A 56,412-nucleotide genomic window follows, 5' to 3' on the forward strand; every position below is an offset into this window, starting at 1 on the left:
ATATTAAAAACGAAGCGATTAGGCTTCTTAACCGCAGGAACTGTGGGGATCGCCTACTAAATAACCGAAAAAACTTTCGGTGTTCGTAGGAATCCACTATGGCTTTAGCCTAGTGGTAGTTCAATTCATATTGCATACGTCAATGGGGCAACCTTCGCAACGAATTTCATCTTTTAAAAACTGCAAATCGTGAATCGTTATTTTTCCTTTGTGGACAGAGATGATTTTTAGCTCTTTTAACTCTTTTAATAATCGGCTGACGACTTCGCGCGCGCTGCCGCAAAAGTTGGCAAGTTCTTGATTTGTTATCGGAACGTTGATGAGAATGCCGTCTTCTGTTTGAACGCCGTAACTGTTCGCGAGGCGGATGAGCGTAGAATAGAGCGCTCCTTTTTTTCCGTGTAAAATTAAATCGCGTATTTTCGTTTGCATCCGTTGCAGTTGTAAATTGAGCCATTGCATAAATTGCAACGCAAACGCATGATCGAGCAACAATCGTTCTTCGACTTGTTGTTTATGAATGACAGCTAACGTCCCCGCTTCCACCATTTTCGCACTTACCGTACATGTGCACGCCAATTGAAACGGAACGATCTCCCCGAACGCATCCCCTTGCTCGCAAATGCGCAGCGATAGTTCGCGCCCTTCATCTGTCGTTTTGCTCAACTGCACTTTTCCTGCACATACGACATATAGTTCGCTCGCCACTTCTCCTTCCCGAAACACATATTCTCCTTTTTGCATATCGATCATATGATGAGGAAAGGAAAGAAGGTCGGATAAGGAGATCGGTTGAATAGTCATACAATAACCACCTTTACTGTTCTCTAGTTTCAGTGAACTACCCTCCACTTACCACCCTTTCGAGTTGCTTGAAGTGGGGGCTTCTCGGGTAATCCTGTCTCATGACAGAAAATTGACCGAGCTAACCCTCCTGTTCCAGGAGTTTGTATTTTCATGCTAATGCTAACAAGCACAATCCTTCTTTTTTGATATTAATTGCTGAATTATAATCACGGTCTAATACTAAGCCACAAATACATTTATATACACGTTCGGACAATGGCATTTCTTTTTCGTTTCCACAACGGGAACATTTTTTTGTCGAGGGAAACCATTTGCTTATTTTTACAAGCTGTTTTCCTTGTTCTTTTAACTTGTATTCCAAGAAAGTGGTGAACATACCCCAGCCGTTATCATGAACGCTTTTTCCAAAGTTGAGGGCTTGAGACATGCTTTTCATGTCTAAGTCCTCAACAATCACAGCGTCATAGTTTGCGGCTAATTCTTTTGACTTGTGATGAAGAAAGTTTCTGCGCTGATTAGCTGTCTTTTCATACAGCTTAGCTACTTTCAGACGTTGTTTTTCCCATCTTGTAGAACCTTTCTTTCTTCGGGAAAGTATTCGTTGTGCTTTTGCTAATTTGTCTAAAGCTTGACGATAGTAACGTGGGTAATTGGCTTTCTCACCTCGTTCACTATCGACATATAGACCATCCATCACAAAATCTAAACCAACTACTTTCTGAATCTTTACTGTACTGATATTTTTCTCATATTCTGTCAAAATCGAAATATAATATTTACCTGTCTTTGTTTTAGAAATTGTACAAGATTTGATTTTGTAATCAGCAGGTATTTCTCTATGCTGTTTCACTCTTATTGGCTTTTTGATTTTTGGCAGTTTGATATAACCATTCTCTAGCTTAATATTGTCGTTGACCATGTTGGTTGTGTAAGATTGTTTCTTTTTCTTGGTCTTGAATTTAGGGAACTCTGCACGACCTTCAAAAAAGTTCTCATAAGCATTTTGTAAATGGATTTGTGCATTGGCTAAAGCTAAAGAATCCACTTCTTTTGGGAACGGAAATTCATTCTTATACTTCGCTGGGGTGGGAAACTTTTGTTCTTTAAGCGCCTCTTTGTCGTCTTTGAACTTTTCATATATTTCTTTACGTTCTGCCAGCATCTTGTTGTAGATAAAACGAACGCAGCCAAACGTTTTTGCCAATAACTCTTCCTGTTCTTTATTTGGATATAAGCGAAATTTGAATGCTTTGTTTTGCTTGGTCATACCAATTCACCTCACTTCAGCCCTTGACTTTCAATATTAATAATATCAACTCTCTTATATATCTAATACTGATTATGACAAAATCTTTGGCTAACGCCAACCGAAATTCATCTCCCCACTTATCGTTGGGCTATCGCCCTTCACACGCTTGAAGTTGGGGACTTCTTTCGGAAATGATGTTAAAAAGAAAAAAAAAGATGACGTCAATATATGGAACATAAAAATAAAAAATATTTAAATATACATTTGATTTTATTTTTATGCAGTATTATAATGATAACTAAATTTACAACATATATAGAAAGTGGGGAACGGGGAAATGAAAGTCTCCATTATCGGAGCGACAGGCTATGGAGGAGTTGAGCTCGTTCGCTTATTGCAACATCATCCGTACATGCGCGTCGTTTCCGTTCATTCATCTTCACAAGCAGGTGTTTCGCTTCGTGATGTGTATCCGCATATGGAAGGTTCATTTGTTTTGCGCGATCTTCGTATGGATGATATAGAGGGCGATCTCGTTTTTTTAGCGACGCCGCCCGGTGTATCGAGCGAATGGACACCAAAGTTGCTTGCGGCAGGGTATAAAGTCATTGATTTATCTGGAGACTTTCGTTTGCGTGACGGGAGCGTCTATGCGAAGTGGTATAAAAGGCAGGCGCCGAACGAGGAGCTACTAAAACAGGCGGTGTACGGGCTGACCGAGTGGAATCGCGACCGCATTGCGACGGCGAGCTTAATCGCTAATCCAGGCTGCTATCCGACAGCGACGTTGCTCGGGTTAGCACCGCTCGTCATTGAAAAATGGATCGTGCCGCATCGCGTCATTATAGATGCGAAATCGGGCGTGTCCGGCGCAGGACGAGGAGTATCCCTTGGCGTTCATTTTTCGGAAACGAATGAAAACGTAAAAATATACAAAGTGAATACACATCAACATATTCCTGAAATTGAACAAATGTTATGCGACTGGAATGAACAAATGGATCCGGTGACGTTTAGCACCCATTTAATTCCGATGACGCGCGGCATTATGGCGACGATGTATGCGGAAGCCGCGCGCCCATTGTCGCTTGAAAGAATAATAGAATTATACAAAGAAACGTATAAACATTGCCCGTTCGTACGCGTTCGGGAGGCAGGATCTTTTCCGTGTACGAAAGACGTGTACGGTTCGAACTATTGCGATATTGGGCTTGCTTACGATAAACGAACAAATCGCATTACTGTTGTGAGCGTAATCGATAATTTAGTTAAAGGGGCGGCAGGGCAGGCCGTTCAAAACGCCAACGTCATGTGTGGATGGGACGAACAAACCGGGTTGACATCGATGCCTATGTATCCGTAAAAGAGGTGGAAAAAATGATGATCGTTGAAGAAAAAGTGAAATATATGGCAGATGGAACAATTGTAACGCCAAAAGGTTTTCGCGCGGCTGGCATTCATGCAGGATTGCGTTATACGAAAAAAGATTTAGGTGTGATCGTTTGCGATGTGCCAGCCTCATGTGCAGCTGTATACACTCAAAACGTGTTTCAAGCTGCTCCGTTACAAGTGACGAAAGAGAGCATCGCTGTTGAAAATAAGTTGCAAGCCGTTATCGTCAATAGCGCCTATGCTAACGCATGTACGGGCGAACAAGGGCTAAAAGATGCGTACGACATGCGCAAATGGTGTGCGGAAGCGTTCGGGCTTCATGAACATCTCGTCGCTGTCGCATCGACGGGAGTGATCGGCGAACGGTTACCGATCGAAAAAATTCGCGCGAGCATTCCGAAGCTTGAACCGACGGCACAATGGAGCGGGGCGGTCGATTTTCAAACAGCCATTTTAACGACCGATCTTGTCATGAAAAAAACGTGTTATGAAACGGTGATCGACGGCCAAGTTGTGACGGTTGCGGGAGCGGCGAAAGGATCGGGGATGATTCATCCGAATATGGCGACGATGCTTGCTTTCATTACGACCGATGCGAACGTTCCGTCAGACGTGCTACAACATGCGCTTCGCTCGATTACAAACGTGTCGTTTAACCAAATTACCGTCGATGGCGAAACGTCAACGAACGATATGGTGATCGTCATGGCGAGCGGATTAGCGGGCAACGAGCCGCTTTCTCCTCAGCATCCCGATTGGGCGAATTTTTATGAAGCTCTTCGTAAAACGTGCGAACATTTAGCAAAACAAATTGCCCGCGACGGAGAAGGGGCGACGAAGTTAATTGAAGCGCGCGTCAAAGGAGCGCGGACAGACGAAGAAGCGAAATGGGCCGCGAAACATATTGTCGGTTCGAATTTAGTGAAAACAGCGGTATACGGGGCGGATGCGAATTGGGGACGCATTATCGGAGCGATTGGTCATAGCGGGGCATTCGTCAACCCGAACGATGTGGACGTATGGATCGGTTCAGTTCACATGTTAAAGCAGAGCGAACCGGTGCCGTTTTGTGAAGAAGAAGCGAAAGCAGCTTTAATGGAAGACGTTGTCGTCATTACGGTAGATTTGCATGTCGGTGACGGGGAAGGCGTCGCGTGGGGCTGTGATTTAACGTACGACTACATTAAAATTAATGCAAGCTATCGGACGTAAGGGGGAATGAGTGTGATTGTGATCAAATGCGGCGGTAGCGTGCTTCATGAATTATCCCCAGCCTTTTTTACGAGCGTGCAACAGTTAAGAAGAAGCGGAATAGATGTTGTCATCGTCCATGGAGGTGGTCCGGATATCGGGCAGCTCCTTCACGCGCTGAACATTCCGTCCGAATTTGTTAACGGATTGCGGAAAACGACAAAAGAAGTGTTGCACGTTGTAGAAATGGTGTTAAATGGAAAGGTGAACAAAACGCTCGTCTCTCTTTTACAAACAAATGACATTCGCGCGGTAGGGTTATCGGGTGTTGATGACAAGTTGTTGCAAGCAAAACCGATCGATGTACAAACGCTCGGTTATGTTGGGGAAGTTGTACACGTTCACGCGCATATTATCCATACGTTGTTGCGCCACGCATACGTTCCTGTCATCGCGCCGATCGGTGTAGATGAACATGGTCAAACGTATAACATTAATGCAGATACGGCGGCGGCAGCAATAGCGCAGGCGCTTTCGGCTGACAAACTCGTTTTTGTAACGGATGTCGCCGGCATTTTAAACAATGGCGAAGTTGTCAAAGAAGCGACAGCCCAAATGGTTGAAGCGATGATTGCCGATGGGACGATTTCAGGAGGGATGATTCCAAAAGTGAAAGCTGCCCTTCATGCGCTTCACTCGGTCAATGAGGTGGCCATCGTAAGCGGAAAAGTTCCATTTTATGAACATGGCACGTGGCATGGAACGATGATGAAGAAAGAGGTGTATGTATGATTTTTCCAACATATCAACGGTTTCCGATTACCGTTGCAAAAGCGGAAGGAACGAAAATCATCGCAACGGACGGAAAACAGTATATCGATTTTATTGCCGGCATTGCGGTATGCAATCTCGGCCATCGCCATCCCGCTGTTCAGCAAGCGCTAGCGGAGCAGCTAAATGAAGTATGGCACGTGTCCAATTTGTTTCATCTTCCACTTCAAGAAGAAGTTGCCTCCCTTCTCGTTCAACATTCCGTCGGGGATGCGGTGTTTTTTTGCAATAGCGGGGCAGAGGCGAACGAAGCGGCGATCAAGCTAGCACGTAAACATACTGGACGCTCAAAAATCATTACGTGTGAACAGTCGTTTCACGGGCGCACGTTTGCGACGATGTCGGCAACAGGGCAGGCGAAAATTCATGACGGATTCGGTCCGTTGTTACCGACGTTCGCTTATGTGCCGTTTAACGATATTGATGCGCTTGAGAAGGAAATGGACGAAACGGTGGCAGCTGTCATGGTGGAAGTCGTGCAAGGAGAAGGCGGCGTCGTCGTCGGTGAAAAGTCGTTTTTGCAGGCGGCAGAGCAGCTTTGTCAAACATATGGCGCATTGCTTATTGTTGATGAAGTGCAAACAGGGATCGGGCGAACGGGAACGTTGTTCGCTTACGAGCAGTTTCATATTTCGCCGGATGTCATTACCGTTGCGAAAGGATTAGGAAGCGGTTTTCCTGTCGGAGCGATGATCGGGAAAAAACATGTCATTCCGACGTTTAGCGCAGGTGTGCACGGCTCGACGTTTGGCGGAAACGCCTTAGCGATGGCAGCAGCGAAAGCGACGCTTAACATCGTCACACAGCCTTCATTTTTACAAGACGTGCGTGAAAAAGGAACGTATTTTCACGAGCAATTAAAAAAGGTGCTTGAACATATCCATATCGTTACGCATGTGCGCGGGTTGGGGCTTATGGTCGGCATAGCGTGCAACGAACAAGTGACAAACATATTGCCGCATATTCATGAAAGAGGACTGCTAGTTTTAGCGGCGGGACCGAACGTCATTCGTTTATTGCCACCGCTCACCGTAACGAAGGAAGAGATCGATGAAGCAGTCAACATATTACAAGAGGCGTTAACATCGTATGAACGTGATTTTTTATATGTATAAATGAATAAAAATTCTTTTTGTTTAATAAACATTCGTTTGGGGTGTGAACATGGAAGCGTATGTACATTTGCAAAACGGCAAAACGTTTGCTGGGAAACTAGAAACGGCGTGGACGGGGGATGTTTCTGGCGAAGTCGTCTTTTTTACAGGAATGACAGGGTATCAAGAAGTGTTGACTGATCCATCGTATAAAAACCAAATCATCGTGTTTACGTATCCGTTGATCGGCAATTACGGAGTGAACGAAGTTGATTTTGAAAGCAAACATCCGCATGTGAAGGCGGTGATCGTCTATGAAGCGGAGGAAACAGGCTATCATTACGAAGCGGCATATAGTCTCAAACAATATTTGCAAAAATGGAACGTTCCGCTCGTTAGCCACGTCGATACGCGAGCATTAGTAAAACAAATTCGAGAACATGGGGCGATGCCTGCCGTTATTTCGTTACGTGAAACGGCAGTGGTGCAAATGGAAGAACAACATCCTGTTCCACTCGTCAGCACATCGGACGTCGAAACGTACGGAAGTGGCGACATGCACGTTGTTTTATTTGATTTCGGATATAAAAAGTCCATCGTTCATTCGTTAATGGAGCATGGCTGTCGTGTAACCGTCGTTCCGTACAATACGACGTTACAAACAGTAGAGCAGCTCGATCCTGATGGCGTCTTGTTATCAAATGGACCCGGAGATCCGAAACAATTGTCGCCTTATTTGCCGAATGTGTTAGCGGTCATCGAACGTTACCCGACGCTTGCGATTTGCCTTGGGCATCAACTCGTTTCGCTCGCTTATGGGGGAGATACGGAAAAATTGAAGTTTGGGCATCGCGGGGCCAATCAGCCAGTATATGATGTGAAAACGAAAAGAGTATGGATGACATCGCAAAATCACGGCTATGTTGTCAAGGCAGAAAGTTTAGCGCATACGCCGCTTTCCGTTCGCTTTGTAAACGTCAATGACGGTTCTGTCGAAGGGGTGGCTCATGAAACGAAGCCGATTTTATGCGTGCAATACCATCCAGAGGCACATCCTGGTCCAAACGATACACAATTTATTTTTGCCGAATTTGTCGACATGATGAAAGCAGCAAGAAAGGAGAAAGTATATGCCTAAAGATTGTACGCTACGTTCCATTCTTGTCATCGGTTCTGGTCCGATCGTCATCGGTCAAGCAGCGGAGTTTGACTACTCTGGAACGCAAGGGTGTTTAGCGTTAAAAGAGGAAGGGTATCGCGTCATTTTAGCGAACAACAATCCGGCGACGATTATGACTGATGAAGTGCATGCCGATGCCGTCTATTTTGAGCCACTTACTGTCGAGAGCATGGAAAAAATTATCGCGAAAGAGCGACCCGATGGGCTATTGGCCACGCTTGGCGGCCAGACGGGGCTGAATTTAGCGTTTGCTTTACACGAACGAGGCATTTTGCAAAAATATAACGTCCGCTTGCTCGGCACACCGATTGAATCGATTAAGCGCGGGGAAGATCGTGAAGCGTTTCGCGCTTTAATGTATGAATTAAATGAACCTGTGCCAGAAAGTGAAATTGTAACAACGGTAGAAGAAGCGGTGCAGTTTGCTGAGCAAATCGGATTTCCAATTATCGTTCGTCCAGCGTATACGCTCGGTGGAACGGGGGGCGGCATCGCCGAAACGATGGATGAATTTATAAAGATTGTTGCGAAGGGGCTACGTGAAAGTCCGATTTCGCAATGTTTAGTCGAACGGAGCGTGGCAGGTTTTAAAGAAATTGAATATGAAGTGATGCGCGATCATACAAATACGTGCATTACTATTTGTAATATGGAAAATATTGATCCTGTCGGCATTCATACGGGCGATTCGATCGTTGTCGCTCCGTCGCAAACGTTGACGGATGTAGAATATCATATGTTGCGCTCGGCAGCGATTAAAATTATTTCTGCGCTTGGCGTTGTCGGCGGATGCAACATTCAATTTGCGCTTGATCCGACGAGCAAAAAATATTACTTAATTGAAGTCAATCCACGCGTCAGCCGTTCATCTGCGCTCGCATCGAAAGCGACTGGCTATCCGATCGCAAGAATGGCGGCGAAATTGGCGGTCGGCTACACGCTTGCCGAATTAATGAATCCGGTGACAGGCCATACGTATGCGAGCTTTGAACCTGCGCTCGATTATGTTGTTGTGAAATTTCCGCGCTTCCCGTTTGATAAATTTCCGTTTGCCGATCGTCGCCTCGGCACGCAAATGAAAGCGACCGGGGAAGTGATGGCGATCGATCGCAACTTTGAACGGGCGTTGCAAAAGGCGATTCATTCTCTTGAATTAGATCATATCGGCCTACATTCACCGGCGCTTGCGAACGAGTCGACGAAATCGTTAATTGACATCATCAAAAAAGGGGATGACCGCCGCTTTTTCGCTATACTCGAGCTGCTTCGTCGCGGCATCCCAACGAGCGAAATACATGAGTGGACAAAAATTGACTTGTATTTTTTAACTCGTTTTGCTCAGCTCATTGCGCTTGAACAACAGGCGAAAAACATAACGCTCGATACGGTAGATGAACGAACGTTTCGCACGTTGAAAGAGAAAGGGTTTTCCGATGCATATTTAGCTTATATATGGCATGTTGAGGAAAAAGATGTACGTGAAAAAAGAAAAGCATACGGCATTGTGCCCGCCTATAAAATGGTCGATACGTGTGCGGCAGAATTTTCAGCAGAAACGTCATATTATTATTCGACATATTTTGGCGAAAGCGAAGTGCAAGCGAGCGACAAGCCGAAAATGCTTATTCTCGGCTCAGGACCGATTCGAATTGGGCAAGGGGTAGAGTTCGATTACGGCTCCGTTCATTGCGTGTACGCTTTGCAACAAGCAGGGTATGAAGCGATTTTAATAAACAACAATCCGGAAACGGTCAGCACCGATTTCACCGTCGCAGACCGCTTGTATTTTGAGCCGCTAACCGTAGAAGATGTGTTAAATGTGATCGAGGCGGAAAACGTCGAAGCGGTCATCGTGCAATTTGGCGGACAGACGGCCATTAATTTAGCAAGCAAGCTAGAAACGTACGGCGTGTCAATCATCGGGATGAGCAGCGACGTGATCGATCAACTGGAAGATCGCGAACGTTTTTACGAGTTGTTGCAGTCGCTCGGCATTCCGCACGTGAAAGGGACGATGGCAACGAACGAGACAGAATTATGGGAAAAGATCAATGATATTGGCTATCCGCTATTGCTCCGCCCGTCGTATGTGATCGGTGGACGAGGCATGCATATTGTTGAACATGAGCAACAGCTTTGTTCGCTCATCGAACAAGGAATTGTCTACCCGGTACTAATAGATGAATATATGCGCGCAAAAGAAGGGGAGCTCGATGCGATTTGTGACGGATATGACGTATTTGTTCCGACAATGATCGAACATGTCGAAAAAACGGGCGTCCATTCCGGCGATAGTTATGCGCTCTTGCCTGCTCAATCGTTTACAGAAGAAGAGAAAAAGAAAATGATCGATTATGCAAAGCGAATAACGAAACAGCTTCATTTTAAAGGGTTAATGAACGTTCAATTTATCGTTCGTAACGGCGAAGTATACGTCTTAGAAGTCAATCCACGCGCAAGCCGAACGGTGCCGATTGTGAGCAAAGTGACAGGTGTGCCGATGGTTCAACTAGCGACAAACATATTGCTTGGGAAATATTTGTCGGAATACGTCATTCAATCTCCTTCTCTCTCGTATGTTGTCTTAAAATACCCTGTTTTTTCGACATATAAATTGCCGGGAGTCGATCCGCTCGTTGGCCCAGAAATGAAATCGACGGGGGAAGGAATTAGCATCGCAAAAACAGTGCAAGAAGCGGCGTTAAAAAGCTTTTATCCGTACCTTGTAAAGAAAAAAGGGGCGCATGAAATATATGTGGACGCGCCAGAAAAGGCCGCATCGCTTATCGAAGCGGCGAAACGATTCGGTTTGACTGTTGTAACGGATGAGCCGTTTGAACAATGGCTTGAGAAAAAAGAGGCGCTCGCGTTTGTTAGTTTCATGCGCGATGACGAAAGCGTGCAGCGAAGAAAACAGGCGCTCGCTCGTCATTTGCTCGTATGTACGGAAGAAGAAACAGCCCGTTTATTTTTCGAGGCACTCCAAACGGACGATTTTTCCGTATGTTCGATTCAACAATGGTTAAAAATGATGAAAGAAGTGGTGAAAAAGTGAATACGACAGCAACCGTTCAATTGAAAGGGAAAGATTTTTTAACATTAGCGAGCTATTCGAAAAAAGAAATTGAATATTTACTTCATTTAGCGCTTGAATTAAAAAGAAAGCAACAAAGTGGGGAAAAGTATACGCCGTTGAGCGGAAAAACGTTGGCGATGATTTTTGAAAAACCATCTACAAGAACGCGCGTGTCATTTGAAGTCGGCATGGTGCAATTAGGGGGGCATGCGCTTCATTTAAGCAGCCGCGATTTGCAAATTGGACGCGGCGAGACGATTGCCGATACGGCGCGCGTGCTGTCGCAATATGTGGATGGAATTATGATTCGCACATTCGAGCATGAAAAAGTAGAAGAGCTTGCTCATTACGCGACCATTCCGGTCATTAACGGCTTAACCGATGACGACCATCCGTGCCAAGCGCTTGCGGATTTATTGACAATTTATGAAGTAAAAGGAAAACTGCAAGGGTTAAAGCTCGCCTACATCGGTGACGGCAACAATATGGCGCATGCGTTAATGTTAGCTGCCGCAAAAGTTGGCATGGATTGTGCTGTTGCTTCACCGAAAGGATATGAGCCGAAACAAGCGATTGTCAATGAAGCGAAACAAATGGCGAGCGAAAGCGGAGCGACGATCGTTGTGACAAACGATCCGTACGAAGCAATTGCTGATGCGGATGTGGTGTACACAGACGTTTGGGCAAGCATGGGGCAAGAAGCGGAGGCGAACGAGCGCATGCACATTTTTGTCCCATTTCAAGTGAATGAAGCGCTCGTTCAACAGGCGAAAGACGATTTTATGTTTTTACATTGTTTGCCGGCACACCGCGGTGAAGAAGTGACAGAAGGTGTGATTGATGGAACGCAGTCTTACATTTTCCAACAGGCCGCCAATCGCCTTCACGCCCAAAAAGCGTTGCTCGTTTCATTGCTGTAGTTTGTAGCGTTTGCCGTTATTTCTCATCATCGTTTTGCAGGGGAGAGGACATATTATAAAATGAGCAAATGATGAGGAGGGGTACGGATGGGACAAAGCCGACATTTTCGCCCGGGGCAAAAAGCGCCAAATAACGGCATATATATTGAAATTGGCGAGACTGGCGACCAAGTGAAAAACCCGAAAAAATTGAAGCTAAAAGCAGGTGACCGTTTCCCTGAAACGTCAAACCATAACCGCATTTGGACATACTTTCCGAAACCGTAAGCCATCCTTGCACAAGGATGGCTTTGCCATTATAATACATAATAGAAAAAGGTCAAATAAAGTCAAAGTCAAAGGGGTGAGTACGATGAATATGCAACAAATGACGGAAAAAGTGCAAGAAGCGTTCATGCGAGCTCAATCGTTGGCGGTGGAGAAGCAACATCAAGAGATTGACGTCGAGCACGTATGTATCGCGTTGTTAGAACAAGAAGACGGGCTTGCTCGGCGCATATGTGAAAAAATGTCCGTTTCGATTTCCGCGCTGCGCGATGAGTGGAATAAACAGCTAAATAAAAAGCCGCAAGTTCTCGCGAGCACAGAAGCGGGGAAAATATACGTAACGAGCCGTCTACAACAATGGATTGTGCGGGCAGAACAAGAAGCGAAACAAATGAACGATGAATATATATCGGTTGAGCACTTGTTTCTTGCGCTCGTTGACGATCGAGAGGCGAAACCGATATTGTCGCGCTACGGCATCGACCGAGCGAAACTGTTACAAACGATTATGGAAATAAGGGGGAATCAACGGGTGGTTAGTCCGCATCCAGAAGCGACATATGAAGCGTTGCAAAAATATGGCCGCGATTTAGTAGCGGAAGTGAAGGCAGGGAAAATTGATCCGGTCATTGGCCGCGATAGCGAAATTCGCCGTGTCATTCGCATTTTGTCACGTAAGACGAAAAACAATCCCGTTTTAATCGGTGAGCCGGGTGTCGGAAAAACGGCGATTGTCGAAGGATTAGCGCAACGCATCGTGCGAAAAGATGTGCCAGAAGGGTTAAAAGATAAAACGATTTTTGCGCTAGATATGAGTGCATTGATTGCTGGCGCAAAGTTTCGCGGCGAGTTTGAAGAACGGTTAAAAGCGGTATTAAACGAAGTGAAAAAAAGCGAAGGGAGAATCATCTTATTTATTGACGAACTACATACGATCGTCGGCGCAGGACGGACGGATGGAGCGCTCGATGCCGGCAATATGTTAAAGCCGATGCTTGCGCGCGGAGAATTGCATTGCATTGGAGCGACGACGCTTGATGAGTATCGTCAATATATTGAAAAAGACCCAGCGCTCGAACGCCGTTTCCAACAAGTGCTCGTTCAAGAGCCGACCGTCGAAGATACAATTTCGATTTTGCGCGGCTTAAAAGAGCGGTTTGAAATTCATCACGGGGTAAACATTCATGATGGGGCGCTCGTTGCGGCAGCGACGTTATCTGATCGGTACATTTCTGACCGCTTTTTGCCTGATAAAGCGATTGACTTAGTCGATGAAGCGTGCGCGATGATTCGTACGGAGATCGACTCGATGCCGACGGAGTTAGATGAAGTTATGCGCAAAATGATGCAGCTTGAAATTGAGGAAGCGGCGCTGAAAAAAGAACAAGATGAAGCAAGTAAACAGCGCTTACAAGCGTTGTCGCAAGAACTTGCGAATTTGCGCGAAAAAGCAAACGCGATGAAAGCGCAATGGGAAAAAGAAAAAGAAGCGATTCAACACGTGCGCGCGCTCCGTGAACAGTTAGAAAAAGCAAAGCGCGAACTAGAAGAAGCGGAAAACAACTACGATTTAAATAAAGCGGCAGAATTGCGCCACGGCCGCATTCCGCAACTTGAAAAGCAATTAAAGCAACTTGAACAAAGCGAAAAAGAAAGACGATTGTTGCGTGAAGAAGTGACAGAAGAAGAAATCGCATCGATCGTATCAAAATGGACAGGCATTCCAGTCACTAAACTTGTTGAAGGTGAGCGTGAAAAATTGTTACGCTTAGCCGATATTTTACATGAGCGCGTCATCGGGCAAGATGAGGCGGTGGAACTTGTGAGCGATGCGGTGTTGCGCGCGCGTGCGGGCATGAAAGATCCGAATCGTCCGATCGGTTCATTTCTTTTCCTCGGTCCGACAGGCGTTGGGAAAACGGAATTAGCGAAAGCGTTAGCCGAGGCGCTTTTCGATAGCGAACAACAAATGATTCGCATCGATATGTCGGAATATATGGAGAAACATGCGGTGTCTCGTTTAATTGGCGCCCCACCGGGATACGTTGGCTATGAAGAAGGTGGGCAGTTAACGGAGGCGGTGCGCAGAAAACCGTATTCCGTCATTTTGTTTGATGAAGTGGAAAAAGCGCATCCAGAAGTGTTTAACATTTTGTTGCAAATGCTCGATGACGGCCGCATGACTGACTCGCAAGGAAGAACGGTCGACTTTAAAAATACGGTTGTCATTATGACGTCAAACATCGGCTCACATGCGTTGTTAGAAGCGGTCGATGCGCACGGAGACGTAAGTGAAGAAGCGCGCGAACAAGTGTTGAAACAATTGCGGATGCATTTTCGCCCAGAATTTTTAAACCGCATTGACGATATCGTCTTGTTTAAACCGTTAACGATACGTGAAGTGAAAGGGATTGTAGATAAGTTTATGAAACAGCTAGAAGAGCGGCTCGCCGAACGCCATATTAAAGTGACGTTAACAGATGAGGCGAAAACGTACATCGCTACACACGGATTTGACGCCGTATACGGTGCGCGCCCATTGAAGCGATTTATTCAAAAACATATTGAAACGAAGCTAGCACGCGAAATGATCGCTGGGCATATCGCCGATTACAGCACGATCACAATTGATGTGGAAGGAAATGAATTAGTCGTAAAAAAAGGATAAACGGACGAACGCCGTTTATCCTTTTTAATGATGCACAGGGTCGTTTGGAATAAGTTGAGCGATTGCGATAATGAGAACGGTTGCAATGACGGCGAGCGTCGTGCCCGTTGAGAAATGATAAGCGACGCCAATCATTGAGCTGACGACGTATGTCACCATGTTAATTAATAAAAACGTCCAAAAAAACGTCCAAAAAATGCGCATGTAACTCCCTCCTTTTACACTCTTTTTTATCTTAACATAAATGTTTGATGGGCGAAAACGAAAAAATTGTAACGCCTAGTACGTAAGAAAGAAAAACGCATACGATATATTGTACAATGATGTGCGTAAGGTGGACAGCGATGGCAGCGAAGCAACGATTTTTCCAATTTAGCGAGCAATGGTGTGCGATTCATATTCCAGATCGACCGAACGGATTTGCTTTATTGATTTTAGGGGATGTGTCTCATTTTGTCGATGACGAAACGAGCTTATGGATACAACATGCTGGAAAAAACAAGCTGTTACATGAACTACTACAACGTGGGTACACGATTTTTTATTCCCATTTGTACGGTGCGAACTGGGGCAGTCCAAAAGCGGTGAAATTAGCCAAACAGCTTATGTATTATGTGCTAAAAACAGAAATTTTAAATGAGCGCATTTACGTGTTGGCAGAAGGAATGGGTGCGCTTGTCGCATTGCCTTTTATGGATGATGTAGGCGATCATATACGAGCGGTGGCGTTATTGAATCCTTGCATATATTTACATGACCAGCTGCAATATGAAAAAGAACATAAATTTTTTTATAAACGGTTGATGCGGCAGTTGAAACAAGCGTACGGAGAAGAGGACATGGAACGTCATATACAGCAGCCGAAACCGCCTGTTGTACCGGTAAAAATTTGGCAAGTGTCCGGCGTCAATCCTTATCCGCCGACGATTCATGCGAGGGCGTACGCCCAGGCGTTTGGCGTACCTGTTTCGTATCATTTGCCTGAAAAAAAGTATACGTTTGCGCAAGAGATCCATACATTTTTCGAGCAGTATAATGACGTATAGCCCCCACACGCGTGGGGATTTTTTCTTTACGAATAAGAAATGAAGCAAGTAAAATAAGGGGGAAAAGAAAAAAGGAGTGTTGCATATTGATGAGGCGATATATATTGTTTATGTTCGCACTAATTTTCATATTATCTTCTTGCGCTCCTGTACATATGTCATCTGGGAAACTACAAAAAGTCGGCATGCTCGTTTCGGATACGATCAATGACCAAGTATGGGGAACGAAAGGATATAAAGGGCTACTTCGTGTACAGGCAAAGTTTGGAGTAGAAGTGTTTTATCGAGAAGGAGTCGATTCAAAAGCAGCTGCTCAAAAGGCGGTCGAAGACTTTAAACGAAAAGGTGTCAATCTCATTTTCGGGCACGGTCAAGAATACGGTGCTTATTTTGATGAGTTGGCTGAACAATATCCCGACATTCATTTTGTTTTTTTTAACGGAGAGGCGAAGAAAAAAAATGTGACGAGCTTAAACTTTGAAGGACATGCGATGGGCTTTTTTGGCGGCATGGTCGCCGGACATATGACGAAAACAAATAAAGTCGGCGTCATTGCTGCATTTGAATGGCAGCCAGAAGTAGACGGCTTTTTTGAAGGGGCGTCGTATGAAAAAAAAGACGTCCATGTCGACGTGGAGTATGTGCAAAGCTGGGATGATATTGATGCGGCACTAGCTATACTAGACCATATGATTCACGATGGTGTCGATGTTGTATATGCGGCTGGTGATACATTTAACGTCCCTGTTATTGAAAAAGTAAAAGAACACGGACTTTATGCGATTGGCTATGTGACGGACCAATCGGATTTAGGGGAGAGAACGGTATTAACGAGCACTGTTCAACATGTAGATGAACTGTATGAACTTGCCGTAGAAAAGTTTATAAAAGGCGAGCTCGCGTCAGGGACGACGTACGTTGATTTTCAAGATGGCGTCATCGAAATGGGGACGTTCAGCCCGGTCGTTGATGAACCGTTCCAACAAAAAATAAAGAAGGCGGTTGAACGATATAAACAAACAGGAAAATTGCCGAATGAGTAAAAGGGATGTCGAGCACATTCCTTATTTTTTTATTGCGCGAAATAAAAAAAGAAAGTAAAATTAGTACCAAGTAATAAAGTTTGATAATAAAAGGAGACGATATTTCCGTGAGTGCAGGAATTATTGGAATTGGACGGTATTTGCCAGAACGTATTGTGACGAATAAAGAGTTAGAACAACGAATGGATACGTCAGATGAATGGATTCGAACGCGAACAGGCATTGAAGAACGGCGCATCGCTTCCGATGACATGGATACGTCCGATATGGGATATATCGCAGCGAAGCGTGCCCTTGACGATGCAGGCATTTCTCCTGAACAAATTGACTTGATTTTAGTGGCGACTGTGACACCAGATCGCGCGTTTCCGTCTGTCGCATGTATGCTGCAAGAGAAGCTCGGAGCGGTGCATGCGGCGGCTCTTGACGTCAGCGCCGCATGCGCGGGATTTATGTATGCGATGGTGACGGCAAAACAATTTATTGAGACGAATACGTACAAATATGTACTCGTCGTTGGGGTGGAAAAGTTATCAAAAATTGTTGATTGGAATGACAGAAATACAGCTGTATTGTTTGGCGACGGCGCAGGAGCGGTCGTGATGGGCAAAGTGTCTGAAGGACGAGGCATCGTGTCGTTTGAGCTCGGAGCGGACGGCACAGGTGGAAAATATTTATACGAAGACGATTACGTCGTCATGAACGGACGGGAAGTATTTAAGTTTGCGGTGCGCCAAATGGGCGAATCATGCATTCGCGTATTAGAAAAAGCCGGATTGACGAAAGCGGACGTTGACTTTTTAATCCCACACCAAGCGAACATTCGCATTATGGAGGCGGCACGCGAACGATTAGAACTGCCGATTGAACGCATGTCGATTACAGTAAACAAATATGGCAATACGTCAGCTGCTTCGATTCCTATTTCGATCGTTGAAGAAGTGGAAGCAGGGCGCATTCAAGATGACGATTTAATCATTATGGTCGGATTTGGCGGCGGTTTGACGTGGGGCGCTATCGCGTTGCGCTGGGGGAAATAACGGTGTATGATGAAAAAAAAGGAGTGATGAGTGGTGAAAAAAAGACGAGTTGTTGTCACCGGATTAGGAGCGGTGACACCGTTAGGAAACGACGTTGAGACGACGTGGAAACATATCATTGCCGGACAATCTGGCATCGGTCCGCTCACACGGTTAAACGCGGACGATTTTCCTGCGAAAGTGGCAGCGGAAGTGAAAGATTTTGATGTCGAACAATTTATCGATAAAAAAGAAGCGCGCAAAATGGATCGATTTACGCAATATGCGGTTGCTGCTTCGATGATGGCAGTAAAAGATGCCGACTTACAAATTACAGAGGAAAACGCAGCGCGCGTCGGCGTATGGATTGGCTCAGGTATCGGCGGGATGGAAACGTATGAAGAGCAAATGAAGACGTTTTTAGAAAAAGGGTATCGTCGCGTCAGCCCGTTTTTTGTTCCGATGATGATTCCAGATATGGCGGCAGGGCAAGTGTCGATTATGCTTGGGGCAAAAGGAATAAACTCATGTACCGTCACCGCTTGTGCGACAGGAACGAACTCGATCGGTGATGCGTTTAAAGTCATTGAGCGCGGCGATGCGGATGTGATGATTACAGGCGGAACAGAAGCGCCGATTACACATATGGCGTTCGCCGGATTTAGCGCGGCGAAAGCGCTATCGTTTAACCCTGATCCGAAAACGGCGTGCCGTCCGTTCGATCAACATCGCGACGGATTTATTATGGGCGAAGGGGCTGGCGTTATCATTTTAGAAGAACTGGAACATGCGCTCGCACGCGGTGCGCGCATTTATGCTGAAATTGTCGGATACGGGGCAACAGGAGATGCGTATCATATTACGGCGCCAGCACCGGGCGGTGAAGGAGGCGTTCGTGCGATGCGTCAAGCGCTTCGTGATGCGAACATGGAGCCAGGAGATATCGACTACATTAATGCGCACGGAACGAGCACGGAATATAACGATAAATATGAGACGATGGCGATTAAAGAAGTATTTGGCGAACATGCGTATAAACTAGCGGTCAGCTCGACGAAATCGATGACAGGGCATTTGCTCGGGGCAGCAGGGGCTGTTGAAGCGATTTTCTCCGTGTTATCCATTTACGATGGCGTTATTCCGCCAACGATTAACTATGAAACACCAGATCCAGAATGCGATTTAGATTACGTACCAAACGTTGCCCGCAAACAAAATGTGCGCGCTGTATTAAGCAATTCGCTTGGCTTTGGTGGACATAATGCAACAATTATTTTTAAAGCGTACGAAGGATGAGGACACCCTCATCCTTTTTCACGTTTTCCTTTCGCTTGTCGTACAATGGCAATGACGAAAGGAGGAAAGATCATGGGGGTTGTAAATACGAAACATTGGTTTGAACGCGATTTATGGCGCGAAAAAATAAAAGAGGACGTGCAACGTCATTTATTTACGTACGGCATGGCTCGGCGCAATCAAGGCGAGATTATGAAACAGCTAGAACAAAAAAACGTTTGGGCATTTGTTGCGAAAAAGTTTGCGGAGCTAAAAAAAGAGTGGAACGGCCCAGATGTGCCAATTTATATTCTCCCTGCAGATGCAACGAATCGTACACTTCAACACGAGTTTGGCGGAAAATCAGGCGTCGCTTTTCGCGATCAGCTATTTTTATTTTTACTTCCTCATCTGTCCAACGAACATATTTATGCCCTCCTCATTCACGAATATCATCACGTTTGTCGTCTACACGTTGATCCGAAAGATGAACGAGAATATACGCTCATTGACCGCATCGTTATGGAAGGATTGGCAGAACATGCGGTATACGAACGGCTTGGGAGCGAATATGTCGCCAAATGGACGACATATTACACAGAAGAACAACTGAAGAAGTTTACGAAAAAATGGATCGTTCCGAACATGTCGCTTCGCCCTGATGATGCGCGCTATCGTGCCATTTTATACGGGTTATCATTTTATCCGCGCATGCTTGGCTATGCAGTTGGGTATGAAATTGTGAAGCGGGCGTCGACAAAAAAGAAGATGATTGAGCTATTTGCTATGCCGTCGGAAGAAATTTTTTTGTTGTAACGCATCGTTCGTCCTATTGTTCATACATATAGTAGTGGACAAGGGGGACTTATATATGCGTTTCTTTTTTTATTTGCTCGGGTTTGGCATGTCCGTCGTCGGTGGAACGACGATGATTGCATATTTAAACATTATCGCCTCACGTTCAGACTGGAAAGAATACGTTATATTTATTAGCACAAAAGTAGAATGTTATTTTCTTCCGATCGGGTTGTTCATTACGTGGTTAAGCATTTTTTTTCCTTCACATGATGATGGTTAAATTTAGGGTGAAATGGAATAAAATGAGCAACCTCTGACCATACTGTGAACAAATCGTTCGAAGTGAGGGGTTATGCATGTTATATCTTCACGATGTTTGGGTGAATTGGTTTGAAGGAGAAGAAAACGGATATAACGTTTGCCATTTTTACGAATGGAGAAAAGATGATGCGATTGAGTTGTTAGATCAAGTGCCCGTGTTAAAAGTGAGCACGCAACTGTTTCACTACTTGGAAAATAGTTTGTCTGAAATTCCGAAGGCGCTGCTTGAAGATGTGCATCAAAAAGCGTACGTACGTAAAAATCATGAGCGCATTCAGCTTGAATATTGTTTTATCGCTACAGATGGTTATGAAATTATTGCAATTGATACGATTGGCTATCATATTCCGATTCGCAAAAGCCGACTGATTCCGCGCCAAGAACAACTCGTGTACGACATGGTGAAAGAGCAAGATGTGCGTCTATATCCGTTTGAACAAAGTGAAAGAGAGTATCATATTTTATCGCCGCATCCGGCGCTTATGAGCGGATTGACACGGAAAGAGCGGCAATTGAAGCAGCTGTTATTTATGGCGCTCGACCAGCTGTATGGAATGAAAAATGCGGCAGAAGTGCGCTATTGGTATACGGAATGGGCGCCGAAGAAGTATGCGTATATTCAGCAAATGTCATTTGAAGAAGCGTGGAATGGCTTGTATGAAGAAGCGAAATACGGTTGGTCCGAACGACACGCTCATTTATGCGAGCGGCTCGTGAAAGGGCAACCGTTTTTCGAAAAACTATGGGAAATGGAACAAGAACCGAAAGTCAATTAAAAAAACTCAGCCCTACACGGAGCTGAGTTTTTTATTTTCTTTTTCTACCTAAGCCGATGGCGTTTTCCATTTTCTTTAACATTTTGCTTGCGACGCGATTTGCTTTTTCGGCACCTTCGTCTAAAATATCGTCTAATTTTGTGCTTTCCATGAGCTCATAATATTTTTCTTGAATTGGTGTTAAGGTGTTAATAATCGCTTCTGCGACATCTGCTTTAAACTCCCCATATCCTTTTCCAGCATAGCGCGCTTCTAGCTGTTCGATCGGTTCGTTCGCCAAAATGGAGTAAATCGTTAATAAGTTCGATACGCCCGGTTTATTTTCTTTATCGTAACGAATGACGCCTTCTGAGTCGGTAACAGCACTTTTTACTTTCTTCTCGATCGTTTTCGCATCATCAAGCAGCGTAATGTACGATTTTTGATTCGGATCGGATTTGCTCATTTTTTTCGTCGGATCGGTGAGCGACATAATGCGTGCTCCGATTTTCGGAATGCGCGCTTCTGGGATCGTGAAAATGTCGCCGTATCGTTTATTGAATCGCTCCGCTAAATCGCGTGTCAACTCAATATGTTGTTTTTGATCTTCACCAACAGGAACGATGTCTGTCGAGTAAAGTAAAATGTCCGCTGCCATAAGTGGTGGGTACGTTAACAATCCGGCGCTGACCGCTTCTTTTCCTGCTGATTTATCTTTAAATTGCGTCATGCGCTCCAATTCGCCGATGTAGGCGATGCATTGTAAAATCCAACCTGCTTGCGCATGCGCAGGAACTTCTGACTGGATAAATAACGTTGATTTGTTCGGATCAATGCCGACCGCTAAATAAAATGCAGCTAAACTGCGAATGTTTTTCCGAAGCGCCAGCCGATCTTGCGGGACGGTAATCGCATGTTGATCAACGATACAAAAGTAGCAGTTGTAGTCGTGTTGCAGTTCAACAAATTGTTTCATCGCCCCGATATAGTTGCCGAGCGTAATGACGCCGCTCGGCTGAATGCCAGAAAAAATCGTCTTCATCGAATCACTCCTTTTTTTATTTTTCCAAATAAAAAAGGTTCTATCATCTGTAGGGACGATAGAACCGTGGTGCCACCCTAGTTATTGTCATGTCGACAATCACTTTGCCCATGCTTTACGCATGGCGCCTTTGTAACGGAAGGCAACCGTCCAAACCTACTTTCGTTTCAGCTTGAATGCTCGAAAGCCCATTCCATATAACTAGCGGCTTGTTCGCACCGTCCACAAGCTCTCTGAACGCCTCGTTATATGTACTATTCTTTGTCATCGCATCGGTTTTTTAAAACATTATATGGTGTTCGTTTTTTTATGTCAATAGACGTATGACAAAATGAGCGTCATGAACGTTACGAGTAGCCCAGCGAAAAAAAAGGGAGCACCCCACTGCGTTTTTGTTTCATCATCATGTTCGTCTTGGGCATAATAACGCTCGACAGGTGAGCGAAACAACCGCTTAAAACTCGCGATCGTTACATCGAAAAATCCTCGTTCATAAATGAACCGTAAGCCACCGATGATGATGAGCGGTTGAGCGAGGAGAAACGAAACGTTAATAAAAGTAAGCCATCTATGTGCAGAAAAAAGTGCAACTGTTAGCGCAATAAAAAAGACGAGAACGCTTGTCACAACTAGTTTTTTCACAACTTATCCACCTTTCGTGCTTAATCGCTGTGAAGTATTATACTAAAAAAAGTGTAAATTTTCTATTTACAAATGAGAATAAAACGAATAAAATAGTCCTCAAGTTGATTTTATCATACTTGTAAAAAAGCCTTACATTCGTTTAAGATGTTAGAAAATTTAAAAAAAGTTTTTGAAAAATCTTTTCAAGTATACTAATTCATTATATAATATCCTCGTGTTTCAAATCTTCTGATAAATCAGAAGATGGAAATAAAATCTAAAAAAATAAAAAAATGAGGGGGAAACTCGCATGAAGAAAAAGTTATCCATCTTTTTCGCTCTTCTTCTTGTTGCTTCCATGGTGCTAGCAGCATGTGGCGGCAACAACGCGGAAGAACCGAAACCTTCAGATGAAGGAAAACAAGAAACACCAGCAAAAGAGCAAGTATTGAACTTGTTAGAAAGTTCGGAAATTCCTTCACTAGACACTACGTTAGCAACTGATTCCGTATCATTCCGCGTCATGAACAACGTATTTGAAGGGTTATATCGTTTAGACCAAAACAACGAGCCAACGCCAGGAATGGCTGAAAGCTATGAAGTAAGCGAAGATGGAAAAGTGTACACATTCAAACTTCGCGATGCGAAATGGTCAAATGGCGAGCCTGTAACAGCAAACGATTTCGTATTTGCATGGAGAAAAGCGCTTGATCCAAATACAGGTGCTGAGTATGCATACATTATGTACGACATTAAAAACGCTGAAGAAGTAAACACAGGAAAAGTGCCTGTTGACCAATTAGGCGTAAAAGCAATTGACGAAAAAACGTTACAAGTTGAATTGAAAAACCCAATTCCTTATTTCTTAAGCTTATTAGCGTTCCCTACATTCTATCCACAAAATGAAAAGTATGTGAAAGAGCAAGGGGACAAATACGGTCTTGAAGCAAACACAACAATTTACAACGGTCCGTTCGTATTAAGCGAGTGGAAACATGAGCAAAGCTTCCAATTAAAGAAAAACGAGCAATATTGGGATGCACAAACTGTAAAACTTGAAACAATTAACTTCAACATCGTAAAAGATGTAGCGACAGGTGTAAACTTGTATGAAACAAACAAAGCTGACCGCGTCGGTTTAAGCGCAGAGTTTGTTGACAAATATAGCAGCGACAAAAACTTTAAAACAAAAACTGAACCAGTGTTATTCTACATTCGTATGAACCAAAAGAATGAAGTGTTGAAAAACGTAAATGCTCGCAAAGCGATTGCGATGGGCTTCGATAAAGAAGCGATGGTTGCGACGATTTTAAATAACGGTTCTAAAGCAGCGAACTACCTCGTTCCAGAAGGATTCGTTAAAGGTCCGAACGGAAAAGACTTCCGTGAAGAAAATGGCGATTTATTAACGTTTAATGCAGAAGAAGCGAAAAAATATTGGGAACAAGCGAAAAAAGAGCTTGGCAAAGACAAAGTTACGCTTGAATTGTTAAACTACGACAGTGAAAGTGCGAAGAAAATCGGTGAATTTTTGAAAGAGCAACTTGAGACAAACTTACCAGGTTTAACAATTAACATTAAACAACAACCATTTAAACAAAAGCTTGATCTTGAAAGCAAAATGCAATATGAGCTTTCATTTACAGGTTGGGGTCCAGACTATAAAGACGCAATGACATTCATCGATTTGTTTGTCACAAACGGTGCTCATAACCAAACAGGTTGGTCAAATGCGGAGTATGACAAACTTGTAAAAGATGCGAAAACAACGCTTCTTTCTGACTTGCAAGCTCGTTGGGATGCGATGGTAAAAGCTGAGAAAATCTTGTTAGACGAGGCAGTTATCGCGCCAATGTACCAACGTGGTTCAGCGTACTTAGAGCGTGAATACGTGAAAGGTATCGTTGATCATCCATTCGGTCCAGACAATAGCTATAAGTGGGCTTATATCGAGTAATCGAAAAAGAAAGGAGAGTATATGTGCGAAAGCATATACTCTCCTTTTGCCTGCTAATCAGTAAAATTTCAAAAAGTTTTTAATTTTTAAGGAGGTGTGCGATATGGCACGATATACGTTGCAACGTCTTATTTATATGATTATTACGCTATTTATCATTGCAACAGCCACGTTCTTTTTAATGAAGCTTCTCCCAGGCTCCCCCCTCCAAAATCAAGAGAAGCTATCACCAGAACAACAAAAAATCATTTTAGAAAAGTATGGTCTAAATGATCCAGTTCCTGTGCAATACGTTCGTTATTTAGGCAATTTAGTAAAAGGTGATTTAGGAGTTTCCTTCCAATATGATAACCGCCCAGTCACACAGCTTATTGGTGATCGCATTGGGCCATCGGCACAACTCGGTTTTCAAGCGCTCGTATTCGGGACAATTGTTGGTATTTTGCTCGGTGTGATCGCTGCTGTTCGTCATAATACAGCGGTTGACTATGGAGCAACGGTGTTAGCTGTTTTAGGTATTTCCATTCCATCATTTGTATTCGGTGGATTGTTGCAATATTACATCGGTGTAAAATTAAAATTACTTCCTGTTGCGTTTTGGGATGGTTTTGAGTACACGATCATGCCAACGCTAGCGTTATCCGTATTCGTTATCGCGAGCATCGCGCGCTTTATGCGTACAGAAATGTTAGAAGTGCTCGGTTCGGACTATATTTTAACAGCGCGTGCAAAAGGAATTAGCGGCTTTGGCGTCATTTTTAAACACGGATTGCGAAATGCAATGATTCCGATTATTACAATTCTTGGTCCGATGGCTGTTAACTTAATGACAGGAACACTTGTCATTGAGCAAATTTTTGCTGTCCCTGGTTTAGGGGAACAGTTCGTTCGTTCCATTAACTTAAATGACTATCCGGTCATTATGGGAACGACTATTTTCTATAGTGCGTTATTTATTTTTGTTATTTTTATTGTGGACGTGCTTTACGGCTTAATTGATCCGCGAATTCGTTTGGCGGGAGGGAAAAAATAATGACAGAAAAGCAACTATCTCCTGAGTTGTTTGAGCTAGCGACAGAGCGTCAAGGTGATATGGAAAAAATTAATCGTCCAAGCTTAACGTTTTTACAAGACGCTTGGCTTCGATTAAGAAAAAATAAAGGTGCTGTTTTCGGACTAATCATGATTATTGTCATTACGTTGATGGCTATTTTTGCACCGATCATGAGCGATCGTACGTACAAACAACAAAATTTAAGTCATGCGAAATTACCACCGCGTATCCCGGTGTTAGAACATATTGATTGGCTTCCGTTTAACGGAAAAGATATGAACGGCATTAACGTATATGAAAAGCGTGGTATAAAAGAGTACTATTGGTTTGGAACCGATGACCTCGGTCGCGATTTATGGACACGTACGTGGTATGGTGCCCGTATTTCGTTATATATCGGGGTGTTAGCTGCAACCATTGACTTGTTAATTGGAATTATTTACGGTGGTATTTCCGGTTTTTACGGTGGGCGCGTCGACAATGTGATGCAGCGTATTATTGAAGTATTAGTCGGTATCCCGAACTTAATTGTCGTTATTTTATTTATTCTCGTATTTGAGCCGGGAATTATTTCAATAACGATGGCGATGGTTATTACAGGTTGGGTGACGATGGCGCGTATTGTGCGCGGACAAATTTTAAAGTTAAAAAATATGGAATACGTATTAGCGGCACGTACGCTCGGAGCGTCAGATGCACGCATTATCGGCAAACATTTGCTTCCGAACGTCGTTGGTCCAATTATTATTACGACGATGTTTACAATTCCGAGCGCCATTTTCACAGAAGCGTTTTTAAGCTTTATTGGACTTGGTATTCGTCCACCAGAAGCATCGCTCGGTTCACTTGTTAACGACGGTTATAAGTCAATTCAAACATATCCACACTTAATGATGATTCCAGCGTTTGTTATTAGCTTGCTCATTTTAAGCTTTAACTTATTAGCAGACGGATTGCGCGATGCGCTTGATCCAAAAATGCGTAAATAGAGGAGGTGGAACAATGGAAAAAGTGCTCGAAGTAAAAGATTTGCACATTTCGTTTGATGTGTACGGTGGAGAAGTACAAGCTGTACGAGGTGTATCGTTTGATTTGTACAAAGGAGAGACGTTGGCGATTGTTGGGGAGTCCGGATCAGGAAAATCGGTGACATCAAAAGCGCTCATGCGCCTTCTTCCAATGCCGCCAGCAAAAATTAAGCAAGGACAAATTTTATTAGAAGGTCGCGATTTGACGAAACTATCGGAAAAAGAAATGCAACGTGTGCGCGGTGCGGAAATCTCGATGATTTTCCAAGATCCGATGACCGCGTTAAATCCGACGATGACGATCGGAAAACAAATTACAGAAGTATTGTTAAAACATCAACAAATGACAAAAGCGGAGGCGAAAGCGCGCGCCATTGAATTGCTTGATCTTGTCGGCATTAAAGAGCCAGCGCTTCGCTTTAAACAATATCCGCATCAATTATCAGGCGGTATGCGCCAACGTGTCGTTATTGCAATTGCGCTTGCATGCAATCCGAAAGTGCTCATTGCCGATGAGCCAACGACAGCGCTGGACGTGACGATTCAAGCGCAAATTTTAGAACTCATTAAAGACATTCAAAAAAAGACAGGCGCATCGATTATATTCATTACACATGATTTAGGTGTAGTTGCTAACGTGGCGGATCGTGTGGCGGTCATGTATGCAGGAAAAATTGTTGAAAAAGGAACGGTCGATGAAATTTTCTACAATCCGAAACATCCGTATACGTGGGGGCTACTTGCGTCGATGCCAAGCTTAGAGCACGGAGATGAAGAATTGTACTCCATTCCAGGAACGCCACCAGACTTATTAAATCCGCCAAAAGGCGATGCGTTCGCGCCTCGTAATGCGTACGCGTTAAAAATTGACTATGAAATGGAGCCGCCAATGTTCCAAGTATCAGACACGCACTATGCAGCGACGTGGTTGCTTCACCCGAACGCACCGAAAGTTGAACCTCCGAAAGTCGTTCGTGAGCGAATGAAAAAGTTCGAATCATTAACGAAGGATCGAGGAGGGAAATGACGATGAACAAACTTGTCGAAGTGAAAAACTTAAAACAATATTTTAAAGTCGGCAAAGGTCAAGTTGTAAAGGCTGTTGACGATGTGACGTTCGATATTTATAAAGGTGAAACGCTCGGTCTCGTAGGGGAATCAGGATGTGGAAAGTCAACGACAGGCCGTACAATTATCGGGCTATATGAAGCAACAGGCGGCGAAGTGTTGTTTAACGGGAAAAGTGTGCATCGGAAAAAGTCAGCGAAAGAAGCGAAAGAGTTAAAGCGAAAAATGCAAATGATTTTCCAAGACCCGTATGCGTCATTAAACCCGCGTATGACGGTTGCGGACATTATTGCGGAAGGAATCGATATTCACGGATTGGCGAAGTCGAAAGAAGAGCGCATGAATCGCGTATATGAATTGCTTGAGACGGTCGGTTTAAACCGCGACCATGCGAACCGTTATCCGCATGAGTTTTCCGGCGGTCAGCGCCAACGAATCGGCATTGCGCGCGCGCTCGCTGTTGAGCCGGAGTTTATTATCGCGGACGAGCCAATCTCGGCGTTAGACGTATCGATTCAAGCGCAAGTCGTCAACTTAATGAAAAAGCTGCAGCGTGAAAAAGGGTTAACGTATTTATTTATCGCGCACGACTTGTCGATGGTGAAATACATTAGCGATCGCATCGGTGTTATGTATTTCGGAAAAATGGTTGAGCTTGCCGATGCAGAAGAACTGTATCGCAATCCGATTCATCCGTATACAAAATCGCTCCTTTCTGCGATTCCACATCCAGATCCAGAAACAGAGCGGACACGAAAACGGATTATTTACGACCCGACACAACATAACTATAAAGAAGGCGAAGATGTGCGCATGCGCGAAATTACGCCAGGCCATTTCGTTTACTGCTCTGAAGCAGAGTACGAAACATATAAGGCGATGTACAGCTAATCTCTCGGCTTTCGAGAGATTAGCTTTTTTCGTTTGATGCACTAAAGTATTATACAATATTTCGATTTATTCGACTATTTCGTTTTTAAAAAAAGCTCCGAGATTATCTCGAAGCTTTTTTGCCGCCGACCATTTTCCATCCTGTTTGCACATGTTCGCTCATCGCTGTATGTAGCCGCTTTTTTCGTCCGCCAAATACGTTTTCCCCGATGCTGTTTAAAATGACGCCCATGAGCGCAGTTATTCCAATCACTAAAATAGCGACAATCGTAAAGTCAATAAAAAATTGCGCCATTGTCACTTCCCCCTTTGTTTGCCATCTGTACTTTTATTGTAGAGAAAATTGCAAATGAACGCAACGAAAAATGAAACCATTTTTATCGGACAACCGTATAATATGTTGGGTAAAATTGAAAAAAGGTGTATCTTTCTAAACTTTTTTGTTATATAATGTACGTTGTAGAGTTTTTTAAATTTATTTTAAAATAAGATGTGTTTTAATACAGAAGCTAGCAAAGCAACCCATGTTTAAGGGAGTGATTGATATATGGTGATCGTGTATTCATCGCCGAGTTGTACGTCTTGCCGAAAAGCAAAAGCGTGGTTAGAAGAGCATAACATTCCGTATAAAGAGCGCAATATTTTCGCTGAACCGTTAACAATTGAAGAAATTAAAGGCATTTTGCGCATGACCGAAAACGGGACAGACGAAATTATTTCGACGAGATCAAAAATTTTTCAAAAGCTAAATATTCAAGTCGATTCATTGCCGCTACAAGATTTATATGAAATTATTCGCCAACATCCAGGGCTTTTGCGCCGTCCGATTATCATGGACGAGAAGCGCCTGCAAGTTGGTTACAACGAAGATGAAATTCGCCGCTTTTTACCGAGAAAAGTGCGGACGTATCAATTGCGTCAGGCACAACAGCTCGTCAACAGTAAAGGCTTAGCATAAACGCTAAGCCTTTTTACAATAGCGGCGAAAGGAGGCGAGCAGTCGACTCGGCGAGCCGCATCCAAAGCGGTCGGCATTTGAATTGATTGATATCAATTTTTGATGAATGCTCGAAGTCGTTTATAAAATCATCGACTAACGTTTGCACGCTCGGTGTTTGATATAAAAACGCATTCACTTCAAAGTTCAAATGGAAGCTGCGCATATCCATATTCGCTGTGCCGATCGACGCGAGTTCGCCGTCAACAACGATAATTTTGCTGTGCATAAATCCTTTTTCGTATTCATAAATGGTCGCTCCCGCTTCTAGCAGTTCAGGGAAATACGAGCGAGAAGCGTAAAAAACGATTTTTTTATCAGGGCGCTTCGGAACAAGAAGCCGCACATCAATTCCGCTTAATGCCGCTACTTTTAACGCCGTCAAAATATCTTCATCTGGAATGAAGTATGGGGAGGCGATCCAAATGGAGCGCTGTGCTGATGTAATCATCGCAAAAAATAAATGTTTCAGCACTTCCCATTTCGTATCTGGTCCGCCTGCTACAAGTTGAACGCCACCAAGATGATGACCATGCACTGTAGGCGCATGTAAATAGTTCATCGTCAACAACGATTGCCCAGTCATGTAATACCAATCTTGCAAGAAGATGAGCTGCAACGTGCGAACCGCTTCTCCGTAAACGAGTAAATGCGTATCGCGCCAAAACCCGAAATATTCGTTTTTTCCTAAATATTCGTCCCCGATATTTAAGCCGCCGACAAAGCCGACTTTTCCATCAATGACGATAATTTTTCGATGGTTGCGGAAGTTAATTTTATTGTTTAAAAACGGCAAGCGCACAGGGGAGAAAGGGATGATATCGACGCCAGCTTCACGCATCTCCTGTATGTACGTTTTCGATAGCTGCCAGCTTCCGACCGCATCATATAAAAAGCGGACGTGTACCCCTTTTTTCGCCTTGTTCATTAATATTTGTTTTAAGCGCTGACCGATGTCGTCATCGCGGACAATATAATATTCAAGATGAATATGATGTTCTGCTTTTTCCAATTCGGCAAAAATAGCGGCAAACGTTTCTTCTCCGTTCGTTAAGACGCGCGTTTGCGTAGCGGTTGAAATCGTCTCTTTCGTCAGCCGTTTCGCAAGCTGCAACAACGGCTGTTGGTGAGGCTTCATATATAGCTTTCGGTCGTGATGTCGATTCGTTTCCATTTTGCGAAACGTTTGTTCATCGAGCAACGCTTTTTTTCGAAATAGCCGCTTTTTCCGATAGTTTTGACCGAACAACAAATAAAAAATGAAGCCGATGAGAGGAAAGCTGCCAAATACAACGAGCCATGTGAGCGTCTTCGACGGATGACGGTTTTCTAAAAAGATGACAAACGAAATGAAAATGACCGACAAGGTGACGAATAAGCTGAACGTTCCGAGCAGCCAGCCTTCCCAATGATCTTTTGTCACAGCTAATATCCCGATGAAAGCAAGCAAAAAGATTGCAACTTTTAAGGCGTTTCTCATTTGTCATTCACCTAACCCTTGCGAAAAAAAGCCGATTTCAATTGATTGAAATCGGCGTATTAGTTTGGAAAATGTTTAGCGATAATCGTTAGCGCCTGTTCGGCAATAATCGTTTTTCCGTATTCTTCGAGACGATGAATCGTCATTTGGGAATCTTGCCCGTATTCAAGCAATATGCTTAGCATATTATCAATGTCGTGGTCATGATCATCTTCCGTAAATTCGACGTATAAATAATATTTGTTTTCTAGCGCGAATAGCCGGTTGTTTAACGTTGAAAAATCGCGACGATGCGCTAACGAGATGACGTCCTCGATCGTTTTAAAGCGAATGACGAACTGAAGTGGATTTTCGGGCGCTGTCGATGCGGCTTTAATCATGTTAAAATGTTGGTCTAATATTTGCTCGATTTTTTCATCGACAGGCAAGTCTTTAAACCGTTCATCGAGAATAGGCAATTCGAGCTTTGTTCCGTCTTTTGAAATTTGCGCTTTCGTAACAAATACTTCTATCCCTTTTTCCACTGCATGCACTTGAATCCAAAGCGGACCTTCTAAATAAAGTTCCACTTCTTGATGAATTTCATCCATCATCTCCCAAAATAATTCTTCGCTTCGCTCGCGATTAAACCAAATTTCTTCGCGATCAAATCCGCGCTCTTCAATGTCGCCATATGATATATATAGCTTTAACGTATATTCATTGATGCGTTCGATTTCCATATTCTTCAACTCCCTTCTACAATGATCCAATCAGGAAGGGAATGTATCCCCGAGCGTTCGCCCATCCTCCTACATCTTGTACTTCTATTGTATGACAAAATGCGAAAGAAGGGAAATAAAAAACGCCTAATTCAATAAATTTAGTTGTTCCCCTATTTTTGTTTTCTTTGCAGGAGAAAAGGAACATTTGGTGAAAAAAATGTAGGAGAAAGGGGAGATCACATGTTTATTGCGTTATTCGAAAATGGAGAAGTATGTTCGCTATTGGACGGCTGGACGGTCGAGCAGCTCCAACGATGGCGTGAGACGAAGTCGTTTATTTGTCCCGTTTGTTTTGGGCGCGTGCAATTGAAAATTGGAAAAAAACGAATGCCGCATTTTGCCCACGAAACGAGATGCGTCATTGAAACGGAGCGGGAAACTACTGCACATTTACAAGGAAAACAACAGCTGTACGAATGGGTGAAAGGCGGACCGTTGAAAGCGGAAGTAGAAAAATATTTGCCGCATATTCAACAGCGTCCAGATGTGTTTGTATCGTATAAGGAAAAGATGTATGCGCTCGAATATCAATGTTCACTCATCCCGATGTCGTTATTTATGAAACGAACGAAAGCGTATATGTGTGCAAACATCGTTCCGGTTTGGATTCTTCACCGATCCTACCTTCAGCGCCGCGGTTTGCTGTTTCAGTTATCTTCTTTTTCATGGCTTTTTTTCAATGACAATGGGACGATCACGTTTTATTGCCCGATCCGTAAACAATTTTCATTTCTTCATCATCTCATTCCGCTATCAGCAACGCTCGCATACGGCCAATGGACGACCGTTCCGCTTCATGCGATGTCATTTACTTTCCTTCACATGACGCCCCAACCACAAGCTGACACGCTTTTTTACGTTTGGAACATGAAAAAGAAGCAATGGCGGCTATCTCCTCTATATTACCGAACGAACCGTACATTTTGCCACATCGTGTACAATGCCCATATGATGCCGTCGTTGTTTCCACACGAGGCGGGCATTCCGCTTCGCCATTCGTATTGGTTTGAAACCCCTCCGTTTATTTGGCAGACGTATATGTTAATGGAGATGATGGCCGTTCCACTTCATGTGACGTTTTCGTTTCATCAATTATATGAACAATTGCAACGTTTCATTCGTCAAAATATCGTTCGCGTTCGCCAACTGCCGCTCGTGACAACAAGTCATTATTCCTATGCGCTCATGGACTATTTGCATGCGCTCGTGTCGCTCCGCTTTTTAAAAAAAGTTGGAAAAAGCTCGTTTCAACGCATTCGCTCATGGTCGCTGCCAAGCACGATCGAAGAAGCGATGAAGGGAGATGAAGACGTGTTGCGACGAATTGTAAGCAAAAAAGAGGATTTTTTTATAAAACGAGAATAATATATAAGTAAACATTTTTAAGGCAAGAGGTGAGAAATATGGCAAAAACATTGCCGACACGCAAAGACGTTCCCGTACAGTATACGTGGCGTTTAGAAGATATTTTCGCAACAGATGAACAGTGGGAAGAGGAGTTTCAAGCGATTGCAGCGCTTCTTCCGAAATTTTCGGAATATAAAGGTAGGCTTGGAGAGAGCGCGCAAACGTTATATGAAGCGTTACAATATCGCGACCATGTGTTCATGCGACTAGGAAAATTATATGCGTACGCACATATGCGCCATGATGAAGATACGGCCAATTCGTTTTATCAAGCGTTTGAAACGAGAGCGGAAAGTTTGTATGCTGAAGCAGGCAATGTGATGGCGTTTATCGTGCCGGAAATTTTAGCGTTAGATGAAGACGTGTTGCGCACGTTTTTACAACAATATGAACCGCTCCGGTTGTATGAACATGAGTTAGATGAAATGAATCGTCAACGTCCGCACGTGTTATCGGAAAAAGAGGAGGCGTTGCTTGCGCAAGCAGCGGATGTCATGAACGCGTCGAGCAATACGTTTGGGGCGCTAAACAATGCCGATTTGCGTTTTCCGACGATTCAAGATGAGAACGGGGAAGAAGTGGAAGTTACGCACGGTCGTTACATTCGTTTTCTTGAAAGCGAAGATCGCCGCGTCCGTCACGATGCGTTTAAAGCGGTATACGATACATATCGTAAATATGAAAATACGTTCGCTAGCACGTTAAACGGGGCGGTGAAGCGCAACAACTTTTTTGCGCGCGTTCGCAACTATCGTTCAGCGCGCGAGGCGGCATTAAGTAAAAACCAAATTCCTGAAACGGTGTACGATAACTTAATTGAAACGATTCACCGATATTTGCCGCTTTTACATCGTTATGTTCATTTGCGCAAGCGCGTCCTCGGATTAGATGAGTTACATATGTACGATTTATATACGCCGCTTGTGAAACAAGTCGATATGAAAGTGACGTATGAAGAAGCGAAAGAGTTATTATTAAAAGGGCTCGCTCCGCTTGGCGAACAATATATTGCGATCGTGAAAGAAGGATTTGACAATCGTTGGGTCGATGTGCATGAAACGCGCGGCAAACGAAGTGGCGCATACTCGTCTGGTTCGTACGGCACGAATCCGTACATTTTAATGAACTGGCAAGATAATGTCAATAACTTATTTACGCTTGCGCACGAGTTTGGCCATTCGGTGCATAGCTATTATACGCGCAAATATCAACCGTATCCGTACGGAAACTATTCGATTTTCGTAGCGGAAGTGGCGTCAACGTGCAATGAGGCGCTATTGAACGACTATTTATTAAAAACGATCGATGATGAGAAAAAACGGTTGTATTTATTAAATCATTATTTAGAGACGTTCCGCGGCACCGTCTTCCGCCAGACGATGTTTGCGGAGTTTGAACATATGATTCACCAAATGGTACAAAACGGTGAGGCCTTGACAGCGCAAGTGTTGACGGAAAAATATTACGAGCTAAACAAAACGTACTTTGGAGATGGTGTCGTCATCGACGAAGAAATCGGATTAGAATGGGCGCGCATTCCGCATTTTTATTACAATTATTACGTGTACCAATATGCGACAGGTTTTAGCGCGGCAACAGCGTTAAGTAAACAAATTTTAGAAGAAGGCGAGCGAGCAGTTGGGCGATATATTGAATTTTTAAAAGCTGGAAGCTCGGACTATCCGATTGAAGTGTTGAAAAAAGCGGGAGTCGACATGACGTCTCCACATCCAATTGAACAAGCTTGCCACGTGTTTGAACAAAAACTGCAAGAACTTGAACAGCTATTATAAAAGCTATCTAAATACGTCAAAACAAAAACCGAAAGAATGTTGTACATACAGCGTTCTTTCGGTTTTTACGTTTCGTCTTTTTCAATGAAATCCGCGAAAGCGGTGGCGGTTGTTAAGATACGTAAAAAACGAAAGGAGAGAAAGAAATAAAAACGGAGTTGAGATGAGCAGCGGAAATAAGCGCATTAATGCAAAAAAATGAATGATCCATGCGACGATGATCCAGACGATATGCAACGCGAACATGCTGATCCCCCCTTACTTATTCATAATAAGCAAGCGCGAAAATAATTATGACAAATGTGTGAACAAATAAACAAAACACTTGTCAAGACATAAAAGAGTTTGTTAATATATAAACGTGAAGTGAATCACAATCAAACAAACTTATACCCCTTTGTTTGACCGTGAGAAATTTCTCCCATCCCCTTTGTTGTCTTTATGACAAAGAAAAAGGACCCGGCATTTAGCCGAGTCCTTTTTCTTTGTCAACCCACTTCCAAAACGGGCCGACTTTTTCTACTTTTCGTTTCAGGCGCAACTTTTTTAACTCGCATTCTGCTTTACCATGCGGCATGTTGTACACCATCGCAATGTCATCCGTTGTGACGAATTGGGCATGATGCAAAAACTGTTCCATCGGTGGAAGCGGAGACGGTTGAGGATGAAATCCGAGCATTTCATGGATTAAATCGACGTATACATCGTACGGATAACAGCCTGAAATTTTAATGCCTTCCTCTTCAATGTTTTCATTAAAAAAGACGAGCGTTGGAACTTCGCGAACGTCCATTTCCGCACTAATTTTTAAATCGCATTGAAACGCCTTGACCGCACTCGGTGAAGATAAGTCTTTTATAAATTCTTGTACGTCTAAGCCGGCGTCAATCGCGCATTGAATGAGCGTACCTGTGTTTGTGATCGTTTTCCCTTGAAGAAATACAATTTCTTGCAGTTGTCGTAAAAAGCGAATGCTCGCTTGCCTTCCTTGCAGTTCTGCTGCCTTGACGGCAAGCGAGGCGACGTATGGAATCGGCAATGGTGATTGCAGGGAAATGCGATCGTCACAGGCGATGCCGATGCGCGTCGCATGCCGGTCAATTCGTTTATAATTCGCGCCGTTCAGTCTATCTAGCTGTCCTGTTAATACGTGGCGCAACGTAAAATATTGCCCGTATTCGATCCACAGTTTTTTCAACACAGGTTCAAGCGCCCAACAGTCCGGGCAAAGAGGATCGACAAATAAGTAAATTTCTAATTGTTTTTGCTTTGTCGTTCCTTTTTGCGTAGCGACTACTTTTTCATTCACCGTCATGCTCCTTTCGCTCGTCTTCTGGCGTATTAATCATATGTTGGGCAGTTAAAATAAGCCGTTGATACAATTCATCTCGCACCGGCCCTTGCAAGCCGACCGCGTCCATCGCTTCGTGCATGCAAGCAAGCCACGCTTTTGCGCGCGTTGGCGTAATCGGAAATGGCAAGTGGCGAGCGCGCAACATCGGATGTCCGTGTTCAGCTGTATAAAGCGGAGGCCCGCCTAAATATTGCGTTAAAAATTGTTTTTGTTTTCGCGCTGTTTCTGTTAAGTCTGTCGGGAAAATAGGCGCTAAGTCGGGATGTTTCGCCACTCGTTCGTAAAAGGCATCAACGAGTTTTGAGACAACTTGTTCGCCTCCAAGCGCTTCGTAAGGGGATTGAAACATATCGAAAACTCCTTTGCCGAAATATATCAATATTGTAACAACGACTTTCTTTCATCTCAAACGATGCGACTTGCGGAGTAATATGTTTGCATGACTTTTTTGACGTAGCTCATCGTTTCACGAAAAGGCGGAATGCCGCCGTACTTATCGACGTTGCCCGACCCTGCGTTATATGCTGCAAGGGCAAGCGCAACGTTGCCGTCATAACGGTCAAGAAGTTGGCGTATATATTTCGTGCCCCCTTCAATGTTTTGCTGCGGGTCAAACGCATCAGTTACGCCTAACATGCGTGCCGTGCTCGGCATTAACTGCATGAGCCCCATCGCACCAGCCCGGCTTTTTGCTTGTGGATGAAAGTTTGATTCATGGCGAATGATCGCATAAACGAGATTCGGATCGACATCGTATTTTGTTGCCGCCTCGTCAATCCATTGATGAATCGCCTGTTTTTGAAGCGGCTTTTCTTCGTATGTCGGCGCTTTCGTTTCAGCGCTTGTCATCATTGGAAGTGATGGACGTATCGTTTCTGTTTCTCCGTCTGTTTCGGTTGTTAACAACTCGCGAAAAAGATCGTGAAACGATGTCGTTGGCGCTTCTTTTTTTCCTTGTAAATGTTGCAACGCTTGTAGCTCTAAAAGCAATTTAATTTGTTGCACGTTCATGACGATCGCTCCGTTTCGTATTTTGCTTCGTAAAATCGTTCAATTTTATTTTTCGTTTGCCGCTTTGGAATATGAAACGACTGTAATAGCTCCATAAATGTGTTTTCGCCTTGTACGCGATCATTTGCTTCATATTCGATTTCATAGTCAGACACGTTCATATATTCACTGTAATCGAACACGAGCGTGCCGGTTTTGTACGCCCGTTCGACGCGGTGAGTAGTGAGTGCGCCAAAGCAAACGACAGCTGCCGGGTCAATGTGAAGCGATTGTAGCGTGCGCGCCATATCGCCCGCAAGCGGTTGCTCTCCTGCAATAAGCGACGTCGCCATTTGTGCGGTGAGAGGCTCGTGCGTCTCTAATAACCCGTCTTCATGTGGTTGTTTTAATGTTAATGTATATGTCCCATTTTTAAAACGAATGCGTAATGCGCTTTTTTGTTGTTTTAATTGAAAGTCGGGCGTATCAAAATAATAATTTTGTTGCACGCTCCATTCTTCATCGCGCACGCAAAATGCGTTCGTTAAGCGGGAAAATTCTTCAGCCGTCAACACGTTTTTAAATTCAATTTCTAATTCCCGTTTCATCTTTCTTTTTGCTCCCTTGCGTCATGTCTATCTTTTATTATCGACATATATGCGAAAAAGTGCAACTAGTGAACATCGTTAGGCGAAATGTGGTAAAATAAAGGCGGACATCATAGATGATGGAGGAAAGGAAATGAAAATATATGTACATGCAGCAGAAAGACAAGAACGCGGTTGGATGATGATGTGCGATGCGTCGCTTCAAAGTCTTCAGCCGAGACAGCATATGCTTGTTGATTCAGACGAATGTGCGTTCATATACATATTAGAAGCAGAAGATGCGTTCGTTTATGTCGTCATGCCAAAAAATGTTTGGGGGGCGCTGAAAGAGGTGCTCGCGACAAAAGAGCCCGTATTTCTTGCCGGGAGCGATACGACGATCGCATTAGATGGAATTCATGAAGAAATGGCATATTTAATTGAAAACATTAAAGGAAATGCAAACTACGGCGACGAAATGGAACAGGCGGTAACGGCATTTTTCGCATAAGTAGGTGGTTGAATGGAGAAACATTGGGAGTTTTTTTTAGCACCGTATAAACAGGCGGTGGAAGAGCTGAAAGTAAAGCTAAAAGGGATGCGCGCCCAATTTGAAATGCAAGGTGTTCATTCCCCGATCGAGTTTGTGACAGGAAGAGTGAAACCGATCGCTAGCATTTTAGATAAAGCGCAAAAGAAAAATATTCCACTCGATCAACTTGAACAACAAATGCAAGATATTGCTGGTTTGCGCATGATGTGTCAATTTGTCGATGACATTAAGACGGTCGTTCAATTGCTTCGGCAGCGAAACGATTTTACGATCGTTGAAGAGCGCGATTACATTACGCAAAAAAAAGAGAGCGGGTATCGTTCGTACCATGTCGTCATTCGTTATCCGGTGCAAATGATTTACGGAGAAAAAAACATTTTAGTGGAAATTCAAATTCGAACGCTTGCGATGAATTTTTGGGCGACGATCGAACATTCTTTAAACTATAAGTATAGCGGGAATTTCCCAGAAGACATTAAACTGCGCTTACAGCGCGCAGCGGAAGCGGCGTATTTGCTTGATGAAGAAATGTCAAAAATTCGCTTTGAAATTCAAGAAGCGCAAGCGGTGTTTTCGCGCAAACAAGAGTTAAAAGAGAGCGAGGAGTGAAGGCGCGTGAAATTTGCGGTCATATCGAAAGGGGACGCGATATCAAACGAATGTATGCATAAAATTCGTACATATTTAACGGATTTTCGCTTAACGTATGACGAAGATCAGCCGGATATTGTCATCTCAGTTGGGGGGGATGGGACGCTTTTGTATGCGTTTCATCGTTATCGAAGCCGGCTCGAACAGACGGCGTTTGTCGGCGTGCATACAGGGCATTTAGGGTTTTATGCCGACTGGGTGCCCGCCGAAATAGAAAAGCTCGTTATCGCTATCGCCAAAACGCCGTATCAAGTGATCGAATATCCGCTTCTTGAAGTGACGATTCGCTACGTCGGTGGTGGGCGTGAAGTTAAATATTTAGCGCTCAATGAATGTACTGTAAAAAGTGTAAGCGGGACGCTCGTGATGGATGTCGAAATTCGCGGCGATTTATTTGAAACGTTTCGCGGGGATGGGCTATGCATTTCTACTCCTTCAGGAAGCACCGCATACAATAAGGCGCTCGGCGGTGCGATTTTACATCCATCGTTAGAGGCTATTCAAGTCGCGGAAATGGCGTCGATTAACAATCGCGTCTTCCGCACGATCGGCTCGCCGCTCGTTTTGCCGAAGCATCATACGTGCATGTTAAAGCCGGTCAACAACGTCGATTTTCAAATTACGATCGACCATTTATCGTTATTGCATAAAGATGTAAAATCGATTCAATGCCGGGTCGCTGATGAAAAAATTCGCTTTGCGCGCTTCCGTCCGTTTCCATTTTGGAAGCGTGTGCGCGAATCATTTATATGATTGGGCGTAAAACCCCTATGTCTTTAGGCTAGGGGATGTAAGCCCTAGTCGCCTTGTGTTTCAATGTATGGATGTATTTCATTGCTTTTTCAAGCCTTTACGGATCAGTTCATAAACTGCACCTGCAAAACTATAATACACTAGATGTATAATAAACATATACCTAAAGGAGGTGAAGTCAATGCTGGTCAACAAAGCATATAAATTTCGCATCTATCCAAATAAAGAACAAGAAATCCTGATTGCTAAAACTTTTGGTTGTAGTCGATTTGTGTTTAACCACTTTTTAGCAAAATGGAATGAAACCTATCAAGAAACAGGTAAAGGATTAACCTACAACGCTTGTTCTTCTCAATTGACGCAATTAAAAAAAGAATTCACTTGGTTAAAAGAAGTGGATAGCATTGCGCTTCAATCTTCACTCAAACATCTAGATGATGCGTACGATCGCTTTTTTAAAAAGCAAAACGACAAACCGCGTTTCAAGTCTAAAAAGAATCCTGTGCAATCCTATACGACTAAATACACAAATGGGAATATTGCTGTGCTAGATAAGCACATCAAGTTACCTAAACTTGGTCTTGTTCGTTTTGCAAAAAGTCGTGAAGTAGAAGGGCGCATCTTGTCTGCTACGATTAGACGAAATCCGAGCGGGAAATACTTTGTATCCATTTTGGTTGAAACTGACGTGCAAGCGTTGCCTAAAACGGGTTCAGCCGTTGGCATCGATGTTGGGTTGAAGGAATTCGCCGTTCTTTCTGATGGAACAAAATACGTCAACCCGAAATGGCTTCATAAGCTAGAAGAACAACTAGCAAAAGCACAGCGTATTCTTTCCAGACGAAAAAAAGGTGGCTCGAATTGGAATAAGCAACGAATAAAAGTTGCACGATTGCACGAAAAAATGACAAATGCACGACATGATTACTTGCACAAAATTTCCACCGAGATTGTCAAAAACCACGACATCATCGGGATGGAAGATTTGTCGGTAAGCCATATGCTAAAAAATCACAACCTTGCAAAAGCGATTCAAGAAGTATCTTGGTCAATGTTTAAAGCCATGATCGAATACAAAGCTAGATGGTATGGGAAACAAGTTGTCACCGTAGCAAAAAACTTTCCATCTAGCCAGCTTTGTTCGTGCTGTGGCTATCAAAACAAAGATGTGAAACATCTTGCTTTGCGTGAATGGGAATGTCCTGTGTGCCATACTCATCACGACCGAGATGTGAACGCAAGTATCAATATTAAAAACGAAGCGATTAGGCTTCTTAACCGCAGGAACTGTGGGGATCGCCTACTAAATAACCGAAAAAACTTTCGGTGTTCGTAGGAATCCGTTATGGCTTTAGCCTAGCGGTAGTTCAATCAGTAGAAAGGGATTCGTATGTTTCAACTTCGTTGGATTGTGACAAAGCAACAAGATGGAATGGCTGTAAGGGAATTTTTAAAAGAAAAGCATATTTCGAAAACAGCGTTGACAGACATTAAGTTTAAAGGGGGAAATATTGAAGTAAACGGTCAGCGCGTCACCGTTCGCTACGTGCTAAAAGAGGGGGATGAAGTGTGCGTATCGTTTCCGCCCGAGAAAAGAAGCGCCGACATGCTTCCAGAGCCGATTCCGCTTTCAATTGTGTATGAAGACGATGATGTTGTCGTCATCAATAAACCGCCCGGTATGTCAACGATTCCGTCCCGTGAACATCCGCGCGGCACGTTAGCGAACGCCCTGTTGTTTCATTACGAACAGCAAAACTTGCAAACGACTGTGCATGTCGTCACAAGATTAGACCGTGATACGTCCGGGCTTGTGCTTGTCGCCAAACATCGCCACGTGCATCATATATTGAGTGAACAACAAAAACAAGGGCGGGTAAAGCGTCGGTATGAAGCGATTTGCCACGGGTACGTCACCCCGTCTGTCGGGACGATTGATGCTCCTATTGGGAGAAAAAGCGACAGCATCATCGAACGGGAAGTGCGAGCGGATGGTCAGCGTGCGGTGACGCATTATGAAGTATTGCAATATAAAAACGATATGACGCACGTGTCGATTCAATTAGAAACGGGGCGGACGCATCAAATTCGCGTCCATTTTTCGTACATTGGCCATCCGCTCGTTGGCGATGATTTGTACGGCGGCTTGCGCAAGCGCATGCAAAGGCAAGCGTTGCATAGCTGTGAGCTGACGTTTGTTCATCCTTTTCTTGAAAAGACAATGACGTTTCACGCGCCGCTTCCAGACGATATGGCGAGCTTGCTTTAGTCAAATGAACGAAATTTTTCAGCGACATATGGCATCGTCGATGAAACAGAGACCGTTTCCATTTCTGGATAGCGAAGCGCTGTTAGCTGTCCGCCGAATACGCAGCCGGTGTCGATGTTGACGGTGTTGTTGAGCCAGCGCGGTTTTTTCACAGGTGTATGCCCATATACGATAAGCGCGTCGCCGCGGTAATGTTTTGCCCAATCGCGTCGAACGGGGGAGCCGTCTGAATGTTTTTCGCCTGTAATGTCGCCGTATAAAACGAACGTTTTTACTTTTTGATGGAATTTTCCGATGTAATCTGCGCGAATGCCAGCATGGGCAACGATTAGTTTTCCACCATCTAAGACGGCATAAAGGGGCGCTTGTTCGTACAGTGTCATAAACTGCGTACGAAGGCGCTCTTTCGTTTTCTCATCTGCTTGTTCCCACTCCGCTACCGTCGTTTCAAGCCCGTGCGTAATTTGTACGTTTCGACCGAGAAAAAAACGATATAGCTTGTCGCAGTGGTTGCCCGGAACGTACACCGCTTTATTTTGTTGAACGAGCGCAATGACGGTGTCAATCACTCGTAATGACTGCGGACCGCGATCGGCTAAATCGCCGACGAACGCAAGCTTTCGTCCGTTCGGATGAATCGGGACATCATTTTCCCATACGTAGCCAAGCTTTTTTGTTAATAACATGAATTCGTGAAAACAGCCGTGAATATCTCCGATAATGTCGTATATCATCTATTGATCTTCCCTTTTTTACTATTCATTATGTACAACAAATCCCCAGGGCAATACGCGCTGGGGACTACTCATTTTTTTGCCAAAAGATTTTTGGATCATATTCCGTAATTGTCATTTTATCGTTATAAATACTTACTTGAATAAGTCGATCATCCTTACTAAACATATAACGATTTTCACCAATCTTCTTTATCGCTTCTTCATCTTTCCAACCCTCATTCACAATTATCTGATAGAAAGGATGAGACGGTATTAAGTCAGGTGACATAGGCTCTTTTAATTGGAACATAGCTTGTTCGATAAAGACAGGATGTACCTTACTTTTATCGCTATCTATTTTTATAACTTTTGCTCCTTCAGGAATTGGAAATCCATTATACATAGGGATTTCTTTTTTATTGCATCCTATCAACAAACTTAACAAGATAAATAACAGTATACACTTCTTCAATGTTTTCTCCTCACTTTAAACTTCACTAATTAGAATACCAGTAATCATTTGTTTGAATAAAGTAATGTTTTGCTAATGAATTGACTGATTTCCAAGGGCGGTTATAGTCACTTGGAGTATGTTGAGCAGTCAAAGGTTCTCCGTTGCTATCATAATTCACTACAATAGAAAGGTGATCGAAATAACCATCGTTGTCAAAGTCATATCCAACAAAATTGTAGGTAAGTTGAGATTTGGAGATTGTTCATCGGAGTAGTCCATTTCATCTTCGAATTTGTAGTCAACTAATAAATATGAATCGTTTCTTTTGTTTTCGTTAAAAGAGAAAACAAACTCATGTGTTCTTGTCTCTAGCCATGGATGTTCCTCCATCTGTTTTTTATTTTTGTACTGGTAGTATTTAGCTACCTCCACACGTAAGCTCAATTTGATTGTGTCATTCATTTTATCTATTTGTATATCATCTACGTTTAAAATTTCTATTTTCTTGTAGGATGCACCTAGTTCGTTTATATAATTTTTATCTCTCGTTATAATATTTTCTAATCTTAATTGCGAATTAGTGTTTTTCAGTTGAAGTATTTCACTTTCTTCTTGTTGTTGAGAAATAAGAGAGTTGTATCTTTTTTCAATAACTTTTAAAGCTTCTTGAACAACTTTATTTTTCTCTTGCTCACTTATATTGTTATGGGCTAAAGTAGTAGAAAGAGGAAGAATGAAAAAGAAAAGCAAAACAGAGAGAGTTGAGATGAAAATATTTCTCATATAGAAACCTCCTTTTTTTCTGAAAGAAAATTTTATAAATCAAGAATAATTTTAACATGTAAGTAAAAATTATTTCAATAGGGATTATTTACCGTAATTATGGTAGTACGTCGTCTTATATGTGAGAGGAGACGAGATGTGAAAAACAATAGGGGAGGTGACAAAGTCTAAACCTCCCCTATTGTTCCGTTGAAAACATAAATTTTTGTGTGCGAGAACGGACGTTTAGGACGAGCCCAACCGCAAGCATGTATGTTGCGAGCGAGCTTCCACCGTAGCTGACGAACGGAAGCGGAAGTCCGGTAATTGGAAGCAACCCGATCGTCATGCCGACGTTTTGGAACACTTGGAACGTGATCATGCCGATGACACCGGCGCATAAATAGCTTCCGAACGGATCGTGGCACTCTAATGCGATTTGAATCATACGATAAATAAGCAAGAAAAAGAGGGAGACGACGAAGCTCGCTCCGATAAAGCCGAATTGTTCTCCGATAATGCTAAAAATAAAGTCGGTATGCGACTCTGGTAAATAGACGTCTAAGTTTTTATATCCTTTTCCATATAATTCCCCAGATCCGATCGCAAGTAGCGATTTAATAAGCTGAAACCCTTGATCGCTTGAATATTCGTATGGATTCAACCAGCCGTAAAAACGGTTTAATTGATATTGTTGAATTTTTAACACATCAGGGAAATATAAAAACGCCACGATAAAAGCTGTTGCCCCAAGTATAGCTACACCAGCAATTGACGCAATAATGCGCAAGCGAATACCTGAAACGAGAATGAGCGAGGCGGCAATCGCCATAAATACCATTGACATTCCCATATCTGGCTGACGGGCAAGTAAAAATAGCGGCGGCAGTAGCGCTAAGCCGATTTTTCCGAGCAACTTAAAGTCGTCTTGCACCGTTGGGTCGCTGTATTTTTCACGATGGTTGACGATCATGCGGCTAATGACGATAATCATAAAAATTTTCATTAGCTCAGAAGGTTGGAAGTTACCTCCGGGAAGGCTGTACCAACTCGTTGCCCCTTTAATCGTTAATGTACCCGGAACGTTTAATTCTAATCCGAGTAACAGGAGCATGCCAAAGCCATACAAATACCAAGCGATTTTAAACAGCCGGTCGTAATCGATAAGCATCGTCACCGCAATGACGATAGCACCGACGCCGTACCACATGAGCTGCTTTTGGGCAAAGTTAATATGTTGAAGTTTGACAGGAAGCGTCTCCCGCGCACTTTCGATAGCGACGGCGCTCACGATCGCGATTAAAAATAAAATAAACAATAAGTGATAATCTATTTTCGTTTGTACTGTTTTTTCGTTTTCCATTGCCGTTCCCCCTGTTTGGTGATGCACTATCATTTTACATGGTTGCTTGCAAGTTGGCAAAGATTCACGCATAATAAAAAAGCGACGTTTGTCGAAAGGAGGCAGAATTATATGGAACATATCGTACAAGCGCTGTACGACGAACAGATGGAACAATTTCGGCAGCACTTTTTAAAACTGCATCCGTATGATCAAGCTAAGTTTTACATTAAGCAAAGCCCAGAAGTAAGAAAGCGAATGTACGAATATTTATCGCCAGCTGAGATGGCAGAAATATTTGATCATCTCGACATTGAAGAAGAGGAATATAAAACATACTTATCTGAAATGGATCCGCTTTTTGTTGCGCAAATGCTAGGGCACATGTATGCGGATAACGCCGCGGATATATTGAGTGAACTTGATAAAAAAGAAGTGGCAAACTATTTAACGATTATGGATAATGAAGCTGCGAAAGATATTCAAGGGTTGCTTCATTATAAAGAATATACGGCCGGAAGCATTATGACAACGGAATATATCGCCATCCATGCCAATCAAACGGTGCGTTCGGCGATGCAAATTTTAAAAAAAGAAGCGGCGCATGCGGAAACGATTTATTACATTTATGTCGTCAATGAACAGCATCAGCTCGTTGGCGTGTTATCGTTGCGCGAGTTGTTGACGTCTGACGACGATGCGATGATTGCCGACATGATGAACGATCGCGTCGTTTCGGTGTTCGTCGACGAAGACCAAGAGGAAGTTGCTAGAAAAATGCAAAATTACAACTTTTTATCTCTTCCTGTCGTTGATGCAAACAATCATTTGCTCGGGATTATTACCGTTGATGATATCGTAGACGTTATTTCCGAAGAAGCGACAGACGACTATTCAAAGCTAGCAGGGGTTCCGGATGTCGACATTCAGTACAATCCGTTTGAAGCGGCGAAAAAGCGGTTGCCATGGCTCATTATTTTATTGTTTTTAGGCATGATGACGGCCAATTTAATTAGCCGTTTTGAAGATACGCTACAAAAAGTGGCGATTTTAGCCGTCTTTATTCCGCTCATTGCCGGTATGTCGGGAAATACAGGAACGCAGTCGTTAGCCGTTGCTGTGCGCCGTCTTGCGATGGGGGATTTAGAAAAAGAAGGAAAATGGAGCATGTTGGGACGCGAAGCATTGACAGGTTTGTTGATCGGCTTATCGTGCGGTCTCATTATTACCATCGTCGTGTACGTATGGAAGCAACAGTTTTTCTTAGGGGTTCTCGTCGGATTAGCTTTATTTGCGACGTTAACGGTCGCGACAGTCGCCGGGGCGCTTATTCCGCTTTTTATGCATAAATTGCGCATCGATCCAGCGGTCGCTTCTGGGCCGTTTATTACAACACTTAACGATTTAATTAGCATTCTTATTTATTTCGGCTTAGCGACAATGTTCATGGACTATTTATTATAAATTCCCTATTTCAAAGTAGGGAATTTTTTGTTATAATGATATTAATACTAGGTTCTAATAACAAATCATAAAAATAAGGGGATGAACGAATATGCAATTATCGTTACATGGGAAAACGTATGTCGTCATGGGTGTCGCAAATAAACGAAGCATCGCTTGGGGCATTGCGCGTGCGCTTCATGCAGCCGGGGCGCGATTAATTTTTACATATGCAGGCGAGCGTTTTGAAAATGAAGTGAAAAAATTAGTCGCGACGTTAGAAGATGACACAGCTCTTGTGTTACCGTGCGATGTGACGAAAGATGAAGAAATTGAAGCGTGCTTTGCGCAAATAAAAGAACAAGTAGGCGTCATTCACGGCATTGCGCATTGTATCGCGTTTGCGAATAAAGAGCATTTAGAAGGCGAATATATGAACGTGGATCGCGAAGGATTTTTGCTGGCGCACAACATTAGCGCATATTCATTAACAGCTGTGGCGAAAGCGGCGAAAGAGTTAATGACGGAAGGCGGAAGCATCGTCACGTTAACGTATTTAGGAGGCGAGCGCGTCGTGCAAAACTACAACGTCATGGGTGTGGCAAAAGCATCGTTAGAAGCGAGCGTGAAATATTTAGCGAACGACTTAGGGAAATACGGCATTCGCGTCAACGCCATTTCCGCAGGTCCAATTCGCACGTTATCTGCGAAAGGTGTCGGCGATTTTAACTCGATTTTAAAAGAAATTGAAGAGCGTGCACCACTACGTCGCACAACGACACAAGAAGAAGTTGGCGACACAGCCTTATTTTTATTTAGCGACTTATCGCGCGGCGTGACTGGAGAAATTATCCACGTCGACTCTGGCTACCATATTTTAGCGCGCTAATTTGAAAGCTGTTTGGCATTTGCCGAACAGCTTTTTTCAGTAAAGGTAACATGTTGTTACTGTTTTAAAGTGTTTGTTACATTTTTTAGATTTTGTTCTTCGTTTTGGCTCTTCACCAAAAGTTGTACTTGATTTTTTAACACACTCTACCGATGCTTGTGAGGAAGAAGCAGTAAACCAATGATTTCTGTACATTTTTGTTCAAGAAAGCGTATCACTTGTCAAGTACATGTTGTGGTGATGAACCTTCGTTTTTCCATATTTCTTTATTTTTATAACTGATTAAACCGCTTATGATATAACATAATGCAGATGTATAAAATGCAGAGGTAATACCGTACGTATCCGCTATAAAACTTAATAGTAATGTAGACACTCCAAATGTAATCGTGCTGATTACTCCTTGAACCGCAAACACATTAGGTAGTAAATGTGGCTCTGTATTTTTTTGCAGAATTGTTTGTAGGGATACGAATCTAAATTGTTCTGTTATCCCATATATCATAGACCAAAATAAAGATAACCATGCGTATTGTTCATTTCCAAATAGAAAAGTTACAGTTGCTATAATAAATGGAGTGGATAGTACAATCGTTTGCTGGCTAGCTTCGATGAATTTATTAAATTTTATGATTAAAAACCCACCTATAACCATTCCACCGAAGAAAATAGAATTAATATACCCCCACCATTCCTCTCCTAAATGCAATTGCTCTTTGACGTATACATAAAGTATTGCTGAAATCCAAACACCATTCCCGACTCCCTCAAACAAAGTCATAAAACTTATAGATTTGGAATGTTGATTTGTGAATGTATATTTCCATCCTATGCTCATAGATGATGGAACTTTCTTTGTACCTTTTCGATTAACATTTTCTCGCTTACTTGTTTCTTCTATGTTGAGAAGGAACATAAAAAAGCATGAAATCATGTAAAGTAACAAAGTCATGTTGATCAAAAAAGCTGGAGATAGAAAGGCTATGATTAAACTACCAATAGGCCATGCGCTTAGCTTGATAAATTGATCTAACGTGTTTAACATACTGTTTGCTTTTAAAATTTCTTCCCTCTTAACTAGTAAAGGGATTAACGAGCTTTTAATAGGGTTACTTATCCCATCAAAAAAACTAATGCATAATACAACCGTGTAAATGAGCCAAACATTACTTACTATATTCATGTTTATATAAATACATAAAATCATTAATAATATTGTTTTAAACATTTGCCCATAAGCTAATATAATCTTCAATTTAAATTTTTCGAAAAAAATAGGAGCAATTATCCCACTAATAGAAAGCGACAATGTAACTAAAAATGTAACGAATGCTGTAGCCATGCTTTTTGATGTTAGATGGTAAAGATACGTGATTAATGAAACGATATAAAAGACATCTCCAAAATTAGCAAAAGATTGACCTATCCAAAAGAAATGAAACATCTTATTTCTCATTGAATTTCCTCTTTTCTATATATTTTTTGTAATCATGTTCTATTGCTTATTATGAATTCACATTGTTTGACACCTCTAAATTCATATTTTCAGAAATAAAAAAACTTTCTTTTTTGTTTTTTTTTTTTGCTAATATTCAAATATGATGGTTTTGTTAAAATTTATATTAGAGAAGGAGGTGTTTATATAATCCAATTTTACCTTATTTTATATTTTTTTCAAATGAATCGAAATTAAAGTCGTAGTCACTGGGAAGCTAATTTCATTTTTAAAGGTGATGATAAGATGTAAAAAGAAGTAGCATATTGGAAGACTTTTAGTGAGTGGAAAATCTTTTCGAGTATTTTTTAATATTAGGAGGTTTATAAATGACTGAAAAACATGTTCGTAATATTAAACGTTATGTTGATCATTATTTGAAAGGGAATGCTCAAATGTCTGTGGTTGTTCAACCACTTAGAATGCAAATTCATTTAGACAAGTAAAAATTTTTATTACAAGTTACAATAGAAAGGGGAACATCTCCTTTCTATTGTATTCAGTCAAAGGGGAGTTTTTACAATGATACAATCGCGCGCAAAGGTTACTTTTCCTTTTTTAAGTAAATCACATATCATTAACAATATCGACATTTTAAGTAATTATGTTGAACAGGAACATAATAAACGTTTATCTACAGACGTCACTTTAAAGGAAATGTATTTTGAATCCATAAATTATCTACAAGATGTCCCAGTTCCTTATTCCAATGAAAGAATTTATGTTACCTACTACGATAGAATGTTACAAGATAAATTACTAGAGCTAGGTATGATCGATAAAGAAGACTTGAAAGACGAAAAGCATATTTATTCTTTTGAGGAGCAGCAGATTATTAGTGATAGGATTGAAAAAGCTCTCAAATTGATACAAATATTGCATAAAGACTTATATGATCTAATTCATGTTCTTATAGGAACGTTTTTAATTTTAAAAAAAGATCTGTTTGGTGGAGGATCGGTTTCAAATGTTATGGGGCTAGTATGGTTAAATCCTCAACCAAATTGGTCGATTATAGAGTATGCTGAAGCAATTTATCACGAATTTATTCATCAAAGCATTTTCTTAGATGATATGATTAACTGCATGTTTCCGAATGCAAACGATTGTGCTGAGGAAAGTGCACTTGTGACCTCAACTATTTTAAGAATGAAAAGACCATTGGATAGGGCATACCATGCCGCCGGTGTTGCTATAGGAATTATGCATCTGTACCATCTATTTAATGACTATAAAAATTCTATGAAATATATGGATGACCTAAGGAAGACTGTTGGGGAAATTGAGGAAAGGACGAAATTTTTAGGAGAACAAGGTTTGAAAACATTGAAAATTATGCGTTCATTCATCGATAATCCGAACTTTGATGACATTTCATTTTCTTTAAGTAATTAAAACTTATGAGATTCCGAAGCAATGAAGCATTAGATATGAATGCCCCTCTCCTTTTGCGCATATAGTAGTCGTAAAAAGGAGGGGTGTGGGAATGAAAAAGCATGTGGAAAACGCACCGTTGTTGTATATCGTTCAGCCGAATTTAGGGCCGAAAACGTGCTATATGCAACAGACGTTTCGGACAAAAAAAGAAAAGCCGTCGTATCCACCGCCATCGTTTGCAAACTTTCGCGACATGGATACGATCGAGCGCATTGAGTTTTTAGCGACGCTGCCAAATGAGCTTCGGCCGGTGACGTGCGAATTAAAAACGAAAAATCGAACGTATGAAGGGATTATTCAAAAATGTGATAGTAAAAAAGTGTTTTTTACATTCAGCGGGGAGGAAAAGACGATTACGATCCCGCTAGAACATATCGTATCCGTATCGCTTATTGGCAAATCGTAACGTACAAACGTTCAAGCTGCTCGGCTGTGTTTGCGAATGAAAACGTCGTTTCTGCCCGTTTTCGTCCTTCGCGAGCAAGTGCGAGCGCTTTTTCTTTATTGCAAAGCAATTCATTAATCGCGTTGGCGAACGCTTTCGGTGATGAGTAGTCGTCAATGACGATTCCGTTGACGTCCTGCTCAATGATTTCACCATTTCCCCCACGATTTGTCGTAATGATCGGCACGCCAGCAGCCATCGCTTCGTAATGGACGCGAGCGAGCGGCTCATGCCATTGCGAGCTACAGACGAACAGATCGCCCATCGCCAATATGCGCGGGATGTGTTCGGAAGGGATGTAGTTTGTAAATAAAATGCGGTCTTTGTAAGAGTGAGCGAGCTTGTGCAGGAAGTGCACGTAACCGTTCGGGCGGTTGTCGCTAAACCATTTTCCTCCGACGATGACGAGTTTCGCACGCGGATGGTCGGCTAGCACGTCATTCATGCTTTCTATTAATACGTGCACCCCTTTTGCTCGACTTAATCGGCCGATAAATAAAATGACGTCATCTCCTTCCAAACGAAAGCGTTGGCGCATGTCGGCGCGCACTTGTTTTCCTTCCTCCGTCCATGGTGGTGTGTACGGTGTAATGTCAACGCCAGAGTAGACGACTTGAACGAGATCGTCCGGCACATCGTATCGGTTCGTGATGGTGCGTTTCATGTACGCGCTGACGGTTGTGATGAGATCCACTTCAGCCAGCACGCGTTCAGCTACGTCACGTTTCATTTTTAGCGGCGAAAACATATCGTTATGCAAGCTCGTGACGAAGCGGCTTGCGTGGGCCACTTGTTTGTACTGTAAAACGTTTGCTGGGCGGTTAAACACATGAACGACGTCAAACGTTCGTTTGCTTAATTCGTTTGCGACATCGTGTTCGTACCGTTCGTTTGGCACGCGTACGTATTCGATGCCGTGACGCCGTTCGTATGTGGGAAGCGACGGGTCTGTAATCGAAAAAATCGTAAGATCATGTTTAGCGGCAAGAAATGGGGCGATGCCATCAATCATCAGTTGAATGGCTCCACCTTTCACCGCTGGGGACGGCAGCTTTTCTGTACAAATGAATGCGATGCGCATTATGACCCCCCGTAAAGCGAGCGAATGTATTGGACTTCATGACGCAATCCTTCTTGCAATGGCGTCGCTGGATTGTATGAAAGCAGGCGTTCGGCTTTTGAAATGTCCGCCCACGTATGTTTCGGCTCGCCGATCGCTTTATTCATATATTGTTTGTTTGCTCGTTTTCCGATCATCTCTTCGAGCATAGCGATGACGTCGTTTAGCGAAGCTCGTTCTTTCCCGCCGATATTGAACGTTTCCCCGATCGCTTTTTCGTTGCCAAGGACGGCGAGCGTGCCGTTGACACAGTCGGAAATGTACGTAAAATCGCGCGTTTGTGTGCCGTCTCCGAAAATCGTGATTGGCTCATCAAACAACATTTGGCGAATGAAGCGATGAAAGGCCATATCTGGCCGTTGGCGCGGACCGTACACCGTAAAGTAGCGCAAAATGGTCGTCGGCACATGAAACTCCGAATGATATACGCGGCATAAATGTTCCCCAGCTAATTTCGTAATGCCGTATGGCGAAAGAGGGGTCGGGGTCATATGTTCGGCGACGCGCCCGTCTTTTTCACCGTAAACGGACGATGTGGACGTATAAATGAACTGTTTTGGTCGATGTTGTTTGCACGCCTCAAGCAAACGTTGCGTCGCTACGATGTTGTTTGTCGTGTACAAATCAAACGTCGTTCCCCAGCTTGTGCGTACGCCCGGCATGCCAGCAAAATGATAAATGACATCGACTTGTTTCATGATGTCAACGAGTGGCAACGATAAAAGATCGCCTTCGATCCATGTAAAACGGTTGTGTTTTTTTAACATGTCGATCGTTTTTTCTTTCCATCGTTTTGGCGTCGGACCGGTGAAACAGTCGATGCCGATGACGTGATGGTGCTGTAACAACGCTTCGCATACGTGCGAACCGATAAAGCCAGCCGCCCCTGTGACAAGTATATTCATCCGCGCCCCACCCCCACATAGGTCAGTCCTGCTTGAATGATGTCGTTGCGCGGTAAGCTATTTCGCCCGTCGACGACGACGTTTCCGCTCATCGTTTGTCTCACTTGTTCCCAGTTTAACTGTTTATACGCATCCCAATCGGTCGCAACGATGACCGCATCCGCTTGTTGGAGCGCTTCATCGATCGTTTTTGTTTGCTTGATGTCCATGCCGTTTGGGAGGACGGCTTTTGGGTCGTGTGCCACGACATGAGCGCCAAGGTTGTGCAATGCTTTGATGAGAGATACGGCAGGCGACTCGCGAATATCGTCTGTATTCGGTTTAAAGGCGATGCCAAGGACGGCTATACGTTTATCGGAAAGCGTGCCTAACGTCCGCTTTATTTTTTGAACGTACCAATAAAACTGTGTGTCGTTAATCGTTTTTGTTGCTTCTATCATGTACGGGCGCACCGCTTTTTCATACGCCATTTGTTGTAGGGCGGCGACATCTTTCGGGAAACAAGATCCGCCATATCCGATGCCTGCTTGTAAAAAGTGTGGGCCGATTCGTCCATCAAGTCCGATGCCTTTCGCGACGTGAGCGACATCGACGTCGTACGCTTCGCAAAGGCGCGCCATTTCGTTTATGAACGAAATTTTCATCGCTAAAAAGGCGTTGGCGGCGTATTTAATCATTTCCGCACCGCTTAAACTTGTCACGACGTATGGGGCATGAATACGTGCGTATAACGTCTGCATAACAGAAAGGGAACGATCATCATCGTCACGTAAACCGACGACGATCCGGTCGGGATAGAGGGAATCGAAAATGGCTGACCCTTCCCGTAAAAATTCGGGGTTAGAGACGACGCGTACGTTTTTTCCTTCTTTTGTTAGCCGCTCGTATATGCGTTCGTTCGTGCCGATCGGAACGGTGCTTTTTATGACGAGCGTTTGTTGGTCGTGTAAATGAGGAAGAAGCGCAGCGACGGCACGGTTGACGTATGACACGTCCGATTTTCCGTTGTTGTCGGGCGGTGTGCCGACGCAAATAAATATGACATCGGCTTCGTGTATATGTTTTTGTCCGTCACGATGGAAAAAAAGCCGACTTTTATGGTCGGTGAGCAGCTCGGCTAAACCAGGTTCATAAATAGGAACGTCTCCACGTGTTAAGGCGGCAATTTTTTGTTCATTTTCATCTACGCAATGGACGGTATGACCAAGTTTAGCAATTACTGCAGCTGTCGTTAGTCCAACATAGCCAGCGCCGATAATTAAAACGTTCATATGTTCACTTCCTTTATTCGTCGTCCTCTTCTTTTTCATTTGTTCCGATTGTCATTGTTGTTTGTTCAGCCGCTGCGACGAGAGCATCGGAAGGAAACTCGATCGCTACAATATTGCGGCAATGAATCGTTATCGTTTCACCACCATGTTCGTAAAAGCGGTCGATGTGGAGCGTCACTTCATTTGTCATTTTGTTTACTGCAGCGAGCTGGGCGTGATAATACGTTTGATTGTTCGTATGCACGTGCAGCTCTGTTCCTTCGGCAAGGGAAAGCAATGTCGAGCATATGTCGTTTATTTGTTTTCTTTTTGCTAAAAAGTCTTTGCTGAAAAAAATGCGATACATTCGTTCCACTCCTTTCTTCGTCTATCTCATTGCATTATATGTACGGAAAGGAAAAGGGGAATGGGCGGTTTGCCGACATTTTTTCATCGTATGTCACATACAGTAGAGCGAGGAGGCGAGAAAGATGGATGCGTTTCACTTTTTTCTTTTATGTATTGCTTCGTTTCGCTTGACGCGCCTCATTGTATATGACCGCATTACGTCGTTTTTGCGCGCGCCATTTCATGATGAAGTTGAACAAGATGGAGAAACGTATATCGTCATAAAAGGAACGGGAATACGGAAATGGATCGGAGAACTGTTAAGCTGTCATTGGTGTACAGGGGTATGGTGCGCAGCGGCGTTGTACGTTGGCGTGATGTTCGCCCCGTACATTGTCATGCCGTTTGTGTGGATATTAGCGATTGCGGGAGGTGCTTCGCTCATCGAAATCGTTGTCCAACAATGGAGCAAATAAAAAAGCGGGCGGATGCCTGCTTATTTGTTGATCACGATATGATTGAAAGATGATACCCCTTGTTTCAGCTGGCGGAAATAAACGAACGCTTCTACAACGATCGTATGGAATACGCGCAATTCGAAAGAGGAAAAGCGCAGTTGTTCGTTCGGTAACAGCGTCGTTTGCTCGGTCGGTTTGAGCCAATATTCTCCGTCTTTCACTTTTTGCCGCCAATCGTCGATCGCAAACGTCCAACCGCCTTCTTCTTGCAGTTGTCGAAAGGAAAATTTTCCACTTAATTGCGCATGCTCGGGAGGGCGGAGGCGAAGGCAAATGATCGGGTCATTTAGCGGCGTATTGCCGCTATTTTCGATGATGAAATCGCCGATCACCGTCACATGTTCGTCTTTTTCTTCAGGAATCATCGTCGCGTACGCAAAATAGGCGTGGGCGCGCTCTTTCTTTTCCTCTTTTTTTCGCTTTTTTTCTTGTTCGAGCGCCACTTCGTAAAACAGAAGCTGTTGTTCGAGTTTTTCGATCGTTTGTTCACATTCATCCATTTGTTCAAGCTGTTTTTGCAAATAATGATTGCGCAATTGCTCGCGTTTTAGTTCGGTTTCAGCAAGCTGCAAAAGTTGTTTATATTTGGCCACTTCCGAGCGATAATGAATAACTTTTTGTTGCAGTTGAATATGTTGGTTGTTCATCTCCTCCCCCCTATAAGCATTCTGGGCATCCTTGCCAACCATTTGGAGTCATGTGACTTGGTTGAACGATAAGCATCGAGACCAACATTCTTTTCGTCATTTTATGCCATCCTCTCTTTTTGTTGTTTCAATATTCATTTTATTTTATCATATGTCATATATACCAAAATAAAGGTCAACAACCCAATGACTAAAGTCATGGGCTTGTAAGCCCCATGTTGACCAGACCAAGGCTTGAAACAGAGCCTACGTTATAGATGTCATGACACGTTCGGGTGCTTCTCCAGCCCATTCCTCTGTCGTGCAAGATTAAACAAGCGTGGTGGGTAGCGCTAGTGTCTTGCACATAACAAGCATCTATAACATGGTCGAGGAGAATATGACCTGCTTTATGCAGAGGAAAGGGGAGAACCCTATGGTTTTTGTGTTAGACACAAACAAACGTCC

At 43.3% G+C, this 56,412-nt stretch carries 58 protein-coding genes and 1 other annotated feature; of the genes, 34 read left to right on the forward strand and 24 right to left on the reverse strand.

Annotated features, from left to right (window positions below):
* Positions 1 to 120: 120 nt before the first annotated feature.
* Positions 121 to 804 (reverse strand): Crp/Fnr family transcriptional regulator, encoded by a 684-nt coding sequence (locus BM213_RS05010; RefSeq protein ID WP_091701601.1) that lies wholly within the window; start codon positions 802 to 804, stop codon positions 121 to 123.
* Between the two features lie 151 nt (positions 805 to 955).
* Entirely contained in the window at positions 956 to 2,074 is a 1,119-nt protein-coding gene (locus BM213_RS05015) for an RNA-guided endonuclease InsQ/TnpB family protein (protein WP_091701604.1), read from the reverse strand.
* A 319-nt stretch (positions 2,075 to 2,393) separates the two neighbouring features.
* Between BM213_RS05015 and argC the strand changes: the two genes are divergently transcribed.
* The 9 genes from argC (at position 2,394) to clpB (ending at position 14,675) form a co-directional block, all read left to right on the forward strand.
* A complete protein-coding gene (gene argC / locus BM213_RS05020; protein WP_091701607.1) occupies positions 2,394 to 3,419 on the forward strand; it encodes an N-acetyl-gamma-glutamyl-phosphate reductase in 1,026 nt (341 codons plus the stop codon).
* Between the two features lie 14 nt (positions 3,420 to 3,433).
* Positions 3,434 to 4,660, forward strand: a complete 1,227-nt coding sequence (gene argJ, locus BM213_RS05025; RefSeq protein ID WP_091701609.1) for a bifunctional ornithine acetyltransferase/N-acetylglutamate synthase — start codon at positions 3,434 to 3,436, stop codon at positions 4,658 to 4,660.
* A gap of 6 nt (positions 4,661 to 4,666) precedes the next feature.
* Positions 4,667 to 5,431 carry an acetylglutamate kinase gene (argB, locus tag BM213_RS05030; protein ID WP_208601870.1) on the forward strand — a complete coding sequence of 255 codons (765 nt, stop codon included), beginning with the start codon at positions 4,667 to 4,669 and terminating at the stop codon, positions 5,429 to 5,431.
* Entirely contained in the window at positions 5,428 to 6,585 is a 1,158-nt protein-coding gene (locus BM213_RS05035) for an acetylornithine transaminase (protein ID WP_091701616.1), read from the forward strand. The genes argB and BM213_RS05035 overlap by 4 nt, the downstream gene beginning before the upstream one ends.
* A 49-nt stretch (positions 6,586 to 6,634) precedes the next feature.
* Positions 6,635 to 7,702, forward strand: coding sequence for a carbamoyl phosphate synthase small subunit (locus tag BM213_RS05040; RefSeq protein ID WP_091701618.1), 1,068 nt, complete (start codon positions 6,635 to 6,637; stop codon positions 7,700 to 7,702).
* Positions 7,695 to 10,799 (forward strand): carbamoyl phosphate synthase large subunit, encoded by a 3,105-nt coding sequence (locus BM213_RS05045; protein WP_091701621.1) that lies wholly within the window; start codon positions 7,695 to 7,697, stop codon positions 10,797 to 10,799. The genes BM213_RS05040 and BM213_RS05045 overlap by 8 nt, the downstream gene beginning before the upstream one ends.
* Positions 10,796 to 11,740, forward strand: a complete 945-nt coding sequence (gene argF / locus BM213_RS05050) for an ornithine carbamoyltransferase (RefSeq protein WP_091701624.1) — start codon at positions 10,796 to 10,798, stop codon at positions 11,738 to 11,740. The genes BM213_RS05045 and argF overlap by 4 nt, the downstream gene beginning before the upstream one ends.
* Before the next feature lie 87 nt (positions 11,741 to 11,827).
* Positions 11,828 to 12,007, forward strand: coding sequence for a YjzC family protein (locus BM213_RS05055; protein WP_003395421.1), 180 nt, complete (start codon positions 11,828 to 11,830; stop codon positions 12,005 to 12,007).
* Between the two features lie 85 nt (positions 12,008 to 12,092).
* A complete protein-coding gene (clpB, locus tag BM213_RS05060; RefSeq protein ID WP_091701627.1) occupies positions 12,093 to 14,675 on the forward strand; it encodes an ATP-dependent chaperone ClpB in 2,583 nt (860 codons plus the stop codon).
* 24 nt (positions 14,676 to 14,699) lie between these two features.
* Here the strand turns inward: clpB and BM213_RS05065 are convergent, their stop codons facing one another.
* The gene (locus BM213_RS05065; protein WP_091701630.1) at positions 14,700 to 14,879 is read right to left on the reverse strand and encodes a YjzD family protein; all 180 of its coding nucleotides are present in this window, start codon (positions 14,877 to 14,879) and stop codon (positions 14,700 to 14,702) included.
* 140 nt (positions 14,880 to 15,019) lie between these two features.
* Between BM213_RS05065 and BM213_RS05070 the strand changes: the two genes are divergently transcribed.
* The 7 genes from BM213_RS05070 to BM213_RS05100 all read left to right on the forward strand — a co-directional run bounded on the left by BM213_RS05070 (position 15,020) and on the right by BM213_RS05100 (position 20,953).
* Positions 15,020 to 15,721 (forward strand): hypothetical protein, encoded by a 702-nt coding sequence (locus BM213_RS05070; RefSeq protein WP_091701633.1) that lies wholly within the window; start codon positions 15,020 to 15,022, stop codon positions 15,719 to 15,721.
* A gap of 89 nt (positions 15,722 to 15,810) precedes the next feature.
* Positions 15,811 to 16,764, forward strand: coding sequence for a BMP family ABC transporter substrate-binding protein (locus BM213_RS05075; RefSeq protein ID WP_091701636.1), 954 nt, complete (start codon positions 15,811 to 15,813; stop codon positions 16,762 to 16,764).
* 107 nt (positions 16,765 to 16,871) lie between these two features.
* The gene (locus BM213_RS05080) at positions 16,872 to 17,804 is read left to right on the forward strand and encodes a beta-ketoacyl-ACP synthase III (protein ID WP_091701638.1); all 933 of its coding nucleotides are present in this window, start codon (positions 16,872 to 16,874) and stop codon (positions 17,802 to 17,804) included.
* A 33-nt stretch (positions 17,805 to 17,837) separates the two neighbouring features.
* The gene (gene fabF / locus BM213_RS05085; RefSeq protein ID WP_091701641.1) at positions 17,838 to 19,079 is read left to right on the forward strand and encodes a beta-ketoacyl-ACP synthase II; all 1,242 of its coding nucleotides are present in this window, start codon (positions 17,838 to 17,840) and stop codon (positions 19,077 to 19,079) included.
* A gap of 72 nt (positions 19,080 to 19,151) precedes the next feature.
* A complete protein-coding gene (locus tag BM213_RS05090; protein WP_091701644.1) occupies positions 19,152 to 19,874 on the forward strand; it encodes a DUF2268 domain-containing putative Zn-dependent protease in 723 nt (240 codons plus the stop codon).
* Positions 19,875 to 19,929: 55 nt separating this feature from the next.
* Positions 19,930 to 20,136, forward strand: coding sequence for a YuzI family membrane protein (locus BM213_RS05095; RefSeq protein WP_003395399.1), 207 nt, complete (start codon positions 19,930 to 19,932; stop codon positions 20,134 to 20,136).
* A 76-nt stretch (positions 20,137 to 20,212) separates the two neighbouring features.
* Positions 20,213 to 20,953, forward strand: a complete 741-nt coding sequence (locus tag BM213_RS05100) for a YjbA family protein (protein WP_091701647.1) — start codon at positions 20,213 to 20,215, stop codon at positions 20,951 to 20,953.
* A gap of 31 nt (positions 20,954 to 20,984) precedes the next feature.
* On the opposite strand, the gene trpS is transcribed toward BM213_RS05100, so the two are convergent.
* On the reverse strand, positions 20,985 to 21,974 hold the full coding sequence (trpS, locus tag BM213_RS05105; protein ID WP_091701649.1) for a tryptophan--tRNA ligase: 990 nt from the start codon (positions 21,972 to 21,974) through the stop codon (positions 20,985 to 20,987).
* A gap of 48 nt (positions 21,975 to 22,022) precedes the next feature.
* Positions 22,023 to 22,251, reverse strand: a binding site (T-box leader).
* 35 nt (positions 22,252 to 22,286) lie between these two features.
* On the reverse strand, positions 22,287 to 22,616 hold the full coding sequence (locus BM213_RS05110; protein ID WP_091701652.1) for a DUF3899 domain-containing protein: 330 nt from the start codon (positions 22,614 to 22,616) through the stop codon (positions 22,287 to 22,289).
* A gap of 292 nt (positions 22,617 to 22,908) precedes the next feature.
* Here BM213_RS05110 and BM213_RS05115 point away from each other — a divergent pair, with 292 nt between their 5' ends.
* The 5 genes from BM213_RS05115 (at position 22,909) to BM213_RS05135 (ending at position 28,596) form a co-directional block, all read left to right on the forward strand.
* Entirely contained in the window at positions 22,909 to 24,555 is a 1,647-nt protein-coding gene (locus BM213_RS05115; RefSeq protein WP_091701654.1) for a peptide ABC transporter substrate-binding protein, read from the forward strand.
* A gap of 103 nt (positions 24,556 to 24,658) precedes the next feature.
* Positions 24,659 to 25,588: an oligopeptide ABC transporter permease gene (gene opp3b, locus BM213_RS05120; RefSeq protein WP_003395390.1), complete on the forward strand. Its 930-nt coding sequence runs from the start codon at positions 24,659 to 24,661 to the stop codon at positions 25,586 to 25,588.
* Positions 25,588 to 26,598 (forward strand): oligopeptide ABC transporter permease, encoded by a 1,011-nt coding sequence (gene opp3C, locus BM213_RS05125; RefSeq protein WP_091701657.1) that lies wholly within the window; start codon positions 25,588 to 25,590, stop codon positions 26,596 to 26,598. Before opp3b ends, opp3C begins: the two co-directional genes overlap by 1 nt.
* A 13-nt stretch (positions 26,599 to 26,611) precedes the next feature.
* Positions 26,612 to 27,664, forward strand: coding sequence for an ABC transporter ATP-binding protein (locus BM213_RS05130; RefSeq protein ID WP_091701659.1), 1,053 nt, complete (start codon positions 26,612 to 26,614; stop codon positions 27,662 to 27,664).
* Positions 27,661 to 28,596 (forward strand): ABC transporter ATP-binding protein, encoded by a 936-nt coding sequence (locus tag BM213_RS05135; RefSeq protein ID WP_091701662.1) that lies wholly within the window; start codon positions 27,661 to 27,663, stop codon positions 28,594 to 28,596. Before BM213_RS05130 ends, BM213_RS05135 begins: the two co-directional genes overlap by 4 nt.
* A gap of 103 nt (positions 28,597 to 28,699) precedes the next feature.
* Here BM213_RS05135 and BM213_RS05140 read toward each other — a convergent pair whose 3' ends face one another.
* Positions 28,700 to 28,891, reverse strand: coding sequence for a hypothetical protein (locus BM213_RS05140; RefSeq protein ID WP_091701667.1), 192 nt, complete (start codon positions 28,889 to 28,891; stop codon positions 28,700 to 28,702).
* Positions 28,892 to 29,143: 252 nt separating this feature from the next.
* Here BM213_RS05140 and spxA point away from each other — a divergent pair, with 252 nt between their 5' ends.
* Entirely contained in the window at positions 29,144 to 29,554 is a 411-nt protein-coding gene (gene spxA, locus BM213_RS05145; protein ID WP_003395380.1) for a transcriptional regulator SpxA, read from the forward strand.
* Positions 29,555 to 29,567: 13 nt separating this feature from the next.
* Here the strand turns inward: spxA and cls are convergent, their stop codons facing one another.
* Positions 29,568 to 31,073 carry a cardiolipin synthase gene (cls, locus tag BM213_RS05150; protein WP_091701669.1) on the reverse strand — a complete coding sequence of 502 codons (1,506 nt, stop codon included), beginning with the start codon at positions 31,071 to 31,073 and terminating at the stop codon, positions 29,568 to 29,570.
* 59 nt (positions 31,074 to 31,132) lie between these two features.
* Positions 31,133 to 31,795: an adaptor protein MecA gene (gene mecA, locus BM213_RS05155; protein ID WP_091701672.1), complete on the reverse strand. Its 663-nt coding sequence runs from the start codon at positions 31,793 to 31,795 to the stop codon at positions 31,133 to 31,135.
* A gap of 222 nt (positions 31,796 to 32,017) precedes the next feature.
* On the opposite strand from mecA, the gene BM213_RS05160 reads away from it, so the two are divergent.
* Positions 32,018 to 33,202 carry a competence protein CoiA gene (locus tag BM213_RS05160; protein ID WP_091701675.1) on the forward strand — a complete coding sequence of 395 codons (1,185 nt, stop codon included), beginning with the start codon at positions 32,018 to 32,020 and terminating at the stop codon, positions 33,200 to 33,202.
* Positions 33,203 to 33,240: 38 nt separating this feature from the next.
* Positions 33,241 to 35,037, forward strand: a complete 1,797-nt coding sequence (gene pepF, locus BM213_RS05165; protein ID WP_091701677.1) for an oligoendopeptidase F — start codon at positions 33,241 to 33,243, stop codon at positions 35,035 to 35,037.
* 81 nt (positions 35,038 to 35,118) lie between these two features.
* Here pepF and BM213_RS14645 read toward each other — a convergent pair whose 3' ends face one another.
* From BM213_RS14645 to BM213_RS05185, 5 genes are all read right to left on the reverse strand, one after another.
* The gene (locus BM213_RS14645; protein ID WP_167357374.1) at positions 35,119 to 35,283 is read right to left on the reverse strand and encodes a hypothetical protein; all 165 of its coding nucleotides are present in this window, start codon (positions 35,281 to 35,283) and stop codon (positions 35,119 to 35,121) included.
* A gap of 220 nt (positions 35,284 to 35,503) precedes the next feature.
* Positions 35,504 to 36,352, reverse strand: coding sequence for a ClpXP adapter SpxH family protein (locus tag BM213_RS05170; protein WP_091701680.1), 849 nt, complete (start codon positions 36,350 to 36,352; stop codon positions 35,504 to 35,506).
* Positions 36,339 to 36,740, reverse strand: coding sequence for a globin domain-containing protein (locus BM213_RS05175; protein WP_091701682.1), 402 nt, complete (start codon positions 36,738 to 36,740; stop codon positions 36,339 to 36,341). The genes BM213_RS05170 and BM213_RS05175 overlap by 14 nt, the downstream gene beginning before the upstream one ends.
* 56 nt (positions 36,741 to 36,796) lie before the next feature.
* The gene (locus BM213_RS05180; RefSeq protein WP_091701685.1) at positions 36,797 to 37,402 is read right to left on the reverse strand and encodes a lytic transglycosylase domain-containing protein; all 606 of its coding nucleotides are present in this window, start codon (positions 37,400 to 37,402) and stop codon (positions 36,797 to 36,799) included.
* Positions 37,399 to 37,989, reverse strand: coding sequence for a CYTH domain-containing protein (locus BM213_RS05185; RefSeq protein WP_091701688.1), 591 nt, complete (start codon positions 37,987 to 37,989; stop codon positions 37,399 to 37,401). The genes BM213_RS05180 and BM213_RS05185 overlap by 4 nt, the downstream gene beginning before the upstream one ends.
* 133 nt (positions 37,990 to 38,122) lie before the next feature.
* Between BM213_RS05185 and BM213_RS05190 the strand changes: the two genes are divergently transcribed.
* The 5 genes from BM213_RS05190 (at position 38,123) to BM213_RS05210 (ending at position 42,194) form a co-directional block, all read left to right on the forward strand.
* Positions 38,123 to 38,479 carry a UPF0738 family protein gene (locus BM213_RS05190; RefSeq protein ID WP_091701690.1) on the forward strand — a complete coding sequence of 119 codons (357 nt, stop codon included), beginning with the start codon at positions 38,123 to 38,125 and terminating at the stop codon, positions 38,477 to 38,479.
* Positions 38,480 to 38,491: 12 nt separating this feature from the next.
* Positions 38,492 to 39,130: a GTP diphosphokinase gene (gene yjbM / locus BM213_RS05195; protein WP_091701693.1), complete on the forward strand. Its 639-nt coding sequence runs from the start codon at positions 38,492 to 38,494 to the stop codon at positions 39,128 to 39,130.
* Between the two features lie 6 nt (positions 39,131 to 39,136).
* On the forward strand, positions 39,137 to 39,925 hold the full coding sequence (locus BM213_RS05200; RefSeq protein ID WP_091701695.1) for an NAD kinase: 789 nt from the start codon (positions 39,137 to 39,139) through the stop codon (positions 39,923 to 39,925).
* Between the two features lie 181 nt (positions 39,926 to 40,106).
* Positions 40,107 to 41,261, forward strand: a complete 1,155-nt coding sequence (gene tnpB / locus BM213_RS05205; protein ID WP_091701698.1) for an IS200/IS605 family element RNA-guided endonuclease TnpB — start codon at positions 40,107 to 40,109, stop codon at positions 41,259 to 41,261.
* A gap of 54 nt (positions 41,262 to 41,315) precedes the next feature.
* Entirely contained in the window at positions 41,316 to 42,194 is an 879-nt protein-coding gene (locus BM213_RS05210) for an RluA family pseudouridine synthase (protein ID WP_091701701.1), read from the forward strand.
* Here the strand turns inward: BM213_RS05210 and prpE are convergent.
* The 5 genes from prpE to BM213_RS05230 form a co-directional block, all read right to left on the reverse strand.
* A complete protein-coding gene (gene prpE, locus BM213_RS05215) occupies positions 42,191 to 42,928 on the reverse strand; it encodes a bis(5'-nucleosyl)-tetraphosphatase PrpE (RefSeq protein WP_091701704.1) in 738 nt (245 codons plus the stop codon). The two genes, BM213_RS05210 and prpE, sit on opposite strands and share 4 nt — an antisense overlap.
* Before the next feature lie 67 nt (positions 42,929 to 42,995).
* On the reverse strand, positions 42,996 to 43,382 hold the full coding sequence (locus tag BM213_RS05220) for a hypothetical protein (RefSeq protein ID WP_042894268.1): 387 nt from the start codon (positions 43,380 to 43,382) through the stop codon (positions 42,996 to 42,998).
* A gap of 25 nt (positions 43,383 to 43,407) precedes the next feature.
* Entirely contained in the window at positions 43,408 to 43,542 is a 135-nt protein-coding gene (locus tag BM213_RS14900; protein WP_244149193.1) for a hypothetical protein, read from the reverse strand.
* Complete coding sequence (locus BM213_RS14905; protein WP_244149194.1) at positions 43,542 to 44,147, reverse strand: hypothetical protein; 606 nt, start codon at positions 44,145 to 44,147, stop codon at positions 43,542 to 43,544. The genes BM213_RS14900 and BM213_RS14905 overlap by 1 nt, the downstream gene beginning before the upstream one ends.
* A gap of 178 nt (positions 44,148 to 44,325) precedes the next feature.
* Positions 44,326 to 45,489: an FtsW/RodA/SpoVE family cell cycle protein gene (locus BM213_RS05230; protein WP_091701706.1), complete on the reverse strand. Its 1,164-nt coding sequence runs from the start codon at positions 45,487 to 45,489 to the stop codon at positions 44,326 to 44,328.
* A 111-nt stretch (positions 45,490 to 45,600) separates the two neighbouring features.
* Between BM213_RS05230 and mgtE the strand changes: the two genes are divergently transcribed.
* Positions 45,601 to 46,932: a magnesium transporter gene (gene mgtE / locus BM213_RS05235; RefSeq protein ID WP_091701709.1), complete on the forward strand. Its 1,332-nt coding sequence runs from the start codon at positions 45,601 to 45,603 to the stop codon at positions 46,930 to 46,932.
* A gap of 91 nt (positions 46,933 to 47,023) precedes the next feature.
* Positions 47,024 to 47,800 carry an enoyl-ACP reductase FabI gene (fabI, locus tag BM213_RS05240; protein ID WP_091701711.1) on the forward strand — a complete coding sequence of 259 codons (777 nt, stop codon included), beginning with the start codon at positions 47,024 to 47,026 and terminating at the stop codon, positions 47,798 to 47,800.
* Between the two features lie 214 nt (positions 47,801 to 48,014).
* On the opposite strand, the gene BM213_RS05245 is transcribed toward fabI, so the two are convergent.
* The gene (locus BM213_RS05245) at positions 48,015 to 49,256 is read right to left on the reverse strand and encodes an MFS transporter (protein ID WP_091701714.1); all 1,242 of its coding nucleotides are present in this window, start codon (positions 49,254 to 49,256) and stop codon (positions 48,015 to 48,017) included.
* Between the two features lie 561 nt (positions 49,257 to 49,817).
* Here BM213_RS05245 and BM213_RS14910 point away from each other — a divergent pair.
* Positions 49,818 to 50,690 (forward strand): aKG-HExxH-type peptide beta-hydroxylase, encoded by an 873-nt coding sequence (locus BM213_RS14910; RefSeq protein ID WP_244149195.1) that lies wholly within the window; start codon positions 49,818 to 49,820, stop codon positions 50,688 to 50,690.
* Between the two features lie 91 nt (positions 50,691 to 50,781).
* Positions 50,782 to 51,138 carry a CotO family spore coat protein gene (locus BM213_RS05255; RefSeq protein WP_003395351.1) on the forward strand — a complete coding sequence of 119 codons (357 nt, stop codon included), beginning with the start codon at positions 50,782 to 50,784 and terminating at the stop codon, positions 51,136 to 51,138.
* On the opposite strand, the gene BM213_RS05260 is transcribed toward BM213_RS05255, so the two are convergent.
* Genes BM213_RS05260 through BM213_RS05275 form a run of 4 tightly spaced genes read right to left on the reverse strand, consistent with a single transcriptional unit; the run spans position 51,122 to position 54,819 of the window.
* Complete coding sequence (locus BM213_RS05260; protein ID WP_042894271.1) at positions 51,122 to 52,258, reverse strand: glycosyltransferase family 4 protein; 1,137 nt, start codon at positions 52,256 to 52,258, stop codon at positions 51,122 to 51,124. The two genes, BM213_RS05255 and BM213_RS05260, sit on opposite strands and share 17 nt — an antisense overlap.
* On the reverse strand, positions 52,258 to 53,202 hold the full coding sequence (locus tag BM213_RS05265; protein WP_091701716.1) for an NAD-dependent epimerase/dehydratase family protein: 945 nt from the start codon (positions 53,200 to 53,202) through the stop codon (positions 52,258 to 52,260). Before BM213_RS05265 ends, BM213_RS05260 begins: the two co-directional genes overlap by 1 nt.
* Positions 53,199 to 54,512 (reverse strand): UDP-glucose dehydrogenase family protein, encoded by a 1,314-nt coding sequence (locus tag BM213_RS05270; RefSeq protein WP_425265915.1) that lies wholly within the window; start codon positions 54,510 to 54,512, stop codon positions 53,199 to 53,201. The genes BM213_RS05265 and BM213_RS05270 overlap by 4 nt, the downstream gene beginning before the upstream one ends.
* Positions 54,487 to 54,819 carry a hypothetical protein gene (locus BM213_RS05275; protein WP_091701722.1) on the reverse strand — a complete coding sequence of 111 codons (333 nt, stop codon included), beginning with the start codon at positions 54,817 to 54,819 and terminating at the stop codon, positions 54,487 to 54,489. The genes BM213_RS05270 and BM213_RS05275 overlap by 26 nt, the downstream gene beginning before the upstream one ends.
* Before the next feature lie 124 nt (positions 54,820 to 54,943).
* Here BM213_RS05275 and BM213_RS05280 point away from each other — a divergent pair, with 124 nt between their 5' ends.
* Complete coding sequence (locus BM213_RS05280; protein ID WP_091701725.1) at positions 54,944 to 55,276, forward strand: DUF1360 domain-containing protein; 333 nt, start codon at positions 54,944 to 54,946, stop codon at positions 55,274 to 55,276.
* Between the two features lie 20 nt (positions 55,277 to 55,296).
* Here the strand turns inward: BM213_RS05280 and BM213_RS05285 are convergent, their stop codons facing one another.
* A complete protein-coding gene (locus tag BM213_RS05285; RefSeq protein WP_091701728.1) occupies positions 55,297 to 55,965 on the reverse strand; it encodes a hypothetical protein in 669 nt (222 codons plus the stop codon).
* Between the last annotated feature and the right edge of the window lie 447 nt (positions 55,966 to 56,412).

Origin of the sequence: Anoxybacillus pushchinoensis, from assembly GCF_900111795.1 — a bacterium.
Taxonomy (GTDB): Bacteria; Bacillota; Bacilli; order Bacillales; family Anoxybacillaceae; genus Anoxybacillus; species Anoxybacillus pushchinoensis.

What these genes read in the sequence shown, in the direction of transcription:
- BM213_RS05140 (WP_091701667.1), bottom strand. Translation starts at nt 28,891, where the DNA reads ATGGCGCAATTTTTTATTGACTTTACGATTGTCGCTATTTTAGTGATT.
- BM213_RS05285 (WP_091701728.1), bottom strand. Translation starts at nt 55,965, where the DNA reads ATGAACAACCAACATATTCAACTGCAACAAAAAGTTATTCATTATCGC.
- BM213_RS14910 (WP_244149195.1), top strand. Translation starts at nt 49,818, where the DNA reads ATGATACAATCGCGCGCAAAGGTTACTTTTCCTTTTTTAAGTAAATCA.
- BM213_RS05115 (WP_091701654.1), top strand. Translation starts at nt 22,909, where the DNA reads ATGAAGAAAAAGTTATCCATCTTTTTCGCTCTTCTTCTTGTTGCTTCC.
- BM213_RS05265 (WP_091701716.1), bottom strand. Translation starts at nt 53,202, where the DNA reads ATGAATATACTTGTCACAGGGGCGGCTGGCTTTATCGGTTCGCACGTA.
- cls (WP_091701669.1), bottom strand. Translation starts at nt 31,073, where the DNA reads ATGAGAAACGCCTTAAAAGTTGCAATCTTTTTGCTTGCTTTCATCGGG.
- BM213_RS05035 (WP_091701616.1), top strand. Translation starts at nt 5,428, where the DNA reads ATGATTTTTCCAACATATCAACGGTTTCCGATTACCGTTGCAAAAGCG.
- BM213_RS05255 (WP_003395351.1), top strand. Translation starts at nt 50,782, where the DNA reads ATGAAAAAGCATGTGGAAAACGCACCGTTGTTGTATATCGTTCAGCCG.
- BM213_RS05100 (WP_091701647.1), top strand. Translation starts at nt 20,213, where the DNA reads ATGTTATATCTTCACGATGTTTGGGTGAATTGGTTTGAAGGAGAAGAA.
- BM213_RS05230 (WP_091701706.1), bottom strand. Translation starts at nt 45,489, where the DNA reads ATGGAAAACGAAAAAACAGTACAAACGAAAATAGATTATCACTTATTG.
- BM213_RS05065 (WP_091701630.1), bottom strand. Translation starts at nt 14,879, where the DNA reads ATGCGCATTTTTTGGACGTTTTTTTGGACGTTTTTATTAATTAACATG.
- tnpB (WP_091701698.1), top strand. Translation starts at nt 40,107, where the DNA reads ATGCTGGTCAACAAAGCATATAAATTTCGCATCTATCCAAATAAAGAA.
- trpS (WP_091701649.1), bottom strand. Translation starts at nt 21,974, where the DNA reads ATGAAGACGATTTTTTCTGGCATTCAGCCGAGCGGCGTCATTACGCTC.
- BM213_RS05010 (WP_091701601.1), bottom strand. Translation starts at nt 804, where the DNA reads ATGACTATTCAACCGATCTCCTTATCCGACCTTCTTTCCTTTCCTCAT.
- spxA (WP_003395380.1), top strand. Translation starts at nt 29,144, where the DNA reads ATGGTGATCGTGTATTCATCGCCGAGTTGTACGTCTTGCCGAAAAGCA.
- BM213_RS05095 (WP_003395399.1), top strand. Translation starts at nt 19,930, where the DNA reads ATGCGTTTCTTTTTTTATTTGCTCGGGTTTGGCATGTCCGTCGTCGGT.
- BM213_RS05275 (WP_091701722.1), bottom strand. Translation starts at nt 54,819, where the DNA reads ATGTATCGCATTTTTTTCAGCAAAGACTTTTTAGCAAAAAGAAAACAA.
- BM213_RS05045 (WP_091701621.1), top strand. Translation starts at nt 7,695, where the DNA reads ATGCCTAAAGATTGTACGCTACGTTCCATTCTTGTCATCGGTTCTGGT.
- BM213_RS05040 (WP_091701618.1), top strand. Translation starts at nt 6,635, where the DNA reads ATGGAAGCGTATGTACATTTGCAAAACGGCAAAACGTTTGCTGGGAAA.
- yjbM (WP_091701693.1), top strand. Translation starts at nt 38,492, where the DNA reads ATGGAGAAACATTGGGAGTTTTTTTTAGCACCGTATAAACAGGCGGTG.
- BM213_RS05260 (WP_042894271.1), bottom strand. Translation starts at nt 52,258, where the DNA reads ATGCGCATCGCATTCATTTGTACAGAAAAGCTGCCGTCCCCAGCGGTG.
- BM213_RS05270 (WP_425265915.1), bottom strand. Translation starts at nt 54,512, where the DNA reads ATGAAAAAGAAGAGGACGACGAATAAAGGAAGTGAACATATGAACGTT.
- BM213_RS05160 (WP_091701675.1), top strand. Translation starts at nt 32,018, where the DNA reads ATGTTTATTGCGTTATTCGAAAATGGAGAAGTATGTTCGCTATTGGAC.
- BM213_RS05210 (WP_091701701.1), top strand. Translation starts at nt 41,316, where the DNA reads ATGTTTCAACTTCGTTGGATTGTGACAAAGCAACAAGATGGAATGGCT.
- BM213_RS14905 (WP_244149194.1), bottom strand. Translation starts at nt 44,147, where the DNA reads ATGAGAAATATTTTCATCTCAACTCTCTCTGTTTTGCTTTTCTTTTTC.
- BM213_RS05190 (WP_091701690.1), top strand. Translation starts at nt 38,123, where the DNA reads ATGAAAATATATGTACATGCAGCAGAAAGACAAGAACGCGGTTGGATG.
- BM213_RS05015 (WP_091701604.1), bottom strand. Translation starts at nt 2,074, where the DNA reads ATGACCAAGCAAAACAAAGCATTCAAATTTCGCTTATATCCAAATAAA.
- BM213_RS05055 (WP_003395421.1), top strand. Translation starts at nt 11,828, where the DNA reads ATGGGACAAAGCCGACATTTTCGCCCGGGGCAAAAAGCGCCAAATAAC.
- BM213_RS05175 (WP_091701682.1), bottom strand. Translation starts at nt 36,740, where the DNA reads ATGTTTCAATCCCCTTACGAAGCGCTTGGAGGCGAACAAGTTGTCTCA.
- argJ (WP_091701609.1), top strand. Translation starts at nt 3,434, where the DNA reads ATGATGATCGTTGAAGAAAAAGTGAAATATATGGCAGATGGAACAATT.
- BM213_RS05070 (WP_091701633.1), top strand. Translation starts at nt 15,020, where the DNA reads ATGGCAGCGAAGCAACGATTTTTCCAATTTAGCGAGCAATGGTGTGCG.
- BM213_RS05280 (WP_091701725.1), top strand. Translation starts at nt 54,944, where the DNA reads ATGGATGCGTTTCACTTTTTTCTTTTATGTATTGCTTCGTTTCGCTTG.
- argB (WP_208601870.1), top strand. Translation starts at nt 4,667, where the DNA reads ATGAGTGTGATTGTGATCAAATGCGGCGGTAGCGTGCTTCATGAATTA.
- BM213_RS05130 (WP_091701659.1), top strand. Translation starts at nt 26,612, where the DNA reads ATGGAAAAAGTGCTCGAAGTAAAAGATTTGCACATTTCGTTTGATGTG.
- argC (WP_091701607.1), top strand. Translation starts at nt 2,394, where the DNA reads ATGAAAGTCTCCATTATCGGAGCGACAGGCTATGGAGGAGTTGAGCTC.
- BM213_RS05170 (WP_091701680.1), bottom strand. Translation starts at nt 36,352, where the DNA reads ATGACGGTGAATGAAAAAGTAGTCGCTACGCAAAAAGGAACGACAAAG.
- BM213_RS05185 (WP_091701688.1), bottom strand. Translation starts at nt 37,989, where the DNA reads ATGAAACGGGAATTAGAAATTGAATTTAAAAACGTGTTGACGGCTGAA.
- mgtE (WP_091701709.1), top strand. Translation starts at nt 45,601, where the DNA reads ATGGAACATATCGTACAAGCGCTGTACGACGAACAGATGGAACAATTT.
- opp3b (WP_003395390.1), top strand. Translation starts at nt 24,659, where the DNA reads ATGGCACGATATACGTTGCAACGTCTTATTTATATGATTATTACGCTA.
- BM213_RS05245 (WP_091701714.1), bottom strand. Translation starts at nt 49,256, where the DNA reads ATGAGAAATAAGATGTTTCATTTCTTTTGGATAGGTCAATCTTTTGCT.
- clpB (WP_091701627.1), top strand. Translation starts at nt 12,093, where the DNA reads ATGAATATGCAACAAATGACGGAAAAAGTGCAAGAAGCGTTCATGCGA.
- BM213_RS05180 (WP_091701685.1), bottom strand. Translation starts at nt 37,402, where the DNA reads ATGAACGTGCAACAAATTAAATTGCTTTTAGAGCTACAAGCGTTGCAA.
- opp3C (WP_091701657.1), top strand. Translation starts at nt 25,588, where the DNA reads ATGACAGAAAAGCAACTATCTCCTGAGTTGTTTGAGCTAGCGACAGAG.
- BM213_RS05135 (WP_091701662.1), top strand. Translation starts at nt 27,661, where the DNA reads ATGACGATGAACAAACTTGTCGAAGTGAAAAACTTAAAACAATATTTT.
- prpE (WP_091701704.1), bottom strand. Translation starts at nt 42,928, where the DNA reads ATGATATACGACATTATCGGAGATATTCACGGCTGTTTTCACGAATTC.
- BM213_RS14645 (WP_167357374.1), bottom strand. Translation starts at nt 35,283, where the DNA reads ATGTTCGCGTTGCATATCGTCTGGATCATCGTCGCATGGATCATTCAT.
- fabI (WP_091701711.1), top strand. Translation starts at nt 47,024, where the DNA reads ATGCAATTATCGTTACATGGGAAAACGTATGTCGTCATGGGTGTCGCA.
- mecA (WP_091701672.1), bottom strand. Translation starts at nt 31,795, where the DNA reads ATGGAAATCGAACGCATCAATGAATATACGTTAAAGCTATATATATCA.
- pepF (WP_091701677.1), top strand. Translation starts at nt 33,241, where the DNA reads ATGGCAAAAACATTGCCGACACGCAAAGACGTTCCCGTACAGTATACG.
- BM213_RS05090 (WP_091701644.1), top strand. Translation starts at nt 19,152, where the DNA reads ATGGGGGTTGTAAATACGAAACATTGGTTTGAACGCGATTTATGGCGC.
- BM213_RS05075 (WP_091701636.1), top strand. Translation starts at nt 15,811, where the DNA reads ATGAGGCGATATATATTGTTTATGTTCGCACTAATTTTCATATTATCT.